Origin of the sequence: Amycolatopsis sp. cg9, assembly GCF_041346945.1 — a bacterium.
GTDB lineage: Bacteria > Actinomycetota > Actinomycetes > Mycobacteriales > Pseudonocardiaceae > Amycolatopsis.
In genome coordinates, this window is record NZ_CP166850.1 from 7,481,022 (window position 1) to 7,538,266 (window position 57,245).

The following is a 57,245-nucleotide window of genomic DNA, read 5'->3' on the forward strand; positions in this document are numbered from 1 at the left end:
GTGGTCATCGGCGCCGTCGTCGAAGTGGTCGGCGTGGTGCTGGTGGTCGGGGTGGTGCTGGTGGGGGAGGTCGGCGAAGTCGTCGTGGTGGGTGTGGTGGTGGGCGCGGTCGAGGTCGTGGTGACCGTGGTCGTGGTGGTCGGCTCGGGCGGCTTCCCGCAGGAGGGCAGGTCGCCGGTGAACGGGTACGCGTGGAACTCCTGCCCGCTGCCCTGGCTGGCCCCGGAGCCGTGGACCAGGCTGCCCGCCGTGAAGAAGCGGCCGTTGGTGCCGGGGAGGGTGACCGTCGTGGTGCCGTCCGGGTTGCCCGCGAGCACGCTGCCCTGGAACATGCCGCTGCCGGTGAGGCGGACCACCCGGGCGTCGGGGAAGTTCCACAGCAGGCGGGGCCGCAGCCGGTTGAGCGGGTCGGTGTCGTCGAGGCTGCCGCTGTAGGTGTTGATCACCCGGGCCGAGCCGGTCAGGTTGACCAGCACGGTGGCCCCGTCCGGGATGCCGGCGAACGCGATGCCCTGGGTGGCGCCCCCGGGGCCGGCGACGTCCTGGGTGACGGTGAAGACCTGCAGCGCGGACTTCCCGTCGCCGGTGAAGAGCGTCTGGTGGTTCTGGTTGACGACGGTCCCGGTCGCCGCGGCCCGCGCGTAGCACTCGCTGGCGGCGGTGAGCTCGGCGCGCAGGCCCGCGTACGGCTTCATCGCCGCGGTGTCGTGCACGACGGTGCCGATCACGGTGCCGCTGACGCTCCCGGCGTGCCGCACGACCCCGCCCCCGGAGTCGCCCACGGCGTCGAGCCGCTGCCCGTCGGCGACCGAGAGGTCCCCGCCGACGGTCAGGAAGTCGGCCCCGTCCGGCGGCGGAACCCGCGACCCGACCCCGGCGACGCCGACGTTGTAGATCGACGAGCCGGCGGTCTTCCGCAGCGTGAAGTCCCCGCCGACGACCACCCGCCCTTCCGCCTCGGCGGCACTGCCGGTGACGCGCATGTCGCCGCCGGCGAAGACGTTGATGGCGTTGTCCCGCCCGGCGAACGCCCCGTTGCCGACCGGCGGGTAGGTCCCGGGGCACGTCCCGGGCACGCACGGCCCGAGCCCCCCGGGCAGCGGATCGGCGGCCGCGGGCCGCCCCGCGGGGATCGAAAGGACCACGAGCCCGCAGGCCGCCAGCGCCGCGAGGGCGGCATGGGTCACGCGCACGGGACCTCCCCTGTCCACAGTGGACTTTCCGTGCCGGACGATAGCGCCAGCTCAGGCCGGGTGCCCGCCGATCCACCCGATCGGGGAGTGTCGTGACGTGGCCGCGGGGCCGGTCGGGTCGCCACTGCTGCGGGGCTGGCGGATCGCCACCGTCGCGGGTGCGGCCGGATCGCTACCGCCGCGGGGCGTGGCGGCCTCGGCGAGATCTCCGGCTCGCGCCCAGGCGCCGGCGCTCGGCGCGCGGCCTGCTTGGCACCGCACCGCGCGCACCTGATGGCGGCGGCACGTTCGTCCGCGAAAGTGCCCGGCAGCGCATTGAAGCGGCCCCGGCCGGCCCACGAAGAGCCAGGTCAACGCACGAGCCATGCCTGGACGAGCCTGCCCGCGCTCAGGAAACCCGGCTCAGGAAACCCGGCTCAGGAAATCCGGCGGTCCTCCGGCCACGCCTCCGCCACCGCCGCCTGGGCGGCGGCCCGGCCCGGGTGCAGGGGGAGCAGCTCGTCCAGGCCGAGGATGTGCAGCGGCCGGGCGACCGCCACGTCGTCCGGCGCGATCGCGAAGGCCACGTTGAGCGCGTCGGCGTCGCGGTGCGCCTCGACCAGGACGCTGAAGACCGTCGAGTCGCAGAACGTGGTCTCGGTGAGGTCCGCGACGACCCCGCGCGCCCTGGCGCGGATCGGGGCCAGCAGCCGGTCGCGGAGGCGGCGGGCCGTGCCCAGGTCGAGTTCGCCGGTGCAGTGGACCGTGACGACTCCGGCGTCCGTCCTGGTGGAGAGCTCGGGCGCGCTGCAGTGCTCGGTCATCGGTTCCTCCCAGTCGTCCCCTGGACGGGTTGATACCCGGGGCGGCGTGAGATCACTCGTCGGCGGCGTGTCGCTGCGACATCCGGGCGATAGCGATGCGCAAGCGTTGCGACCGGGTATACCGTATTTGGGCAGCACCACCGTTTCCCGGCACATCGCCGGCCGCGCCGGAAGCCACGCCCCGCGGCCGGCCGGACCCGGTCGACGCGGGCCGGGTCACCGGCGCCTCGCGGCGCCGACGGGGGACGCGGCAGGCCATCGCCCCGCCGCCGCGTCCCCCCTCGAACCGGGCGTCGCTAAGCTTCGGCGGTTCGCCGTCCGTGAGGCGAAGGGAAGCGGTGGAAGCCAAGAACGTCGACGCAGGAGCCTGGGCACCCGGCAAAGTCGCCGAGCTGCTGGGCGTCTCGCCCGTGACGCTGCGCAGCTGGAGCGCGCGGTACGGGATCGGCCCGCCGGCCGGCGCCGGACGCCACCGCCGCTATTCCGACGCCGACGTCCGCCGCCTGCAGCAGATGCAGCGGCTGGTCGCACGGGGCATGCCGGTGCGCGAAGCGGCGGCCGCGGCCTTCGGCGGCGAAGCGGACGCGCCCGAGATCCCGGCGGCCGACCGGGCGCGCGAGCTCGCGGACGCGGCGGAGGAGCTGCGGTCCGCGACGGTGGCCGGCCTCCTGGACGAAACGCTCGGCACCCTCGGCCCGGCCGCGGCCTGGACCGACGTCCTGGCCCCGGTCCTGCGCGGCCTCGGCGACCGCTGGCAGCGCGGCGACGTGTGCTTCGCCTCGGAGTGGGCGCTCACGACGGAGATCTCGCTGGCGTTCGAGCGCTTCAGCGCCCGCTTCCCGGCGGCGGTCCCGGGCCGGCCGGTGCTGCTGGCTTGCTGCCCGGCCGAGCGGCACTCGCTGCCGATGGAGGCCCTGCGGGCGACGCTGGCGGAGGCGGGGATCCCGGTGGCCTACCTGGGCCAGCTCGTCCCGGCTGAGGCGCTGGCGGACCTGGCGGCCCGCCTCGACCCGGTCCTGGTGATCCTGTGGTCGATGACCCCGCCGACCGCGGACGACCTGCTGGCGGACCGGGTGCGAGCCCTCGGCCGCCCGGTCGGCACGGCGGGCCCGGGCTGGGAGAACCTGGGCGACCGCGGCTACGCGCGGGTCAACGACCTCGAGGCCGCGGTCGAGCTGGCGGCGGAACACACCGAGGTGTAGCAAAACGCCCGGAAGCCACCATCGCGGCATCCCGTGCCCCGATGGTGGCCTTCGGAGGCCTTGCCCGCGTCAGGTCAGCTTCTCGAGCGCCCGGGTCAGCTCCGGCACCACCTCGTCGCCGAGGCGCTCGAACTCGCGCTTCAGCAGCGGTCCGGCCAGCTTCGCCAGGCCGTGGAACTCGATCTTCGCCTGGTACCGCACCTTCGTCCCGCCCGCGTCCGGCGTCAGCGTGAAGTCGTCGGTCGAGGTGGCCGTCTTGTTCGAGCCCACGAACGTCACCCGCCCCGGCTCGCGGCGGGTCAGCCGGTAGTCCAGCTCCGTCTCCCGGCCGCGGAACTCCGACACGTTGTGCCACCGCGCCCCGACCTCGATCGGGCCCGCGTCGGTCCGGGTGCACGACTTCGTGCCCGGGTCCCACTCCTCGGTGTGCGCGAAATCCTGCAGGTACCCCGCGACGGCGTCGACCGGAGCCGCCACCGTCACCGTTCGTTCGACCTCGACCACGACGCCTCCTGGGGGATTCGGTGCGGGTTCGATGCAACCGTACCGAGCACCGCTCAGCGGGGCACGATGACCGCTTCGCAGACATCGATGTCATTTTTCCTAATTCTTGTCCGCCTTGTCTTCTTGACCGCTCCGACGCGCTCAGCGGAAGCTTCCTGGCAACGTTGTCAGCCGGTCGGGAAACGGAGTTCGCATGGCCGAGGAGTACGGCATCACCGCAGATGTCGAGCCCGCGGAGATCGCCGCCGTGTCGCGGCGGCACGTCTTGGCCGCCGGGACCGGGCTGCTCGCCGGGTTCGGGCTCGCGGCGGTCCTGCCCGGGGTCGCGTCGGCCGCGCCCGCGGTGGCCGGGAAGACCGACCTCGCGCTCTTCCGGCCGGTCCAGGTCTCCTCGACCGCCTACGCCGCCACCCCGGCCGAGTTCGCCGTCGACGGCCTCGCGCAGGTCGGCGTCCGCGGCTCCGGCTGGCGCGCCGCCCCGGGCGACGGCCAGTGGATCGTCGTCGACCTCCAGGCCGCCTGCCGCGTCGTCTCCGTCGTGCTGACCTTCGAGGCGCGGCCCGGCGACCCGGCGTTCGACGCGAGCGCGTCCCGCAGCCGCACCAGCGGTGCCGAAGTCCAGTCGAGCTACGCGACGGCGTTCGACCTCGACGTCTCCGACGACGGCCGGGCCTGGCGCACGGTCCACCACACCGACGCCGGCACCGGCGGCGTCGTGACGATCCCCCTCGCCGTCACCGCGCGCTGGGTCCGCTTCACCGCGAGCCGCCGCTCGACGACCAACCCGCTGGGCCTCAACGGCTTCCAGGTCTTCGGCACCGGCCCGCGCAACCGCCCGGCGGTGCACGGCTGGACGAGCTTCCCGGTCCGCCCGCACGACGACCCGCCCGCGCTCGCCGTGGCGCCCGACGGCACCGTGCCGCTCGAATCCGGCTGGGTGCTCACGATGGACGACTGGGCCCCCACCGGCGACGGCAAAGCGCTTTCCGGCTCCACTGTGGACACCCGTGGCTGGCTGCCGGCCACCGTACCCGGTACCGTGCTGGCTTCGCTCGTGGAGCAGGGGCAGCTGCCCGACCCGGTGTCCGGGCTGAACAACCTGCACGTACCGGAAGCGCTTTCCCGCCACGCCTGGTGGTACCGCCGCCGCTTCGGCCTCCCGCGCGGCCTCGACACCTCGCCCGGCCGGCACGTCTGGCTCGAGTTCGACGGCGTCAACCACGAAGCGCAGATCTGGCTCAACGGCGCCGAAATCGGCACGCAGAGCCATCCGTTCGGCCGCGGCGCCTTCGACGTCACGGCGGCGCTGCGCCGGTCCGGCGACCAGGCGCTCGCCGTGAAGATCTCGCCGATGCCGCGCCCCGGCAGCCCGGGGGACAAGGGCGCCGACGGCAGCTCCTGGGTCGACGCGGGCGGCACCATGTTCGACAACTCGCCGACCTACCTCGCGGTCTCCGGCTGGGACTGGATGCCCGCGGTGCGCGACCGCGCGTCGGGGATCTGGGACCACGTCCGCCTGCGCTCGACCGGTGCCGCCGTGCTCGGCGACGTCCGCGCCGACACGAAGGTGCCCGGCGACGGCACCGCCGAGGTGACGCTCACCGTCCCGGTCCGCAACGCCGCCGCGACCGCCCAGCGCGTCCAGGTCAGCGCCGCGTTCGGCCCGGTCAGCGTGTCGAGCACGGTGACCGTCCCGGCCGGGCAGAGCACCGATGTCGTGTTCCCGAAGCAGGTCGTGAAGAACCCGAAGCTGTGGTGGCCCAACGGCTACGGCGACCCGGACCTGTACGACCTGACCCTCACCGCCGCGATCGGCGCCACCACCAGCGACCGCCGGACCGTCAAGATCGGCCTGCGCGAGATCGGCTACCAGTACGACCTGCCGATCGTCATCGCCGACGGCCGCGCTACCCAGACCGTCGACCTCGGCCCGCAGAACGCCCGGTTCGTCCGGATGCAGGGCCTCAAGCGCGCGACCGGCTGGGGGTTCTCGCTCTGGACGCTGGCCGTGCCCGGCAGTTCGGGGACCGATCTCGCGCAGGGCAAGCCGTCCTCGTCGTCGTCGGTGGCCGACGGCAACCCGCCCGAGCGGGCCTTCGACGGCGACCCGGACACGCGCTGGACGTCGGCCTACGAGGACGACCAGTGGCTGCAGGTCGACCTCGGCACCGCGACGGCGTTCGACAAGGTCGTCCTGACCTGGGAAACCGCCTACGCCGCGACCTTCAAGATCCAGGTGTCGCAGGACGGCGAAGCCTGGACCGACGCGGCTTCGGTGGACAACAGCCCGAAGCCGCTGACGTTCCTGGTCAACGGCGTCAAGATCTTCGCCCGCGGCGGCAGCTGGGGCTGGGACGAGCTGCTGCGCCGGATGCCGGCCGAGCGCACCGACGCCGTCGTCGCGATGCACCGCGACATGAACTTCACGCTGATCCGCAACTGGGTGGGCTCGTCGTACCGGCAGGAGCTGTTCGACGCCTGCGACAAGTACGGGATCCTGCTGTGGAACGAGTTCTGGGACGGCTGGTCGACCGACCCGGCCAACCACGACGTCTTCCTGGCGCAGGCGAAGGACACCGTGCTGCGCTACCGCCACCACGCGTGCGCGACGGTCTGGTTCGGCTGCAACGAAGGCACCCCGCCGCCGGTGATCGACAACGCGCTGCGTGACATCGTCCAGTCGAGCACCGACCTGCTCTACCAGGGCAACTCCGCGGGCGGCGTGATCACCGGCGACGGCCCGTACTACTGGCAGGACCCGAAGCGGTACTTCACCGGCGAGGCGACCGGCGGCAAGGCCGGGTTCTGGAGCGAGATCGGGCTGCCGACCGTCTCGGTCGTCGAGAGCATGCGCAACCTGGTCGGGAAGGACGACCCGGGCTGGCCGATCGGCGCGCCGTGGTTCCTGCACGACTGGTCGACCAACGGCAACCAGTCCCCGCAGAGCTACCTGGCGGCGATCGACGCGCGGCTGGCGCCGTCGACGAGCCTCGCGGAGTTCTGCCGCAAGGCGCAGTTCGTCAACTACGAGAGCATGCGCGCGATCTTCGAGGCGTGGAACGCGAAGCTGTGGGCGGACGCCACCGGCGTGCTGCTGTGGATGTCGCACCCGGCGTGGCACAGCACGGTCTGGCAGACCTACGACTACGACCTCGACGTCAACGGCAGCTACTACGGCGCGCGCAAGGGCTGCGAGCACCACCACGTGCAGGCCGACCTGACGACGTGGCAGGTCCGGGTCATCAACCACACGCCGGGCGCGCTGACCGGCGTGACCGCGACCGCGCGCCTCTACGGTCTCGACGGCGTGGCCCTGGGCGAGGCGCAGCAGCAGAAACTGGACGTCGCCCCGATTTCGGCCGCCGCGGCGTTCACGGTCCCGTTCGCCGACGGGCAGCCGGACCTGCACCTGCTGCGGCTGACCCTGACCGACGCCGGCGGCGCGGTGCTGTCGGAGAACACGTACTGGCGCTACCGGACGGACACGGCGATGCGCGCGCTGAACCAGCTCCCGGGCGCGCGGCTGACGACGTCCCTGCGCCCGGACGGCGACGCGTACACGGCGACGATCCGCAACGACGGCCGCACGGTGGCGGCGATGATCCGGCTGTCGCTGCGGGAGAAGAACGGCACCGACCGCGTCCTGCCCACCCGCTACGGCGACAACTACTTCTGGCTGCTGCCCGGGGAGAGCCGCACGATCCACGTCGAGCCGCGGCGCCGGGTGCCGAACGCGAAACTGCTGGTGGAGGCGTACAACGTGGCGGCGAAGCTGACTAGCTGACTTCGTCGTCGTCGTCCTCGTCGTCGGGTGGGGGTACCTGGCGCCGGGCCAGGAAGATCAGCAATCCGATGATCGCCACCGGGCCGGTGAACAGGGCGATCTCGTCCCAGCCGCCCTGGTGCATCAGCACCACGCGGGCCGCGGTGTCCACTGTGGTCATGCGCCCGACACCAGGAAGATGCCGGCCGCGGTGTAGCCGACCATCAGGGCCAGCAGCGGGTACTGGCCCACCGTCCGGTACCCGGCGCGCAGCAGGCCGAGGGCCCGGTCGTGCGCCGAGCCGACCGCCAGGACGTGGCCGAGCACGATCGCGCCCACCTGGACCACGGCGATCACCGCCGTGGACACCAGCGTGTAGTCGACGACCGCGGGGTCGAAGCCGCGCTGGCCTTCGAAGAGGGCGAACGAGAAGTAGTGGGCCACGGTGTAGCCCACCATGATCGGCACCAGCGTGTGCGCGAACCCGGCGTACGGCTCGGTGCCCTTGCGCAGGTACGGCCGCGTCAGCCGGATGCCGCCCGCGTACGCCAGTGCGGTGAGGGCGATCGCCGCGAGCAGGCCGGCCGTGGCGAGCGGGACCGACGGGTCCAGGTCGCTCCAGAACGGGAGCCGGGTCAGGCCGTCGAACGCCGTCGAACCCAGGACGACGAGGATCAGCGGGGTCAGGCCGGGGGAGCCGCCGAGGGCGAGCAGGCCGTCGAGCGGGGACCGCAGCACGAGCCGGCCGTCGGCGCGGCGGCCGACCGGGGACAGCCCGGCGATCAGCACCGAGTAGACCTCGAACCCGTCGCCGCGGTCGAACCAGCGCGGCCCGTACGCCGCACCGCAAGCCACGTGTATAACGGCGTACACGGTGACGAACCCGGCGATCAGCCGTGGCGAGTCCGAGTGGCCGGAAGCCAGCTCCAGCCAGAGGAACGCGAGCAGGCTCACCACCGCGGGCCAGTGGGCGAGCCGGTCCGGCAGCGGCCGGCGGCCGGGGAACAGTGACGCCAGGGTGCGCAACGGGTTCAGCCGCCGCCAGACCGGGCCGAAGAGCAGCGACAGTGGCACCAGCCCGACCCAGAACCACACGTAGAACCACGCGGGCGCCGGGTTGGCCGCCGAGGTGCCCGGGCCGAACCACGCCATCGCGAGGAACCCGGCGAGCACCCCCAGCCCGAGTCCTTTGAGGACGAACGACAGCACCCGGGAGCCGAGGAAGCGCGCGAACGGCAGCGGGCGTCCGGCTGCCGAGCCCCGCAGCCGCGGGGTCTTCCACAGCAGTGTCAGCGCGACGAACGACGCGAGCACGGCAGCCGCGCCCGCGTAGAGCGCGAGCCAGAGCGGGACCGGCAGGTCGGACCGCCCGCCGAGCCCGTGGGCCAGGACGATCGTCACGCGCCGACCCGCAGCTGGGTCAGCTTCGCCCCGCTGTGGTGCAGCTCGACTTCGAACAGTCCCGGGACGTCGGCGGTGAACGACACCGAGCCCGGCTGTCCCGCCGCCAGCTCGACCTCCTTGTCGTAGCCGTGGACGTGCAGCTCGTCGGCGGTGTCGGAGGTGACTTCGAGCCGGACGGCGCGGCCGGGGGCGACCTCGACGCGTTCGGGCCCGGCGACCCGCTTGCCGCCCTGGACCGTGAACTGCGCGACCTGCTCACCGGCCGGTGCCGGGGGCGCGGGGGTACCGCAGCCGGCCAGCAGCGCGAGTGTTGTCACCGGCACCAGGATCCGCCGCATCGTTGTCCTTCTCCTCGTGCGGGTTGTCCGGTTGCGGGCACCCCGGAGTTGCCCGGGCGGTTCGCCCGGCTTATCGTGTGACGAACAGTAACAGTTACTTCTGTTCACGGAATCAGGAAGGCGCACGCGATGCTGCTGGCGCAGGAGAACAGCCCCCCGGCCGGGGGCGCGCAGTTCGGCCAGATCGTCGTCGCGCTGCTGATGTTCCTGCTGGTCTTCATCCCGCTGGCGATCTTCGTCCTGCGGACCCGGGCCGGCAAACGGACGCTCGTGGGCCGCCTCGCCGACTGGTCGGGCGAGCTGTCCGGCCTGCCGCGGTGGGCCGCGCTGCCGATGTTCGTCGCCTTCCTCTCCGGGATGTCCGCCCTGATCGGCGTCTACTGGGACGTCCCGATCCACATGGAGCTCGGCCGCGACGAGGGCCCGCTGGCCAACCCGTCGCACTACCCGATCTACTTCGGCCTGATGGGCATCTTCGCCAGCGGCGTGCTCAGCGCCGCGCTGGCCAAGGGGAAGCTGCCGAAGCGCACCTTCAAGCTCGGCCCGCACTGGCGGGTGCCGATGGGCAGCGTCCAGATGATGCTGACCGGCCTGGTCGGCATCGCCGGCTTCCCGCTCGACGACGTCTGGCACCGGCTCTTCGGCCAGGACGTCACCGAGTGGGGCCCCACCCACGTGCTGATGATCGGCGGCGGCGTCGGCGTGGTGATCGGCCTGCAGCTGCTGCTGGCCGAAGCCCGCCAGGCGGGCGCCACCGGCCCGTTCGTCCGGCTGCTCGGGCCGGTGCTGGCCGGCGCCTGGATGATGGGCGCGTCCGCGTTCCTGATGGAGTTCGACCTCGGCGTGCCGCAGTTCCCGATGCTGGCCCAGGTGGTGCTCGTCGGGCTGATCGGCAGCTGGACGCTCGTCTGCGGCCGCCTTTCGTGGGGTCCGGGCGGCGCGCTCGTCGTGGTCGCCGTGCTGCTGGTCTCCCGCGCCGTCTTCTCGATCATCCCGCTGGTCGCCGACCTGCACGTCGCTTCGCTGCTGCCGTACGCCGCCGAAGCGGTCGTGATCGAGGTCGTCGCGCTGCTGGTGCGCGGGCCACTCTTCCCGGTCGTGGCCGGGCTGGCGAGCGGCACCCTCGGCCTGCTCGGCGAGTGGGCGTTCTCGCAGTGGCTGATGCCGGACCCGTGGCCCGTCGCGGACCTCGGCCTCTTCCTCGCCTTCGGCACGGCCGCGAGCATCGGCGGCGCGCTGATCGGCGCCTGGCAGCACCAGCGGATCGAGGACGTCGCCGCGGGCACCCGCCCGCCGCGTGCCTTCGGGGCCCGCCACGCCGCCGGACTGGTGGGCGCCCTCGGCGTCGTCGGGCTGATGGCGGCGGTCGCGGCCCCGCTCGCCCCGCCGCCCGGGCTCACCGCGGACGTGCGGCTGACCGAAGCCGCGGCGGGCCAGGAGATCTCCAACCCGCACGGCGGCGGGACGCCCCGCTGGGTGGACGCCACCGTGACGATCAGCCGGCCCGACCTCGCCGACGACGCCGTCTGGCTCACCGGGTTCGCCTGGCAGGGCGGGGACTTCTACTCCGCGCCGCTGGAGAAGCTCGGCCCCGGCGTCTACCGCACGGCCGAGCCGCTGCCGGTGTTCGGGCAGTGGAAGGCGGGGATCCGCCTGCACGTGGCCAACCGGCTGATGGCGCTCGCGCCGGTCTACGCGCCCGCCGATCCGGCGGCGAACGCGCAGGTCATCGCCGCCGAATCCGGGAAGCGCGACTTCGTCTCGGAGATCTCGTTCCTGCAGCGGGAACGCAAGACCGACACCCCGCTCGTGCTGTGGACGGTCGCCTACGCCGTGGTCGGGCTGATCTTCGCCGGGATGTGGGCCGCGTTCGCGTGGCTCTACGCGGCCGCCGCGGCCGGTGACCCGGCGCGGCGCCGGGAGACCGCCAGTTAGTGCCGGTGGACGAAATCGGGTGCTGATTTCGTGCCCTCCGACGAACTAGGCTGGGGTCGTCCCGCCTAGCTTCGGGAGGTGCTCGTTTCGGTGAACCTGCGCCCGCACGCCAGCCTCGGCCGCGTCCTCGACGACCTGGGTGGCACCCTCCTGGACCTCGTGCTCGGCGACGGCGACCGCCCGGGCGGCATCGGCGGCGTCGCCATCCACGACCCGCTCGACGAACCCGCGCTGCCGCAGCACGCCCTGGTGCTCGGGGTCGGGCTGGCCGAGCCCGGCGAGGTCGTGCGGCAGCTGCGCACGCTGGCGCGCCACGACGCGGCCGGGCTCGTGCTGCGCGCCCCGGTCACGGTCACCGCGGCGATCACCGCGGCCGTCGACGAGACCGGCGTCGCCCTGCTGGGCCTGGCCCGCGGCGCGTCCTGGGCCCAGCTCGCCGCGATGCTGCGGTCGCTGCTGGCCGAAGGCGACGTCGGCGACGCGGAACCGGAGACCCTCGCCGGGCTCCCGTCGGGCGACCTCTTCGCGGTGGCCAACGCGATCGGGGCGCTCATCGACGCGCCGGTCACCATCGAGGACCGCCGCTCGCGCGTGCTCGCGTTCTCCGGCCACCAGGACGAAGCCGACCCGTCGCGGGTGGAGACCATCCTGGGGCGGCGGGTGCCGGAGCGGTTCTCGCGGATGCTGGCCGACCGCGGGGTGTTCCGCGAGCTCTACCGCACCGACCAGCCGGTGTTCGTCGACCGGCCGCCGGAGAGCCTCGACGGCTTCACGATCCCCCGGGTGGCGGTCGCGGTACGGGCGGGCGACGAGATCCTCGGCTCGATCTGGGCCGCGGTGCGCGAACCGCTGACCCCCGACCGCACCCAGGCCCTCTGCGACGCGGCCCGCCTGGTGGCGCTGCACCTGCTGCGCGTCCGGGCGGGCGCCGACGTCGAACGGCGGCTGCGGGCGGACCTGCTGAGCACGGCGCTGGAGGGCGGGGCCGCCGCGCGCGAGGCGCTGAGCCGGCTGGGGCTGGCCGACCAGCCGGTCGTCGTGCTGGCGCTGGCGGTACTGGAGGACGGCGCCGAGGACGCCGAGATCGCGACCGAACGCCAGCGTCTCGCCGACGGCCTGGCGATGCACCTGAGCGCGGTCCACCCCCGCTGCGCGGCGGCCCTCGTCGGCGACACGGCGTACGGCCTGGTCCCGGTGACCCGCGACGCCGACGGCGAGCGGCGCGCCCTCCGGATCGCGAAGGACTTCCTGGACCGGGTGGGCGACCGCGTCCGGGCGGTGGTCGGCATCGGCCCGGTGGCCCGCAGCGCGGCCGAGCTGCCGGAAGCCCGCGCGAGCGCGGACCGGGCGCTCCGGGTGCTGCGATCGGGCAGCGGCGCGGGCCGCCGGGTGGCGTCGCTGGCCGACGTCCACGTCGAAGCGCTGCTGCTGGAACTGCAGGATCTGGTGGCCGTGCGGGGAGACCGCCCGACCGGTCCGGTCGCGCGGCTGATCGAGTACGACGAGCAGCACCACGCGCACCTGGTCGAGACCCTCCGGGCCTGGCTCGACGCGTTCGGCGACGTGATCGCGGCCTCGGCGGCGGTTCACGTGCACCCCAACACGTTCCGGTACCGCTTGCGGCGGCTGGCGGAGGTGGGCGGGTTCGACATGACGGACCCGGAGGCGCGGTTCGCGGCGATGTTGCAGCTGCGCGTGGTGGCTCCGCCCGCTTCCTGATCGTCCGAAATGTCGGTGATTAACTACCGGAAACTCGACCAGAGATGGTGAGTTACCTACTTTCGACCGGTGTGCGACCCCTTCGGGGCATGTGAACCTGCACGGACTTCACGTCAGGTGATCAAGCTTCCACGGAGGTGTACCGGGTGTCACGCAAACGGGTCATCGCAGGGACTGCGGCGGTGAGCGCGGCCGTCGTCGCGGTGTCGCTGCTCACGACCGGCTCGCCGGCCTACGCGACCATCGCCCAGCCGTCGATGCACGCGCTGAACCCCCTCGCGATGCCGTTCGGCAGCGTACTGCGGTCGCAGCAGGAAATCGGCGGCGTGCCGGTGTTCGGCGGCCAGCTGATCCAGGTCCGCGACAAGGCGGGCGCGGTGCTCGCCACGCACGGCCGCACCACGAAGAAGACCGCCGGGGCCTTCCCGGCGAGCGACGCGGGGGCCACCGAGGCCGCCATCGCCGACGTCGCCAAGCGCACCGGCCTCGCCGCGAACACGCTGAAGGCCGACGCGCCCCGCGCCTACTGGTACGACGCCACCCTCGGTGGTGCGAAGGGCAACGGCGTCGCGGTGCCGACCTACCAGGTCACCGTGCACGGCAAGAAGCTGAACGACAAGTGGACCGAGGTCGTCAAGGCCGGCACGCACGACGTCGTGACGTCGTGGTCGGAGGTCCGCGAGGCCAACCGGGACGTCTGCGACGCGAACCACAAGGTGGTCAGCGGCAGCTCCGCGTCGGTCCGCTGCGGCACCGCCTTCGACGTCACGCGCAAGGAAGGCGGCGCCGAGTCGAGCGTCGCGGACGTCAACAACGTCTACACCTTCTTCGGGCAGGCGTCGGACTTCTACCAGAAGTACGTGAACGTCGACCTGACGAGCCTGATCGGCGCGGACTACTCCGACGGCACCGGCAAGGCCCTGCGTGGCACGGTCCGGATCTGCGTCGACGGCGAGTGCCCGTTCGCCAACGCCTTCTGGGACGGCGAGCAGATGGCCTTCGGCGAGGGCGTCACCACCGACGACATCACCGGCCACGAGCTGACGCACGGCGTCACGCAGCACACGTCCGGGCTCAGCGGCGGCCAGGCCGACTCGATCAACGAGGGCCTGTCCGACGTCTTCGGCAAGTTCATCGGCATCACGTCGAACGACCCCAACGACACCGGCGACAACCGCTGGCTGCTCGGCGCGGGCTCGTCGCTCGGCGCCATCCGGAACATGAAGGACCCGCGGTCGTCGCTCACCCCGCAGCCGGACATGGTCAACGGCCCGGGCTGGGACACGAACAACCCGGACGAGCACATCAACGACGGCGTCGTGAACAAGGCCGACTACCTGATCACCGACGGCGACACCTTCAACGGCCAGACCGTCCGCGGCCTCGGCCTCGACAAGTCCGTCCAGATCTGGTGGGGCGTCGAGAACACGCTCACCCAGAGCGCGACCTTCAAGGACGTCGGCGAGGCGCTGAACTCCTCGTGCGCCGCCCTCGCGAAGGCCGGGACCGCCGGCATCACCACCGACGACTGCGCCCAGGTCGGCAACGCGGTGAAGGCGACCCAGCTGGACCAGGACCCGAAGTAGCCGTCAACGCGGGAGCGACGCCAGCCCGGCGAGCAGCCGGTCGACGTCGCCTTCCGTGGTGTAGGGCGCGATGCCGGCCCGGACCGCGCCGGTGTCGCCCAGCCCGAGGTGCCGCGAGCACTCGATCGCGTAGAAGCTGCTGGCCGGGGCGTTGACCCCCTGCGCGCCGAGGTGCTCGTACACCGCCTGAGACCGCACCCCGGCGACCGAGAACAAGGTCGTCGGGGTGCGGTGGCGGTCCGGTGAGCCGTACCGGGTCACGCCGGAGATCGCCGAAAGGCCCGCGTCGAGCCGGCCGAGCAGCGCGGTTTCGTGCCCCTCCAACGCATGCAGGGACTCGACGAGCCGCGAACGGCGGGAGCCCGTCCCCGGCACGAGCCCGGCGAGGAAGTCGATGGCCGCCGTCGTGCCCGCGAGGAGCTCGTACGGCAGCGTTCCCAGCTCGAAGCGTTCCGGGACGGCGTCGGTCGAAGGCAGCAGCTTGTCCGGGTGCAGCGTCTCGAGCAGAGCCGGCGCCGCCGCGACCAGGCCCAGGTGCGGCCCGAGGAACTTGTACGGCGAGCAGGCGTAGAAGTCGGCGCCGAGCGCGGCCACGTCGACCACCGCGTGCGGGGTCAGGTGGACGCCGTCGACGTAGAGGAGCGCGCCGGCGTCGTGCACCGCCGCCGCGATCGCCGGGAGGTCCGGGCGGGTGCCGAGCAGGTTCGACGCCGCCGTGACCGCGACCAGCCGCGTCCGCTCCGACAGCAGGGCCGCGATCGCCGCCGCGTCGAGCTCGCCGGTGGCGGGGTCGAAGTCCGCCCAGCGCACGGTCGCACCGGCCGTCGCCGCGGCCTGGACCCACGGCCGGATGTTGGCGTCGTGGTCGAGCCGGGTGACGACGACTTCGTCGCCGTCGCCCCAGTCCTTGGCCAGCGCGCGGGAGAAGTCGTAGGTCAGCTGGGTCATGCTGCGGCCGAAGACGACGCCGGCCGGGTCGGCGGCGAGCAGGTCGGCCGCGGCCTGCCGGGCCTCGGCGACCACCGCGCCCGCCCGGCGCTCGGCCGCGGTGACGGTGCCGCGGTTGGCGATCGCGGCGCAGAGCGTTCCGGCGACCGCTTCCCCGACGACGTCGGGGACCTGCGAGCCGCCGGGACCGTCGAAGTGGGCGGCCCCGTCGGCGAGGGCGGGGAAGTGCTTGCGGATCGTGCGCACGTCGTAGGTCACGGCGCCAGCATGCCCACCGCGGCGATCGACCTCAAGATCTCCGCAGGGGCGCGGCGGCGGTGGCGGGCACCTGCGGCGGCGCGGGCACCGGCCGCCGGACCGGGGCCGGCGCCTTCAGGTACCGCCGCAGCCGCTGCGTGGGCTTCTCGACGTAGTTCCAGGACAGCTGCCCGACCAGGTACGCCGACGGCACGGCGAGCAGGATCAGCAGCCACACCTGCCGCACGCCGGCGAGGATGTACAGCTGCTGGATCGGGAAGCCCCAGATGTAGGTGCCGTAGCTGCCGTAGACCCACGGGCCCGCGACCTCGAGCTTCCGCGGCCAGTGCATCGCGAGGGTGATCGCGCCGTACGCCGCGCTGAGCGCCAGCAGGTACCGGCTCGCGGGCGTCTGGCTCAGCGCCAGGTAAGCGCCGAACAGGACGAGCGCGACCCACGGTTTGAGCGGGATCCGGTCGCGGTAGGCGTGCAGCACCATCCCGATCACGAACGGCACCAGGAACGACACCGTCGAGCCGATCGGGACGACCAGCAGCGAGCCGCCGAGGCCGTGCTGCTCGAACGTCGCGTGCAGCACCGTGTCGGTGTAGACCATGCCGCCGAGGACGAGGAACAGGACCAGCCGCGGCAGGCCGATCAGCACGACCACGCCGACGACGAGGACCAGCGCGTAGCCGAGCAGTTCCATCGGCAGCGTCCAGATCGCGCCGTTGACCGAGAACGGGTACGGGTTGCCCGCGAACACGCCGGGCAGGTCGTGCTGCATGTAGAAGAGCACGGTGGTGCCGACCAGGTAGCGCCACGTCTGGATGTGCGTCCAGTAGTCGTGCGCGGGCCATGTCGTGACCAGCGGGCCGATCACGAACACGGTCACCAGCAGCACGACGACCAGCGGCGGCATGATCCGCAGCAGCCGCCGCGCGGAGAACCGCCACCACGACGGGTCGCGCGCCCAGCTGTCCTGGATCTGGTAGCCGCTCATCGCGAAGAACCCCATCAGCGCGATGTACCCCGGCGACATGTGCCAGGACGCGGGGAAGATCGTCAGCCGCTGCGGGTGCAGCAGCGGCATGCTGTGGTCGACGATGACCGTGATCGCGCCGATCATCCTCAGCCACGCGAAACCGACGTTGGGATTGGCGTGAATTTTTGGCGAGCTCGGCACGGGGGCAGATGCTAACCCATCCAGTCGCGGCCCTTGACCCGAACGGGCGAGAAACTCACCGGTCCCGGTTGCGCGGGTGCTCGCGGGCGCGCCGTTCGGTGCCGTGCTTGTAGTTGCCGGTCACGCGGGCCATCAGCTGCTGCGGGTCGTCGCCCCGCGCCACCGCGGCCAGGAACCGGGCCGCCGCGGCCCCGCGGAGGGTGCCCGCGGGCCGGCCGTGGTGCGTGATCGTCACGTCGCCGCGCTCGCCGACGCGGTGCGCGAAGCCGTCCGGGGTCCCCATCCGCCCAGGGTGGCACGGCGGGCAACCGGTTTTCCCGGGGTCCGGTCCGGGGGATACCCGGATGGCGCTCGCGCGGCGACCCGACAGAATGCGAGTGATGCGGGGGAGACACCTACTGGCGGGCGCGCAGGTCCTGGTGGCGGCGGCGCTGCTGGTTTCGTACAACGGCGGGCGGTGGCGGTTCCCGGCCTACCGCGTCGACCTGGACGTCTACCGGCTCGGGTCGGCCGCGCTGCTGCACGGCCACGACCTCTACGGCACGCTGCCGCCGACCGGGGACGGCCAGTCCCTGCTGTTCACCTACCCGCCGTTCGCGGCGATCCTGCTGGCCCCGTTCGCGGTCCTGCCGTACTGGGCCGCCTGCCTCGCCCTCACCGTGCTGACGCTCGGGGTGCTGGCGCTGGTCCTGAGGACCGTCCTCCGCGCGCTCGGGGCGCGGTGCGACTGGTGGCGGGTGGCGGCGTTCCTGCTGGCCGCCGAGGCGCTGGAGCCGGTGCTGCGGACGCTGTACGCGGGCCAGATCGACCTGCTGCTGCTCGCGCTGGTCGTCCTCGACGCTCTCGTGGCCGCGCCGAAGTGGCCCCGCGGGCTTCTGATCGGCGTCGCCGCCGCGATCAAGTTGACCCCGGCGGTGTTCGTGCTCTACCTCCTGCTCCGCCGCGACACCCGGGCCGCGGTGACCGCCGCGGTCACGTTCCTGGCCGCGACGGCGCTGGGGTTCCTGGTGGCCGGCGCGGACTCGGTGCGGTACTGGACCGGCGCGCTGTGGGACACCGGTCGCGTCGGCGAGCCGACCTACGCCGGCGACCAGTCGCTGCTCGGGCTGCTTGCCCGCCTGGGGGTGCCGCCCGGGGCGCGGACGGCGTGGTGGCTGCCGCTGGTGGCGGTGGTGCTGGTGCTGACCGCGCTGGGCGTGCGGCGCGCGCTGGCCGCGGGGGAACCCGTGCTCGCGCTCGGCCTCACCGCCGTCGGCGGGCTGCTGGTGTCGCCCATCTCCTGGACGCACCACTGGGTCTGGGCGGTGGTCGTGCTGCTCGGCTGGGCGGAGCCGGCCCGCCGCACGCGGCGGCGCGGGTTCGCGCTCCTGGCCGGCGCCGGTGCCGTGCTCTTCGTCGCGGGACCGCAGTGGTGGTGGCCGCGCGGTGGCGGAGTGGAGCGGCAGTGGAACTTCGGCCAGCAGCTCACCGGCAACGGTTATGTCCTCTTCGGACTCGCGGTGCTGGTCACGGCGGTGCTGGTGCGCTTCCCCCGGCCGGCCGCCGGCTTCAGCGGCGCCGTTCCGGCCCGCGCTGCAGCCAGCCCGCTCCCAGGATGAGCATGGCCGTCCCGAGGCCGAGGGCCAGGCACACCCCGGCGTTGTTCATCGGCAGCACCTCGGCAACCGTGTCCGGCAGCGGGAGCAGCCCGGCCAGGCCGACCACCGCGTAGACGGCGCCGGCGGCGAGGAGGAAGCGGGCGGCCAGCCGCGGCGAGCGCGTGCAGAACACCGCGGCGGCGCCGGTCAGCAGGTGCGTGAGCGCCCACGCCCCGGAGGCGGCGAAGACCCCGAACAGTTCGCGCGGGCCGCCGCCGTCCGCGACGCCCGACATCAGCTCCAGTGCGGCGAGCACGAGGAACAGCAGGCCGATCAGCATGCCGATGCCCTGCACGGGGGCGGGGCCGCGCCGGGCCTCGGGTTCGGTGGCGGTCATGTCTTCCGGGTTCCCCGCGCGGGCCCTTTTAATGCACGGCTTCCGGGGTAACCGGGGTGCCGACGAAAGGTTGAGCCGATGACCGAGTACCGCCACACCGCGACCGCCGACATCCCCGCCGACGAGCTGTTCGCGTTCCTGAGCCACCCGGAGAACCTGCCCCGGTACTTCCCGGAGATGAAGGTCGCCGAGCCGCGGGGCGGCGACACCGTGCACGTCGAAGCCGAGGTGCACGGCGAGCGCGTCGCGAGCGAGGCCTGGCTGCACACCGACGCGGGCACGCGGTCGCTGAAGTGGGGTGCCGAAGGCCCCGACGACTACCACGGCGAACTGCGGATCGCCGAAGCCGGCCCGGCGTCCTCGGAAATCACCGTGACGCTGCACAGCGTCCGCGAGGCCGGCAGCGGCGAAGTCCAGCGGGGCCTCGAGGAGACCCTCGCCGCGATGACCCACGCGGCGACCGCCGACGCCGACGTCGAAGCCGCCGAGGGCGAGGGCGGCTGGAGTTCCTACGACGCCAAGAGGGACTCGTCCAGCTGAGGCGGGAAGGGGCCGTAGGCGTTGGCGCGGGCCCCGCGGGTGCGCAGCGCCGGGATCGCGAACAGCAGCTTGAGCAACGCCGGCGGCGCGGTGCCGCGCCCCCGGGCCCGCGCCGCGGCGGCCCGCTGCTCCACCCGCACCTGGTCGGCCTGCACCCGCTCGATCGCGCGGATCCGGTCGGCCTGCACGGCCGCGAGGTCGTCGTCGGTGACCGCGCCCCGGCGCAGCGCCGGGATCAGGCGGTTCGCCGCGGCGACGGCGTCCTGCACCGCCATCAGGATGCCGTTGCCGCCGACCGGGGAGATGACGTGCGCGGCGTCGCCGAGCAGCAGCAGGCCCGGGCGGTGCCACCGGTCGACCCGGGAGATGTCCACCGACAGCAGCGTCGTCTGCGAGAAGCCGGTGAGCAGGTGGGCCCGGTCGGCCAGCCACGGCACGCGGTCGCGCACGAAGGCGCGGATCTCCTCGACCCCGCGCTCGCGCAACGCCGGGTACGCGCCCTTCTCGATGCTGTAGCCCACCTGCCAGTCGCGGACGCCGCCGAGGACGCCGACGTAGGCGTCACGGCCGAAGTAGAGGTCGAGGTCCGCGTCGGGCGGGTCGCCGGGGGAGCGGGGCAGCCGGAACCAGAGCAGGTCGGTGGTGGCGCCGAGCGGACGCGCTTCGAGCCCGGCCAGGCGCCGGACGGTGGAGAACCGGCCGTCCGCACCGACGACGAGCGACGTCGCCAGCTCGCCGCCGCGGAAGCGGACCCCGGTGACGGTGCCGTCCGCTTCACGCAGGCCGGTCACCTTGGCGCTGGTCCGCAGGGTGAACGTCGGCAGCGCGTTCGCGCGCTCGGCGAGGAAGTCGAGGAACCGCACCTGGGGCATCAGCGCGACGTAACCGAACGGCGTGCGGAGGCGGTCGTAGTCGGCGCAGCTGTAGACGCCGGCCGGGGTGTGGAAGCGGAACGAGCGCGCCTTGAAGTGGTCGAGTTCCAGCAGGCCCCCGGCGAGGCCGAGCCGGTCGAGCAGCTCGAGCGTGTACGGGTGCAGTGAGTCGCCGCGGAAGTCGCGGTCGAAGTCCGACCGCGCTTCGAGCACGGTGACCTCGATCCCGGCGCGGGCGAGCAGGTAGCCGAGCAGCAGCCCGCCGGGGCCGCCGCCCGCGATCGCGACGCTCACGCCGGGTCCACTGTGGACAGGCGGAACACCGCCATCCCCGGCACGTGCTCGAGGATCTGCTCGTGGCCGGCGTCCTGGGGGACCGGGAACGCCTTGATCGCCCACGGCACGGACATCGCGGCCAGGTAGGTGGCGACCACCCCGGCGGCCTCGTCGCCGCCGACCGGTTCGGCCCGGCGCTCGGCCCGCTCGCCGGCCGCCAGCAGCGCGCACTCCGGCGTGGCCAGCAGGTTCACCACCCAGTCGCGGTCGCGGACCGGCGAGACGAGGTAGTGCCCGCCGTCCTTCGCGACGACGGCCAGGGGTACCCGGCGCGGGCTGCCGGAGCTGCGGCCGCGGGTCTCGACGACCCGCAGCGCGTACCCGCCTTCGGGCGGCGGCTCCGCCGGGGCGCCGATCAGCTTCGCGGTCATTTCGGCGTTCATCGCTCGGACGTCCACGGGCTCCACGGTAGCAAAACTCGCTAGATTGTCTAGCTAAACTAGAATGGCCTGGTGGAAGACGTTCCGGTCGCCCTTCGGGTGAACTTCGCCCTGCGCGAGCTGCTCTCGCTCGCGCACGACGTCCAGGCCGCGCTCGCCCGCCGGCTCGGGCTGGGCGCCACCGACGTGCAGGCGCTGCAGCACCTCGCGTTCGGCGCGCCGATGGGCACGGTCGACCTGGCGCACGCGCTGAAGATCCGCTCGGCGTCGGCCACCGTGCTGGTCGACCGCCTCGAAGCGGCCGGGCACGTCCGCCGCGGCCCGCACCCCAGCGACGGCCGCCGGATCACGCTCGTCCTCAGCGAAGCCGCCCGGGACGAAGTCCGGGTCGCGCTCGCGCCGCTCGTCGCCGCGATCACCCGGTTGACGGACGGCCTGGCGCCGGAGCACGCCGAGGTCGTCGCGCGATTCCTGGGGGACGCCACGGCGGTGCTGCGGGCGTACGCTGCGGAGCCGCCGGAAGCGGGTTAGCGTTCCCGCATGCGAGACGAGCCCGCGCTGTGGCTGTTCGCCGACCAGCTCGGGCCGCACTTCCACAGCACGCCCGAGCACCGGCACCGGGACGTCCTGGTGATCCGCTCGGCCGCGGCCTTCGCCGCGAAACCCTTCCACCGCCAGAAACTGCACCTGGTCCAGGCCGCGCTGCACCGGCTCGCCGCCGACCTCGGCGACCGCGTCACGCTGATCGACGCTCCCGACTACCGCACCGGCTTGCGCCGCTTCGGGCGGCCGGTCGTGGTGCACGAACCGACGTCGCACGCGGCCGACGCCTTCGTCCGGCGGCTGCACGGCGAAGGCGTGGTGGCGGAAATCCGGCCGACGCCCGGGTTCGTGCTGTCCAAAGCGGACTTCGCGGAGTGGGCCGCCGGGCGGACCCGGTTCGTCATGGAGGACTTCTACCGCGACCAGCGCCGGAAGTTCGGGGTGCTGCTCGAAGCCGACGGCGAACCCGAAGGCGGGCAGTGGAACTACGACCACGACAACCGGCAGCCCCCGCCGAAGACCACCCGCCTCGACGTCCCCGCGCCGTGGCACCCGCGGGAGAACGAGATCGACGACCGCGTCCGCGCCGGCCTCGACGCGGCCGAGCGCGCGGGGGAGATCCACCCGGTCGGCGTGGACGGGCCGCGGCAGTTCGCCGTCGGGCACGACGAAGCCCAGCGTGCGCTCAAGCGGTTCCTCGACCACCGGCTGCCGGTGTTCGGGCCGCACCAGGACGCGATGCTGACCCACGACTGGGCGATGGCGCACGCGCTGCTGTCCGTCCCGCTCAACCTCGGGCTGCTCGACCCGCGGGACGTCGTCCGGAAGGCGGAGGAGCGGTACCGGGCCGGTGACGCGCCGCTGAGCAGCGTCGAGGGGTTCGTCCGGCAGGTGCTGGGCTGGCGTGAATGGGTGTGGCACCTGTACTGGCACCACGGGCCGGAGTACCTGCGCCGCAACGCTTTGCAGGCCCGGCGGAAGCTGCCGGAGTGGTGGCGGACGCTGGACGCCGACGCCGTCGAAGCGGCCTGCCTGCGCACCGCGCTCGCCGGCGTCCGCGACCGCGGCTACGCCCACCACATCGAGCGCCTGATGGTGCTGGGCAACCACGCGCTGCAGCGCGGCTACGACCCGGGCGAGCTCAACCGCTGGTTCGCGACGGCGTTCGTCGACGGGTTTCCCTGGGTGATGCCGGCCAACGTGATCGGCATGAGCCAGTACGCCGACGGCGGGGTCGTCGGGACCAAGCCGTACGCCGCCGGGGGCGCCTACATCAACCGGATGAGTGACCACTGCCCGGGATGCGTGTTCGACCCGAAGAAACGGACCGGGCCGGACGCGTGCCCGTTCACCGCGGGCTACTGGGCGTTCCTCGACCGGAATGCCGGGCGGCTGAAGGGAAATCACCGGATGCGGCAGCCGTTGAGCGGCCTCGAGCGGCTGGCGGACCGGGCCGAGGTGGTCGCCCGGGAGGCGGAGCGCGACCACTTCTGAGTTCGCACCATCGTGTGACTAGCCGGGTGGGGCGGGCTCTCTTACGGTTGTTGTCTCCCATTCCCCGGCGAAGGCGATCCCCCATGCCCGACGCAGATCCGCGCGCCGGCGTGCTGTCCAAGCGCGCCCTCGTGACCGCGTCCCACGCGGTGGAGCGCGCGGCACTGGCCGAAGGTGCGGGCGCCGACACGGTCGTGTTCGCGCTGTTCCAGCGGCTCCCGTACTTCGAGCGCGAACGGGAGGTGTACGCCCGGATCGCGCGGCGGGCGGCGGTCACGGTGGTCGGCATGGTCGACTCCGGCCGCCCCGACCTGCCGCACGGCGTCACCCCGGTGCTGCTGCGCCCGGACGAGCCGATGGCACGGGAGTGGTCGGTGGCCGTGCTATCGCCGACGTTCGGCGCGTCCGTCGTCGCGCAGGACCTCGACGAGATCGACCCGCAGGCGTCCGCGGTCGAAGCGGCCCGGCTGTTCCGCGGCCGCTGGGGACTGCGCCGCGACGAGGCGTACGCCGAAGTGGTCCGCCTCCGCGACGCGATGGGCGACCGCCTGCCCCCGGCGGTCCGGCGCAAGGTCGGCGAAGTCCTGGCCTCGGTCGAGACCCCGGCCGCGCTCGACGTCGAAAGCCGCGCCGAGGCCGCGCTGCGGCACGTGGCGGCCAGGCTGGACAAAGCCCGGTCGCGCGCGGAACCGCGTCCGGCGACCGGCCCGGCCGTCGACCCGGACACCGGCCTCGACACCATGGCGGGCATCCAGTCCTGGCTCGGCGACGCGACCGACACCGTCCCGCTGGGCCTGGTCTTCGTCGCGGTCGACGACCCCGTGGCGGTCGAGCGGCGGCACGGCACCCGCATCCGCATGCACACCGAGCAGAACATCGCCGATCTCCTGCGCGACGGCCTGCGCCCGCTCGACCGCGCGGTCCGGCTCGGGCCGGGGGAGTTCCTGGTCGTCCAGCCCGCGGTGCACCCGGCCGAGCTGACCGACCGCAGCCGCCGCCTGGAACACCGCCTGGCGGCGCTGCACGCGACCTACCCGTTCGTCGACCTGCACCCCCGCACGACGACGTTGCTGACCCGACGCCGTCCGCTGCCGCTGCAGAGCCTGCGGGCCCAGCTGCGCGAGGTCCCGGCGGTGACGCTGTGGCCGCCGAGCCAGGGTTCGCTCCCGCTCCCGGTAGCCCGCCCGGTCGCGCTGCGGTCGGGAGCGGGCGAGTGGTTCCGCTGAGCGTATAACGGCCTATACGGCGGGCGAGGTTTCCACCCGCGTTTTCCGGCCACGGCACAGCACAGAGGCGCCGACCGCGAGCGCGAACAAGCCCGCCGCGACACCGGCCGCTACCTGGACCCCCGCCGTGCAGGCCGCGCGGGCCGCCGCGAGCAGCGCGTCCGCCGCCGCCAGCCCCCGCGAAGCCGCTTCCGCCTGGGCCGGACCGGCCGCCGCCAGCCGCGCCGCCGCCTCCGGGACCCCCGGCGGCAGCACCAGCCGCCCCGCGTACACCGCTGCCGCGAGGGAACCGAACACCGTCGTGCCCAGGCCCGCGCCCAGCTCGTAGCCCGTCTTCTCGACCGCCGCCGCGCCTCCCGCCCGCTCGGCCGGGGCCGCCGCGAGCAGGGTGTCCGTGCTCGACGTCAGCGACAGCGCCATCCCGAACCCGGCCGCGACGAGCCACCACGGCGCCGTCACCGCCCCGGTGGCCGGCGCCAGCAACGCCCCCGCCGTCACGGCGAAGCCGGCCGTGCGGACCCGCGCGTTGCCGAAGCGGGAGAGCAGGCCGGGTGCCACCACGCTGCCGGCCGCCGACGCCCCGAGCACCAGCAGCAGCCGCGCCGCCGCGGCCGTCGGGGACAGGCCGAGCACCACCTGGAGGTACTGGGCCAGCAGCAGGCCGAGGCCGACTAGCGTGCTCATCACCAGCAGCACCCCGCCCACCGCGCCCGGCACCCCCGGCCGCCGGAACAACGTCAAGTCCAGCAACGGGACCGCCGCCCGGCGCTGGCGGCGCACGAAGAGCCCGAGGAGGACACCGCCGGCCGCCGCGGCCGCGAAGCCGCCCCCCGACGGCCCGGCCGCGAAGGCGATGCCGAGCACGCCGCCGGCGGCCAGCAGCGCGCTGAGCGCGTCCCACGGCTCCCGCCCCGGCGGAGACCGCGGCAGCCACCGCAGCGCCGCGACGACCGCGGCGAGGATCACCGGCGGGTTGACCAGGAACGTCGCCCGCCAGCCCCACGCCTCGACGAGCACCCCGCCGAGCACCGGCCCGAACACCGAGCCGGCGCCGGCGACTCCGCTGCACACCGCGATCGCCGTACGACGCTGCCGCTGCCCCGGGAACAGCTCCCGCAGCAGCGACATCGTCACCGGCATGATCATCGCCCCGCCGCAGCCGAGCACCGCCCGCGCGGCGAGCAGCGCCGGGACCCCGGGCGCGAACGCGCACCCGAGCGAGGCCAGCCCGAACACCGCGTAGCCGGCGACGAGCACCCGGCGCCGTCCGCAGCGGTCGCCGAGCGTGCCGGCCGGCAGCAGCAGCGGGGCCGCGGTGAGCGGGTAGATCGCGACGATCCACACCTGCGCGGCGGCGCCCGGCCGCAGCTGCCGCACGAGGTCGGGCAGCGCCACGTGCAGCACGGTCGCGTCCACCGCCACCAGGAACAACCCGGCCCCGAGCACGGCCAGCAGCGGCCAGGCGCGGGTCACGGCCACAGCAGGCCCGCCAGGTGCCGCGCGACGACGTCGACGTGCGGCGGGTCGATCACCGAAAGGTGGTGCGCGGCCACCGGGACGATCTCCAGCCGCGGGCACAGCTCCGCCCACCCCGCCGCGAGGTCCGTGCGCGAGTACCGCGGTTCCATCGCGAGCCCGGCGGCGTACGGCTCGGTCGCCCGGTAGAGCACGACCCGGCCGTCGTAGCGGCGCGGGGTCCCGCGTTCGGCGGCCAGGGTGTCCAAAAAGGACTGACGCTGGTGCCGCAGCACGCCGGGGCTGAGCAACCCGGCTTCGGCCACCCGCCGCATGGTCAGCTCGATCTGGTCTTCCTCGGGCAGCGGCGCGAGTTCGTCGTGCCCGAGCCGGACCGCGCGGCCGTAGGTGCCTTCGACGTACCCGGTGAACCGCAGGAACCGCCGCGCCGACGACGCGCGCGGGTCGAGGTCCGGTTCCGGCAGCGGCAGCATGGTGTCGATCAGCGCGACGAGCTCGACCGGTTCCCCTTCGTCGGCGAGCCGGGCGGCGACGCCGTAGGCCAGCGCCCCGCCGAACGACCACCCGGCGAGCCGGTAGGGCCCGTGCGGCCGGCGCGCGCGGACCAGCGGGAGCAACCGTTCGACGCGCTCTTCGATGCTGGTCCCCGGCACGCGTTCGAACCCGGCGCACGGCACGCCGGCGGGGAGCCGGTCCAGCAGCGGACGGTAGACGGCGCAGGTGCTGCCGCCGGGGTGGAACAGCAGGAGCGGGGCGGTTCCGGCGTCCCCGGGTTTCAGGACGCGTTCTTGCCGCGTGTCGAGGATCGCCCGCGCGACCTCGGCGATGGCGGCGAGCGAGTCGTGCTTCAGCAGCTCGGCGGGTTCGACGGGGGTGTCGAGTTCGGCGGTGAGGCCGTCGGCGAACAGCCGCGCGAGCTGTTCCGGCTGCGCGGTGCCGGTCAGCCGGAGGTGCGTGCCGCCGGGGTCGGCGCCGGTGTGTTCGCGCCACAGCCGGAGGACGAGCCGGTCGGCGGCGTCCCAGGCGCGGCCGCGGGCCGGCCGGGGCGGGTCGTCGGCGCGGGGTGCGAGATCGCGGTTGAGGTCGGCGAGGGTGGCGCCGCGGAGGAAGGCGGCGGGGTCGGGGTCGGCACCGAGGTCCCGCCGGACGGCTTCGCGGATCCGGTTCGCCATCAGGGAGTCGAGGCCGAGTTCGACGAGGGGGACGTCGGCGTGGAGGCGGTCGGGGGTGAGGCCCATGACGGCGGCGACGATCTCGGTGAGCCGGTCGCCACCGGGCGGCGCGGTCCCCGGATCGGCGGCCGGCGGTGCCGGCGCGGCCGGAGCGGACTCTTCGGTGTACCAGTGCCGCACGTGGCGCCACGGCATCGGGGGCACGTCGGTCACCCGCGCGCCGTCGCCCGGCGCGGAGAGGGTGATCCGGGTGCCCGCGCAGTACAGCTCCGCCGCGGCCGCGGCGAACGCGCGGACCTCGTCCTGGCCGCGGCGCAGGGTGCCGGTCACGACCGCGTCCGCGCCGAGGGTGCGGGCCAGCGACCCCCGCAGGATCGGGTGCGGCGAGACCTCCACGAACACGCGGTGCCCGTCCGCGGCGGCCGCCGCCACGGCCTGCCGGAACCGCACCGGGCGGCGCAGGTGCGCGGCCCAGTACCCGGCGTCGAAGTCCGGCAGCTCGCGCGGGTCGGCGAGGACCGTGTCGTACCACGGCACCAGCGGCCGCCGCCCGCCCAGCTCGGCGAGCGCGGCGCGCAGCGCGGGCAGGACCGGCTCGACCCCGCCCGAATGCCCGGCGACGTCCACCGGCAGCCGCCGCGCGCTCCGCCCGGCCGCCGTCAGCTCGGCGACGAGCCGGTCGACCGCCGCCGCGTCCCCGGCCACCGTCACCTGCCCCGGCGCGGAATCGACGGCGAGCTCGACACCGGGCCAGGCGTCGGCTTCGTCCGGCGTCAGCTCGACGGCGGCCATCGCCCCGCCCGCGTCGACGGCGCCGAGCAGCCGCGCGCGGGTCGCGACCAGGTGGACGGCCTCGTCGGCGCTGAGCACCCCGCTCACCACGGCGGCGGCCGCGGACCCGAGCGAATGCCCCACGACGGCGGCCGGCCGCACCCCGAGGGCCTCCCACCGGGCGGCCAGCGCGACCTGCGTCCCGAAGATCGCCAGCTGCGTCCCGGACAGCGAACCGGGCTCGCCGGAGGTGAGCAGCGCGCGCAGCGACTGCCCGGTGTGCTCGGCGAACGGCGCACCGAGCTTGTCGACCTGCGCGGCGAACGCGGGTTCGGCCGCGAGGAGGCCGCGCCCCATCCCGGCCCACTGCGAACCGTGACCGGAGAAGACGAACACCGGCCCTTCCCCGCCGACGGCACTCCCGGCCGCAGCACCGGCGGGCAGCGGATCGGCCCCCGCCCCGACCGCGCGGAGCAGCGCGCCGAGTTCACCGAGATCCCCGGCGACGACGGCGGCCCGGTGCGGACCGCCGTCGTCCCGCCGGAAGAGGGTGTGGGCGACATCGGCGAGGTGAGCGCGCTGCCCTGCGGGGGAGTCGAGCCACCGGGCGAGCTGGGCGGCCCGCTCGGTGAGCCGGTCCCGGGTACGGGCGGACAGCAGCCCGATCCGGACGCCGTCGCTTCCGGCTGGGGGAACGGGGCCGCCGCCGGGGGTGGGGCGGTGCCTGTGGTCTTCGGACGCGGTGGGGCGGCCGGCGGCTCGCGGTTCGTTGGGCGCGGTTGTGCCGCTGGGCCGAGCCGAGCCGGTGAGCCTCGCTGTGCCGCCGCCGGGGGTGGGGCGGCGCCCGTGCTGCTCGGTTGCGGTGGGGCGGCCGGCGGCTCGCGGCTCGCTGGTCCGGGCCGTGGCGCTGGGCTCGGCGGTGTCGCTGAGCCGGACCGAGCCGGCGAGCCCGGTCGTGCCGCGGTCGGCCGTGCGGCGGCGCTCGGCTGACCGCGGCCCACCACAAGCCACCGGGGCGGCGGCCTCCTCCAGCACCACGTGCGCGTTCGTCCCGCCGAACCCGAACGCCGACACCCCGGCGACCGCGCGTCCGCCGCGGCGTGGCCACGGAGTCGCCTCGCGGACCACCCGCAACCCGAGCTCCTCGAACGCGATGTGCGGGTTCGGCGCGGCGAAGTGCAGCTGTGGCGGGACCTCGCCGTGCACCATCGCCAGCACCACCTTGATCAGCCCGGCGATCCCCGCGGCGGCCTCGGCGTGCGCGATGTTCGTCTTCACCGACCCGATCAGCAGCGGCGACCGCTCGTCCCGCCCCGCTCCCAGCACCGCGCCGAGCGCCCGGGCCTCGATCGGATCGCCGAGCAGCGTGCCGGTCCCGTGCGCCTCCACGTAGTCCACTGTGGACGGATCGAGCCCGCGGTAGGCCTCCCGGAGCATCGCCTGCTGCGCCGCCGGGTTGGGGGCGGCCAGCCCGTGGGAACGGCCGTCGGAATTGACCGCCGACGCGCGGATCACCGCCAGCACGCGGTCGCCGTCGAGTTCGGCGTCGGCCAGGCGCTTGAGCACCACGACGCCGCAGCCCTCGGCGCGGGCGATGCCGTCCGCGGCCGCGGAGAACGTCTTGCAGCGGCCGTCCGCCGCGAGCAGGCCCGCCGCGGAGAACGCCGCCGTAGGGCCGGGCAGCAGCATCAGGTTGACGCCGGCGGCCAGCGCCACGTCGGCGTCGCCGTCGCGCAGCGCGCGCACCGCGTGGTGCACCGCCACCAGCGAAGACGAGCACGCGGTGTCCACCGCCACGCTCGGCCCGCGCAGGTCGAAGACGTACGACAGCCGGTTCGCCGCGATGCTGCCCGCCGCGCCGGTCGCCGTCCACAGGTCCGGGGCGCCGCCGGTCATCGTGAGGTGGCCGTAGTCGTGCGTGGCGATGCCGGTGAACACGCCGGTGCGGCTGCCGCGCAGCGACGACGGCGCGATCCCGGCGTGCTCCAGCGCCGCCCACGTCACCTCCAGGAGCATCCGCTGCTGCGGGTCCATCGTCGCGGCTTCGCGCGGGGTGATGCCGAAGTGCTCGGCGTCGAACCCGGCGACGTCGTCGAGGAACCCGCCCAGCACCGGGGCCGCGCCGGCGGTCCACCGCCCCGGCGGCGCGGTCCGGACGGCGTCCCGCCCGGTCCGCAGCAGGTCCCAGTACTCCTCGACGCCGTCCGCGCCGGGGAAGCGGCAGCCGAGACCGACGACGGCGACCGGGTCGGTCCGGCGGCGGTCGGCGGCCGGGGCGACGGGTTCGGGGCCGGCGCCCGCGGTGAGGCTGCGGGCGAGGTGGTCGATCGTCGGGCTTTCCCACAGCAGCGTCGCGGGCAGCTCGGTGCCGAGCAGGTCTTCGAGCTCGGCGGCGATCCCGACGGCCTGGCGGGAGGACAGGCCGTAGTCGCCGAGGGGCCGGTCGGGCTCGGCGGTCAGGCCGGTGTGCTCGGCGACCGCGTCGAGGAGCCAGCGGCGCAGGGTGTCCGGGTTTCTCATCGCGCCAGCGCCTTCCCGTAGTCACCGGCGAGGTAGCGGTCGCGGCAGGCGCTGCGCGCGATCTTGCCGCTCGACGTGCGCGGCACCCGCCCGGCCGGGAGGAGCAGCACGTCCCGCAGCGCGAGCCCGTGCGCGTCGGCGACCAGCCGGCGGACCGTCGTGGCCAGCGCGCGTTCCGCGGCTTCGGCGAGGTCGGCGTGCGCGCGGTGCTCGGCGACCACGACGACCGCTTCGGTGTCCGCACCCTCGATCGCGAAGGCGGCGACGCTGCCGGGACGGATCGCCGCGTCGGCCGACGCGGCGGTCGCTTCGACGTCCTGCGGGTAGTGGTTGCGCCCGTCGACGATGATCAGGTCCTTGATCCGGCCGGCGATGTAGAGCTCGCCGTCGTGCCGGAGGCCGAGGTCGCCGGTCCGCAGCCACGGCCCCGCGGGCAGGCCGCCGTGATCGCCCGCGAGGCGCGCGCCGAAGGTTTCGGTGCTCTCCAGGGGCTTCTGCCAATACCCCTCGCCGACGTTGGGGCCGTGCACCCAGATTTCCCCGACCGAGCCGTCGGGGAGCGCGACGGCGGTCGCCGGGTCGACGAGCGCGACCAGCTGCCCGGCCGGGACACCGCAGGCGACCAGCCGGACCCCGGCTCCGGCGGGCCGCGAGGTGCCGGTCGCGAGGGCGTCGCGGTCGAACGTCGTGACGCGCGGGGCGGCGGCGGGCCCGGTGGTGACGAAGACGGTCGCTTCGGCCAGGCCGTACGCCGGGCGCGTCTTGTCCGGGGTGTAGCCGGCGTCGGCGAAGGCGGCGTGGAACCGGTCGAGGACGTCCGGGTTGATCGGCTCGGCGCCGTTGACGATCGCCGTGACGCGGCCGAGCCGCAGCCGGGCGCGGTCGGCGTCGCGGATCCGGCTCGCGCAGTAGTGGAAGGCGAAGTTGGGGGCGGCGCTCCACGCGCCGGCGTGGTCGCCGAGCAGCTCCAGCCAGCGGACGGGCCGCTCGATGAAGGCCAGCGGGTCCAGCAGCACCGACCGCAGGCCCAGCGCCAGCGGCGTGAGCAGGCCGAGCACGAGGCCCATGTCGTGGAACAGCGGCAGCCACGAGACGGTGGTGGCCGCGGCCGGGTCCAGGCCGAGGCCGCGGACGGCCTGGGTGACGTTGGCGAGGACGTTGGCGTGCGTCAGCACGACTCCGGCCGGGGTGCGGGTCGACCCCGACGTGTACTGCAGGTACGCGACGTCGGCCGGGACCGCCGCGGGAGCCGGCCACGAGCGCACCGGGCCGGGGCGGTCCGCCGCGACGACCGGGACGTCGCCGACGAAGTCTTCGACCGCGGTCTGCGCCGACGTCGTGGTGACGACGGCCGCGGGCGCGCAGTCGGCGAGCACCGCGGCGAGCCGTCCCGCGTGGCCGGGCAGGCCCGGGTCGAACAGCGGCACCGCGATCGCGCCGGCCGTGATCGCGGCGAGGAAGCCCACGACGTAGTCCGTGCCCTGCGGGCAGAGCACGGCGACCCGGTCGCCCGGCCGGACCGGGAGCGCGCCCGCGACGGCGTCGACGCGTTCACGCAGCTGCCGCCAGGTGAGGGTGCGGCGCCGCCCGGCGCGGTCGGTGGCGTAGTCGGCGAAGGTCAGGGCGGGGGCGTCGGGGGTGGTCGCGGCCCAGTGGTGCAGGCACGCGGTCAGGGTGCCGCCGCCGATCGCCGGGAAGTTCTCGTCGGACATGGGTCCTCCTTGGCTAGCGGCCCAGCCGCGAGGCCGCGTGCTGCCACGCGGCGACGGCCAGGGCGTCGAGGTCGAGGTCGGTCGCGCCCGCGTCGCGGAGCACGACCAGGACGTCGTCGGCGGCGATGGCGACGGTGCGCAGGCGCAGCCCTGGCAGCTCGGCCGGCTGCCCGGGCAGGGTCAGGACCTGCTGGTAGGAAAGGGTTTCCGCGCCGGGGACGCTGGGCGCGGTACCGGTGGTGAGTGTCGAGACGGTGGGGATGTCCTCGTCGGACAGCGTGACGCTCGCGCACTGGCGCAGCTTCGCGGTCCACGCGGCGAGGCCGGGCGGGTGCGGGGTGCGCGCGACCAGTTCGCTCAGCTGACCGCCGGGGACGGCGGTCTGGAAGCCCTGGCCGGTGGCGGCGGCCCGGAGCAGCCTGCCGTGCACGACGTCGGCGCAGTCGCCGCCGGCTTCCTTCGGGTCCAGAGTGGACAGTGCGGTGGCGACGTCGAACGCGGCACGCGGCGCCGGTGGGCCGGGGATCGCCCCGACCGGCAGCAGCGCGGCCGGGGGGACCGGCGGCGGCGCGGGAGGGCCCGGCGCGCCTTCGGCGGGTCCGCTGGAGCCGGAAATGGCGGCGGCGGCGACCACGAGCGCGGCCGCGCGGAACGGGGGGAAACGATTTCGGGCGGCCATGGACGACCCTTTCGGAAGTATTCTCGGGGGATTTCGGGTCCCTGCGCTGGGACACCCACCCGGGCGGCGGTGAGGACGGCCGAACCCGGCGACAGGGCGAGGCTAGGGCAAGAAATCGGTTACCGGAAGGATCTCAAGATCGCGTAAACGCCACTCGTGTACACCGTGTGACCTGCTAGATCGCAGGTTACTGGCGAGTTACTGGCACGGGCGTCCGACTTTGGTGACCGAGCGTGCTCGTGGACTCACCCGTCCGGGGGAGTTTGTTTGCCTGCAATTCACATTGTCCGGTCGTGTGGTGAACGAGACAATTGCGGTTCGCGGCCTGATCACCTTAACTGGGCCGAACCGTCGGGAGTTCGGAAAGGAAAGCGCATGCGCATGTTTTCGAGATGGCTCGCCGCGCTGGTGGCCGGGGCGTGCGTGCTGCCCGGTCTTCCCGCCGCGGCGGCGGACGGGCCGCGCGCCGACGACGGCTCGCACGTCGTCGCCGAGACCACTGTGGACGGTGACGCGCGGGTGCTCGACCTCACCGTGCGCTCCGCCGGGGTCGGCGCCTACGCGATGGTCCGGCTGATCCTGCCCCGGGACTGGGCCGGTCACCCGGACCGGAAGTGGCCGGCGGTGTACCTGCTCGCGGGCGAAACCCGGCTGCAGGACTACCGCGGCTGGAGCGCCAACACCGACGTGCGGCGGCTGGCCGACGACGCGGACGTGCTGGTGGTGATGCCGGGTTCCGGCCCGGCGGGGTTCTTCAGCGACTGGTGGAACTACGGCAAGGACATCGCGATGAACCAGTGGGAGACCTTCACCGCAGTCGAGCTCCCGCAGCTGATCGACCGCGGCTACCGCGGCGACGGCCGGCGCGCGGCGGCGGGGCTCTCCCTCGGCGGCTACGGCGCGATCGAACTCGCCGCGCGGCGCCCCGGCGTCTTCCGCTACGCCGCTTCCTACAGCGGGAACCTCAACCCGACCGGCCCGACGGGGGAGCTGCTCACCGACGCGATCGTCGCTTCGGCGCACCTGGACCCGGAAGCCCTGTGGGGCGACCGGCGCCGCGAATCCGCGCGCTGGGAAGCGCACGACCCGCTGGTGAACGCCGAGCGGCTGCGCGGCACCGAGCTGTACCTCTCCGCGGGCAACGGCCTGCCCGGGCCGCTCGACGCCAAGCTCCCGATCGACGTCCTGCCCGGCGCGATGCTCCTGGAGTTCCTCTGCGGCGGCCAGACCACCGCGATGGCCGAGCGGCTGCGCGCGCTCGGCGTCCCGGTGACCGCGGACCTCTACGGGCCGGGCACCCACCAATGGGCGTACTGGCAGGAGCAGCTGCACCGGACGTGGCCGCGGATGCTGCAGGTCGTGGCGTCGTGACGCGCGCGTCCTACGTGGTCACCGGCGCGTCGAGCGGCATCGGGCGCGCGTGCGTGGCGGAGCTGGTCCGCCGGGGCGCCCACGTGTGGGCGAGCGTCCGGACCGACGGCGACGAGGCGGAACTCGCCCGCGCGTACGGCACCGCGGTCACGGTGCTGCGGATGGACCTGCGCGACGCGGCATCGGTCGCGGCGTGCGGCGAGCGGGTCGCGGCCGGGGGACCGGTGCGCGGCCTGGTGAACAACGCCGGCCTCGCGCGGCCGGGCCCGCTCGAGTACGTACCGCTGGAGGCGTTCCGGGAGCAGCTGGACGTGAACGTCACCGGCCAGCTCGCGGTCACCCGCGCGATGCTCCCGGCCCTGCGCATCGCCGAGACGGCCCGGGTGGTGACGGTCGGCTCGATCGGCGGCCGGATCGCCGGGCCGATGGTGGGGCCCTACCACACGTCGAAGTTCGCACTGGTCGGCTTGACCGACAGCCTGCGCGCGGAGCTGGCCCCGGAGGGCATCGAGGTGGTCCTGGTCGAGCCGGGCGCGGTGGCGACGGAGATCTGGCCCCGGGCCCGCGCGGCGGCGGAGGAGGTGCGCGCGGCCCTCCCGGCGGCGGGCCTCGAGCGCTACTCGGCACAACTGGCGGCGGCGGAGCGAAGCGCGGCCCGTTCGGCACGCACGGGTGTACCACCGCGGCGGGCGGCGGAGGTGGTGGTCCGCGCGTTGACCACCCGCCGCCCGGCGCCGCGGTACCTGGTGGGCACGGACGCCCGGGTGGCGGCGGTACTGGCGAACCTGCCGTTCCGCCTGCGTTACCGGTTGACGGCGGCGAAGCGATGACCCGCCGTGTGGTGGCGGGTGGCCGACCGATGCCGCGCCTGGGCCGCGGGCGTGGCGGCCGCGCGATGACTCGCCCGGCGGCGGTCGCGCGTGCGGCGCGGCCGAGTGATGGCGCGCCCGGCGGCGGTCGTGTGTGCGGCGGCCAAGCGATGACGCGCCCGGCGAGGGTGCGTGCCTGGGGCGGCCGCGCGCTGACCCGCCCCGCCGCGGTCGCTCGTGCGGCGGCCACCCGATGACCCGCCGGGTCATGATCATCGCGCCCGGCTCGCGCGGCGACGTCCAGCCCTGCGTCGCGCTCGGCCGGGGGCTCGTTGCCGACGGTGATCGGGTCAAGATCCTTGCCGCGCCGCGGTTCCGATCCCTCGTCGAAGACCACAACCTCACCTTCGCGCCGCTCTCCGCCGATCCTGCGGCCATCCTCGGCTCGGCCGCGGGGCGAGCGTGGACCGCGGGCGGCCCGCTGAAGTTCGTGAGCGGGCTGCGCGAAGTCCTCCGCCCCGTGCTGGCCCGGCTGCTCGCCGACGCCCGCACCGGCACCGCCGGGGCGGACCTGATCCTCGCGCCCACCCTCGGCTTCCTCGGCACGCACCTGGCCGCCCACCACGGTGTCCCGCACGCCGAACTGCACTACCAGCCCAGCGTGCCGACCCGAGCCTTCGCCCACCCGCTGCTCCCCGGCGCCGCCCGGCTGGGGCCGTGGGGCCGGCAGCTGAGCTTCCGGGTGGTCGACGCGCTGGCCTGGCAGCTCCTGCGGCCCGAAATCGACCGCTGGCGCAGCGGAACGCTCGGCCTGCCCGCCGCGGGGGTGCGCGGGCCGCGGCGGGGGGCGCCGGTGCTCTGCGGGTTCTCCGGCGCCGTCGTGCCGCGGCCGCCGGACTGGCCCGCGCACGTCCACGTCACCGGCTACTGGTTCCTCGACGCCGGTCGGTGGCGCCCCGGCCCGAAGCTGCGCGACTTCCTCGCCGCCGGTCCGCCGCCGGTGTACGTCGGGTTCGGCAGCATGCGCCCGGCCGAAGCGGCGAAGACGTTCGAGGTCGTCCGCACTTCCTTGCGCCGCGCGGGGGTGCGCGGCCTGCTCGCCACCGAAGGCGACTTCGACGCCGACGACCTGCTGACCGTCGCCGACGTCCCGCACGACTGGCTGTTCCCGCGCACGGCGGGCGTCGTCCACCACGGTGGTGCCGGGACCACCGCGGCGGCTTTGCGCGCCGGGGTCCCGGCGCTGGTGTGCCCGGTCTTCTCCGACCAGCCCTACTGGGGCGAGCGGGTGTCCCGGCTCAGCGCCGGGCCGAAACCGTTGCCGCTCAAGGCACTCGACGCGGACCGGCTGACCGCCCGGCTGCGGGAGCTCACCGGCAACCCGCTCTTCCGGCGCGGCGCGCAGTACGTCGGCGCGCGGCTGCGGGCCGAGGACGGGGTGGCCCACGCCGTTTCGGTGCTGCGGCGGGCTTAGGTGGTCCGCGGCCGCGCCGGGACCGCGCGCTCGACCGCCGACACCAACGCCCGCAACGCGGCCACCTCCGCGGCGAGCGCCTTGCGGCCCGCCGGGCTGATCGTGATCCAGGTGCGGGGCCGCTTGCCCTCGTACCCCTTCTCGACGTCGATCAGCCCGGCCTCCTCGAGGATCGTGACGTGCCGGGACAGGTTCCCGGCCGTCATGTCCAACGTCCGGCGCAGGTAGCCGAAATCCACCTTCCCGGCCTCGGCGGCGATGGTGAGGATGCCGAGCCGGTGCCGCTGGTGGACCGTTTCGTCCAGGCCCGCCGCGGGGTGCTCGCTCACGCGCGCACCCGCCGCTCGTACCAGGCCGCGAAGGCGCCGCCGGCGAGCAGCACCAGCCCCGGGGGCAGCGTGTTCGTGAACGCCATCGTCACTTCCCCGTCGTAGCGCGGGAAAAGCCCGAGGTGGAAGAACACGTGCTGCACGTTGTAGAGGTTCACCAGCAGCGCCGAGGCCGCGAAGAGCCCGCTGACGACGCCGAGCACCCGGCTGCGCTCCAGCCACGCCAGCCCGAGCAGGCCGAGCGCGATCGTCAGGAGCGGCGCGTAGGGCCGGGCGGGGGCGAGCGCGAGGTCGAGCATCGCCAGCACGACGAAGCCGGCGACCATCGCGACCGCCGTGGCCGCACCGCGCGCGCCCCGGTTGCCGAGCCGCGGCCGCAGCCACAGCACCCCGCCGGCGGCCAGCGCGGCGACGGCCGCGACCGGGACGGTGAACGACGGCTGCGCGTACGGCGACCGCCCGACCCGGTAGGCGAAGGACTCCACCACCGGCAGCCCGAACGAAATCGCGAGGACGCCGAGCAGCCCGATCGCGAGGTAGCCGCGGATCGGCGTCCGCACCCCGCTGCGGCGGCCGCGGTGGAGGTACCAGGCCGCGGTGGCCAGGAACCCGCCGACGACCACGACCAGCCAGTACAGCTGCAGCGGCGTCCCGAACCAGACGCCGGCCACGCCGAACCGCGGCGGCCCGCCTTCGGCCCAGAGCGGCGCCAGCAGCACGAGCACGCCGAACAGCAGCAGCGGCGGCACGTAGGCGTGGCGGTCCGCCCTGGCCCGGGCGCGCAGCCGGGTCATCTCGTCGAGCAGGGCGGCCGGCGGCAGGTCGGTCACGGTGGTCTCCCCAGATCCGTAACTGGTTTGTTTGGCAAACCAGATCTGCGGGTGAACTTAGCGCACGGCGGGGGTGGCGCGGAAGCCTAGGCCGCGATCGCCAGCACCAGGCCGGTCCCGGCGATGGCCACGCAGGCCGCGATCGTCGTCCGGCGGTAGTGGAGGATCAGCGCCGCGAACTCGCGCAGCAGCGCGCTCGGCAGGAAGTACCCCGCGGTCGGCGATCCCGTCGCGTGGTAGGGCAGGTGCAGCCGGCGGCACTCCACCGCCGCCCGGAAGACGTGGTAGCTGCTCGTCACCGCCACCACCCGGTGGGCGCCGCCGGGCAGCAGCGCCGCCGAGAAGCGCAGGTTCTCCTCGGTCGTGGTGGCCTGGTCTTCGCGCAGGATCCGCTCGTCCGGGACCCCGCGCTCCCGCAGGTACGCGTGCATCGCTTCGGCTTCGGTGACCGCCTCGCCGGGACCGCGCCCGCCCGACACCACCAGCAGCGGCGGCTCGGCCTCCCGCGCGGCGAGCCGGAGCGCGCGCTCGAGCCGCCCGGCCAGCAGCGGCGGCACCCGATCCCCGGCCAGGCCGGAGCCGAGCACGATGATCGCGTCGATGCCGCCGCGCCGGCCGATCCGGCTGTACACCACGGAATACACCAGCAGCGACAGGAACAGGAACCCGAAGTAGCACGCGAGCACCGCCGCGATGGCCACCAGCGCCGAGCCCCACCGCCCGAGCGGGGCGAAGAACAACGCCTCCAGCGCGAGCAGGCCGGCGCCGAGCGCGAGCGACAGGAGGTTCCCGGTGCTGCGCCCTTCGCGGCGCCACATCTGGACGCCGTTGACGAGCAGCGCGACGGGCAGCACCAGCGCGGCGAGCGCCACCGCGGCCCCGGCCACCGCCAGCAGCACCGGCGTCTCCCGCAGCAGCCACAGCGTGGCCAGCAGGAGCGCCACGCCCAGCCAGACGGCGTTGCCGAGCCGGCGCGGCTCGCGCGCCAGCCGCACGGCGAACACCAGCAGCGCCACGGCGGCCGCGACCGGCAACACCGCACCGGCGACGTTCACTGCGGCCTCCCTGGCTGTTCCCCCGCGTGGAGGTCCAACCTAGCCCGTGCGCCGCCGCCGGGTGCGGGGAGCGCCGCTAAGCCTTGCGCTGCATGCTCGACCGCGCCGGGTTCCCTTGGTCGGCGGCCTTCGGGTCGGCCTCGTCCTGCTTGGCCCGCACGCCGGACTCGATCCGGTCGCCGAGGTCCTTGTCGACGTTGCGCCAGTAGTCGAACGCCCGCGCCAGCACCGGCTCGCCGACGCCGTTGAGCAGGTGCCCGACGACGTTGTCGACCAGCCGCTCGCGGGCGGCGTCGTCGAGGACCTCGCGGACCATCGTGCCGGCCTGGCCGAAGTCGTCGTCGTCCTCGCGCAGCGTGTAGGCGGTGCGGACCATGTCGCCGTCGGTGTGCCAGCCCGCCGGCTGCCCGTACCGCGCGACGTCGGCGTGCGGGCCGCCCTTCGAGTTCGGCGCGTACACCGGGTCGGACACCTTCGTGTACCGCATCGCGCCGTCCTTGCTGTAGCTGTGGACGGGCGCGACGGGCGCGTTGACCGGCAGCTGCCGGTAGTTCGCGCCGATCCGGTAGCGGTGTGCGTCCGGGTAGGAGAACAGGCGGCCGAGCAGCATCTTGTCCGGGCTGGCGCCGATGCCGGGCACGAGGTTGCTCGGCTCGAACGCGGCCTGCTCGATCTCGGTGTGGTGGTCGGTCGGGTTCCGGTCCAGCGTCATCCGGCCGACGTCGATCAGCGGGTAGTCGCCGTGCGGCCACACCTTCGTGAGGTCGAACGGGTTGAACCGGTAGGTCTTGGCGTCGTCGAACGGCATGACCTGCACCTTGAGCGTCCAGCTCGGGTGGTCGCCGCGCTCGATCGCCTCGTACAGGTCACGAGTGTGGTAGTCGGTGTCGGCCGAGGCCATCTGGTCGGCTTCGTCCTGGGTGAAGTGCTCGACGCCCTGGTCGGTCTTGAAGTGGTACTTCACCCAGAAGCGTTCACCCGAGGCGTTGACCCACATGAACGTGTGGGAGCTGTAGCCGTTCATGTGCCGCCAGGTCCGCGGGATGCCGCGGTCGCCCATCAGCCACGTCACCTGGTGCGCCGATTCCGGCGACAGCGTCCAGAAGTCCCACTGCATGTCGTGGTCGCGCAGGTTGTTGTCCGCGCGGCGCTTCTGCGACCGGATGAAGTGCTGGAACTTCAACGGGTCCCGGATGAAGAAGACCGGGGTGTTGTTCCCGACCATGTCGTAGTTGCCTTCGCTGGTGTAGAACTTCACCGCGAAGCCGCGCGGGTCGCGCCAGGTGTCGGGGCTGCCCCGCTCCCCGGCGACGGTGGAGAACCGGATCAGCAGGTCGGTCTTCGTCCCCGGCTGGAACACCGCCGCCTTGGTGTACGCGCTGACGTCGCCGGTCACCTCGAACCGCCCGAACGCGCCGCTGCCCTTCGCGTGCGGCTGGCGTTCCGGGACGCGTTCGCGGTTGAACTGCGCCATCTGCTCGATGAGGTAGCTGTCCTGCAGCAGGATCGGGCCGTCCGGGCCGACCGTGAGCGAGTGCTCGTCGCTTTCGACCGGGATCCCGGCGTCGGTGGTGGTCGGTTCGGGAGGGGACTGCGTCATTGCGGTGTCTCTTTCCGCGGTGTGGCGCGGCATTCGGGGCACTGGCCCCAGAACACCACTTCCGCTTCGTCGATCAGGAAGCCGTGCGCGTCGTCCGGGGCCAGGCACGGAGCCGCGCCGACCACGCAGTCGACGTCCTCCGTCCGCCCGCAGATGCGGCACACGACGTGGTGGTGGTTGTCCCCGGCTCGCCGTTCGAACCGGGCGGGGTGTCCCGGCAGTTCGATCCGCCGGATCAAGCCGGCCTCCGTGCACGCGCCCAGGACGTCGTAGACGCCTTGGGTGGACACCGAGCCCAGCACCGACCGGACCCCGGTGCCGATTTCGTCCACTGTGGAGTGAGGATGCCCGGCCAGCCAAGCGAGCACTGCCCGCCGGGGCGCCGTGACCCGCAGGCCGGCGGCCCGCAGCGCGGTGGTCACATCGCTCATGGCCCCACCGTGCGCGCTTCTTCGGAACGAGTCAAGTCCACGGATGGAGTGTTTGGCGGCGCGGAAAACGGGTAGGGACAGGAAGTTCTGGCATCGTGGCGGGGTGAGCGAGCGACCGGCCTTCGTGCTGCACGAGCACTGGCGGCCGCGGCACCACTTCGACCTCCGGCTGGAGGAAGACGGCGTGCTGCGGTCGTGGGCGGTGCCGCGCGGCCTCCCGCCGGACGCGGGCGGGGACCGGCTGGCGGTCGCCGTGCCCGACCACGAGCTCGACCACCTCGGCTACGAGGACGAGACCAAGAAGATCGCCGACACGGGCTGGTGGGAGGAGCACGACCGGACGGCCAAGCGGATCCTGTTCACGTTGCACGGCCGGACGTCGTCGGTGCGGTACGCGCTGATCCGCACCGCGCGGGACTGGCTGCTGCACCGGACCCGGGAGCAGCCGGACTGAGCGCCTACGCGCCGGACGGGGCCGGGCGCATGGCCCGGTGCGCCCACTGCCCGAGCACGGCGAGCAGCGCGATCTCCAGCACCATCATCAGCCGTTCCACCAGGCCGGTCGCCACCGTCGGCAGGTGCCCGCCGAGCACGACGTTCACCGCGAACGGGACGATGAACGGCAGGTAGAACGGGATCGCGGCCAGCGCCAGCCGCCGGGACCAAGCGGCGAAGCGGCGCCAGCGCGGGTCGTCGCGGTGCCGTCGGCCCAGCGCCCAGCCGACGACCGGCAGGCTCAGGCACGTCACCGCGGACGCGTAGAGGTGGATCTTGCCCGTCGCCGTGATCGCCCCACCCTGCGGATCCTTCGCGAACACCGCCACCGCCAGCAGGCTCACACACCACAGCGCCTTCGCCGCGACGAGCGCCGGGTTCGCCAGCAGGCCGCGGCGGTACAGCGCGACCAGCAGCAGCGCCGAGCCGGTGCTGGTCAGCAGCAGCGCGCCGTCCCACAGCCAGCGGCCCGGGCTCAGTGCGTAGTCGCTGAGCATCGTGCTGACCGGGTCGAGTGCCGCCACCCGCCGGTCGAGGTGCAGCACGGCCAGGAGCACGACAGCGCCGGCGAAGGCGGCCAGCGCCCCGGGGACGAGCAGCCGGGCGCGCAGGGACGGACGGGTGGGTGCGGGGCACAGCATGTAAGGGGACACTCCCGGGCGGGTCGGCTGGTTCAAGCGCAGCCGCGCACGCTACCCGTGACCGTTCCGTGACCAGCGCGCGACACTTCCGAGATGTGACCTGGAGCACAAGCCTGCACTTTCACGTGAAAGTGCTGACCTGGGGGCCGCACTTTCACGTGAAAGTGCGGCTTCAGTGGTCGCCCTCGGCCGGGATTTCCGCCGAGTCGGTGAGGCGGAGCTTGCGCCGGGCCCGCTGGTAGAACGTCGTCATCCCGAGCCGCACCACCCGCGCCGCACTCGGGCGGGCGCTCAGGTCGAGCCGGTCGCCGGGGGAGACGTACCCCTGCACCTGGCCGTCGACCTCCACCGCGAGCCGGCCGCTGGTCGGCAGCAGTTCCAGGGTGACCTCGTCGTGCACCGAGAGCACCACACCCCGGCTGTACGCCGAGTGCGGCGCCGCCGGGGTGACCAGCAGCGCTTCCACCGACGGGCTGGTGATCGGCCCGCCGGCGGAGAAGCTGTACGCCGTCGAGCCGGTCGGGGTCGCCACGACCACCGCGTCCGCCGAGTAGCTGACGAACGGCTGGCCACCGACGCGGACCGCGACGGCCGCGCTGCCGTCGCCGGGCACGCGCACCACCGCGATGTCGTTGAACGCCGTGATCCGCCGCCCGGCGAGCACCGCGTCCACGGCCAGCCGCGGCTCGACGGTGAACTGGTGGTCGTCGATCGCCGAAAGCGCGCCCGGCAGGTCCGGGACGTCGACCTCGGCGAGGAAGCCGAGCTTGCCCAGGTTCACCCCGAGCACCGGCGCGCGCTGCCCGTCGGCCAGCCGCATGGCCCGCAGCATCGTGCCGTCACCGCCGAGGCTGACCACGAGGTCGGCGCGCCGCCCGAGCTCTTCGGGCGTCACCCCGATCGCGGCGCAGTCCAGCCGGACGATCTCGTCCTCGATGCCGAGGATCTCGATGCCCCGGTGGCCCGCCCAGCCCAGCACGGCCTCGACGGCGGCCGCCGAGTCGCGGCGGGGGTGCAGCACCAGTCCCGCGGAGTGCATGTCAGCGGCCCCGGGCGGGGGCGGTTCCGAGCGTCATGCGCCCAGTCTGCCCGCTCCCGCCCGCCGCCGCGAGAACCGCAGCGCGCCGTCGTCGATCTTGCCGTGCCGGAGCTTGACGACGTCGTGCGCGTAGCTCATGCCCAGCTGCCACGGCGCCCGCGAGCCCGCCTTCGGGAACTCGTCGATCGACCGCAGCACGTACCCGGCGTCGAAGTCCAGCAGCGGCCGCTCGGTGACCGCCGGGTCGTCGTTGACCGGCACGGCCTGGTCGTACCCGCCGCGGTCGAGGTGGCGCAGCAGCCGGACGAAGTACTCGCCGACGAGGTCGGCCTTGAGCGTCCAGGACGCGTTCGTGTACCCGATCGTGAAGATGAAGTTCGGCACGCCGCTGAGCATCATCCCCTTGTACGCCATGGTTTCCGGCAGCTTGACCGGCTCGCCGTCGACGACCAGGTCGATGCCGCCGAAGGCGAGCAGCCGCAGCCCGGTGGCGGTCACGACGACGTCCGCTTCGAGCTCGCCGCCCGACTCGAGCCGGATCCCGGTGCCGGTGAAGGAGGCGATCCGGTCGGTGACGATCGAGGCGTCACCGTGCTTGATCGAGCGGAACAGGTCGCCGTCCGGGACCAGGCAGAGCCGCTGGTCCCAGGGCTGGTAACGCGGCTTGAAGTGGGTGTCGACGGCGTACCCGGGCGGCAGCTGCTTCATCGCGGCCTTGCGGATCAGCGCCTTGACCACGCCGGGGCGGCGCCGGCTGAGCTGGTAGATCAGCGTGCTGACGGCGACGTTCTTCCAGCGCGCGATCGGGTACGCCAGCCGCGGGCCGAGCAGGCCGCGCAGCCGGTTGGCCAGCGCGTCCTCCGACGGCAGCGACAGGATGTAGGTGGGGGAGCGCTGCAGCATCGTCACGTGCCCGGCGCGGTCGGTCATCGCCGGGACCAGTGTCACGGCGGTCGCGCCGCTGCCGATCACGACGACCTTCTTGCCGGTGTAGTCGAGGTCCGCCGGCCACTGCTGCGGGTGCACCACGGTGCCGCCGAAGTTCTCGATGCCGGGGAACTCCGGGGTGTGGCCGCCCGCGTAGTCGTAGTAGCCGCTGCACAGGTACAGGAACTTCGCGGTGAACTCCACGGGCTCGCCGTCGTGCACCGCTTCGACCGTCCACAGTGCGTCCTCTGTGGACCACGCGGCGCGGACGACCTTGTGCCCGAACCGGATGTGCCGGTCGATCCCGGCTTCGGCCGCGGTGTCGCGGACGTACTGCAGGATCGACGGGCCGTCCGCGATGGCCTTCGCGTCGGTCCACGGCCGGAACCGGTAGCCGAGGGTCTGCATGTCCGAATCGGACCGGACACCCGGGTAGCGGAACAGGTCCCAGGTGCCGCCGATGGCGTCGCGGGCTTCGAGGATCGCGTAGGTCTTGCGCGGGAACGCCGTCCGCAGGTGGTGGGCCGCGCCGACGCCGGACAGCCCCGCGCCGACGATCAGGACTTCGACGTGCTCGGTCATCGGACGGCCTCCGTCCGCCGCGGGCGCTTCATCACGCGCGAAAGCACGGCGTTGTAGTGGGTGGGGGTGATGCGGGCGAGCGCGTCGAACAGGTAGGCGTCCGGGCCGACCAGGATGCGGGCCTTGCCGCGGTCGACGCCGGCGTGGATGATCGCCGCGGCCTTGTCCGGCGACGTCATGGTCATCGCTTCGAACTGCGCGGCCATCTCTTCGCGGCTGCGGCCCAGCCCGGTGGGGTCGCGCCGGACGCGCGCGTTGCGGGCGATGTTCGTCGTGATGCCGCCCGGGTGCACGGTGATCGCGCGGACCGCGGAGCCGTGCAGCTCCTGCCGCAGCGATTCGGTGAACCCGCGCACGGCGAACTTGGCCGCGCAGTACGCGCTCTGGTTGGGCATCCCGAGCAGGCCGAACACGCTGGAGGTGTTCACGATCGCGCCTTCGCCCTGCTCGACGAGGATCGGCAGGAACGCGCGCGTCCCGTGGACGACGCCGTGGAAGTTGATGTCGTGCAGCCAGTCGTCGTCCTCGATCACCGCGTCGAGCACGCTGGAGGTGACCGCGACCCCGGCGTTGTTGAACACCGCGGCCAAGGGCGCCGGGAGCCAGCCCTGCACTTCCGCGGCGAAGCGGAGCTGGTCTCCGGCGTCGCGGACGTCGAGCACGCGGGTCAGCACCTTGCCGTGGAGGGCGGCCGCGGTGGCCTTCAGGCCGTCCTCGTCGACGTCGGCCAGCGCGACCGGCGAGCCGAGCCGGGACAGCCGGGTCGCCAGCGCGCGACCGATGCCGGAGGCCGCACCGGTGATCACCACCGGGCGTCCGGTGATGCTACGGGGCCGTGACATCGCTGCTCCTCGCGTGCTTGTCGATGAGGTCGAGGATCGTGGGCCACGCGCCTTCGGGCAGGTCGTGGCCCATGCCGGGGACGGTTTCGCGGCGGGCGCCGGGGATCGCGCGGGCGGTCGCGCCGCCGCCGGTGGGGTGGACCATCCGGTCGCGGTCGCCGTGGATCACCAGCGTAGGCGCGGTGATCTTGCGCAGCAGCGGGGTCCGGTTGCCGGACTTCATGATCGCGGCGAGCTGGCGGCCCACACCGCCGGCCGTAGGGTCGCGGTCCCAGCCCGTCCCGGCCGTCTCGCGCACCCGGGCCTCGTCGAACGGGAAGCCGTGCGAGCCGATGTGCCGGAACATCCGGACCGCGCTTTCGACGGCCTCTTCCCGCGACTTCGGCGGCTTCCCGCCCATCATCCGCAACGTGGAGAAGGCGGGGCGGCCGAGCAGGCGCGACCCGGTCGTCGACATGATCGACGTCAGCGTGCGGATCCGCTCCGGGTGCAGCGCCGCCACCGTCTGGGAGATCATCCCGCCCATGGACACGCCCGCGATGTGCGCGGTTTCGAGGTCGAGCGCGTCGAACAGGCCGACGGTGTCGGCGGCCATGTCCTTCAGGTCGTACTGCTGCGCGGGGAACCGCCCGGCGAGCATGCCGAGCAGGCTCGGCGGCCGGAAGCGCGGGTGCGTCGAGCGTCCGGCGTCGCGGTTGTCGAACCGGATCACCTCGAAGCCGCGGTCGGCCAGCTGCGCGCAGAAGGCGTCCGGCCAGCTGTGCAGCTGCTGGCCGAGGCCGGCGACGAGGACCAGCGGCTCGGCGCCGGCGTCCCCGATCCGTTCGTACGCCAGGGAAATCCCCCGGCCCGCGTCGGCGGTCTGTTCGGTCACTGCTCTCCTCCGGTTCGGCGGCGCACGACCGCGCGGCCGCCCTTGGCGGGGGCGTAGGCCACGCCCCTCGAGTGCCAGCGTTCGCCGGGCTCGGTCGTCGGTACGAGCGTGAAGTCCCGGAGCAGCGTCCGCAGCACGACGGTCAGCTCCATGGTCGCGAAGGCGGCGCCGAGGCAGCGGCGGGTGCCGCCGCCGAACGGGATCCACTGGTAGAGGTCCGGGCGCGCGCCGGCGAAGCGGTGCGGGTCGAAGGTGGCCGCGCGCGGGAACACGGCGTCGTCGTCGTGGATCAGCGCGATGCTCACCAGCACGTTGTACCCCTTCGGCAGGGTCCAGCGGCCGAGCTGGAAGCCGTCCTGCTTGACCTGCCGGGCGGTGAGGTCGATGACCGGGCGGCTGCGCTGGACCTCGAGGATCGTCGCGGCCAGGAGCTCTTCGCTTTCGGTGAGCTCGCGCAGGATCGCCGGGTGGCGGCGGAGGCGTTCGACGGCCCAGGCCAGCGTGGTCGCGGTGGTTTCGTGGCCGGCGGTGAGCAGGGTGAGGAGCTGGTCGGCGATCTCGTCGCGGGTGAGCCCGGAGCCGTCGTCGTAGCGGGTCTGCAGCATCATCGCGAGAACGTCGTCGCCGTCCGGGCGGGCCTTGGCGATCAGCCGGTCGACGATCGCGTCGTACTCGCGGCGCATCCGCTCGAAGCGGCGCCACGGGTTGAAGCGGCCCTTCTTCGTGATCGGCAGGACGGCCAGGCGCGAGCCGAGCGTGACGAACGGGGGGAGCAGTGCGCGCAGTTCCGCGAACTCGGCCCCTTCGGCGCCGAACACCGCGCGGAGAATGGCGTTCAGGGTGATCCGCATCATCGACGGCAGCGTGGCGAACGCTTTCCCGTCCGGCCAGCTCGCCAGTTCGCGGACGGTTTCTTCCTCGACGATCTGCTCGTAGGCGGCGAGCCGGCGGCCGTGGAAGGGCGGCACCAGGAGCTTGCGCTGCCGCTTGTGCTCGTCGCCGGAGAGGGCGAACAGCGACCGCGGCCCGAGCACCCGGCCGAGGTTGACTTCGAGGTTGTCGACGAGCTCGGGCCCGGACGTGAACAGCTGCTTGATCTCGGCGGGATTGCTGAGCACCACGGCGTTGCCGAAGATCGGCACGTCGACGGTGAAGGCGTCGCCGTAGTGCTCCTTGAGCCGCCGCATGCCCCGCAACGGTTGCGTGAGCGCGTAGACGCCCTGGACGGCGCGGGGCGCGCTCGGCCCCGGCGGCAGCGTCGCGGGGCGTGTCATGGTCGTCATCGACCCTCCCGGAAATGGTGGTACGCGAACGTACCGTCGGTACGGTACGCCGGTGTACCATCCGGTTTCAAGAGGAAGGGGTATAGCGTGACTTCCGTGGACGTCGACACCCGCCGGCACCGGCAGCGCCTGCTGGACGGGCTGGCCGCGTCGATCACCGAGGGCGGCTTCCGCGACACGACGGTGGCCGACGTCGTCCGCCGCGCCCGCACTTCCCGCCGCACGTTCTACGAGCACTTTTCGAGTCGCGAAGAGTGCCTGATCGCGTTGCTGTCCGACGCGAACCGCGCGATGATCCAGCAGATCTCCGACGCGGTGGACCCGAGCGCGCCGTGGTCCCTTCAGGTGCGGCAGGCGATCGAGGCGTGGATCGCGTGCGCGGAGTCAGAGCCGGCGATCACCCTGAGCTGGATCCGCGACGTCCCGGCACTGGGCGCGGCGGCGCGCGACCTGCAGCGCGACGCGATGGAGGGCTTCATCGCGATGACGCAGCGGTTGACGGACACCCCGTCGTTGCGCGCGGCGGGAATCAGCCCGCCGTCACGCCAGCTGGCGATCATGCTGCTGGGCGGGCTGCGGGAGCTGATCGCGACCACGGTGGAGGACGGTGGGCGCGCTGGGGATGTCACGGAGGTGGCGGTGCGGGCGTCGATCGCGTTGCTGGGGCCGGCCTGACTTACCCCAGGCGAGGGAGCTCGCCGCGCGGTCCGGTGCCGAGTGGGGACCAGGTCGCCGAACCGTCCGAACTGCTTCCCACGAGCCTGCCGGGACCGATGCTCACCTCGCCCGTCGGTCCCGACGAGACCTGGTTGAGGCTGGCCGAGAGGTCTGCTTCGACACCGCCGGGCAGTTTGAGCCGAACCAGGAACGGCAGGACGAAGCCGAGCGCGACCAGGCCCACCAGGATCGGGGTCAGCGTGCTGATCACGACGGTCGTCACCTTGCCGGTGAGGAAGAAGCCCAGCCACAGCGTGACGAGGAGGGCTCCCGCCACCGCGATCATCGTCGCGCTGCCGGCGAGGCTGTTCCTGGTGATCGCAAGGCTCTCCTCGGCGAGAGCCATCACCCGTCGCGCCTCGATGTGCTCGGGGTCGTGGTGCAGGCAGCGGCGGAAGTGGTGCAGCGCGCGTCGCCGGTAAAACGGCCGGGCCTGCGCCTGGGGCCCGCTTTCGCCGGCCTTGTACGCCGCCACGCCGGCCACGTAGTGGGGGTCTGGTTGGTTCGCCGCCAGCTCGATCGCCTGCCGTGCGGTGCTGAGCGCTTCGAGGTGCAGATCTCGGCGCTGGGTCTCGTCGCCCCTTCCGATGAGCAGGCGCGCGAGGGCGACGAGCAGTTGCCAGCGTGGCTGATCGCAGTTCGGACGCCGCAGCGCGTCTCGCAGTACGCGTTCGGCGGCCAGCAGGTCACCGGGCGACTTGATCAGCGCCAGTGACAGCCCGATGGCGGCGGCTCCCCGGGTCGGTTCGATGACGAGCGCTTGGCGGAAGTGCCGGGCGGCCCGCCGTGCCTCGGCCGGGTCATCGGTGCCGTCGAGGTCGCGCTGGAGGTGCAGGGCGCCGAGTTCGATGTGCGCCTGGCTGTCGTACCAGTTGCGCTCCAGCGCTTTGAGCAGCAGATTCTCGGCTTCCTCGAAGCGGCCCATCTGCGCGAAGAGCGCGCCGAGGTCGACGTAGCTGCCGCCGTAGGGGTCGATTTCGATGGACCGGCGGAGGTGGTGCTCGGCTTGAGGCAGGTTGCCTTGCCTGGCGTAGAGGACGCCGAGACAAGTGTGGGCGAGGTGCCGGCGCGGCTTGTCCGCGAGGACGTCGAGGCACAGTTGCTCGGCTTCGTCCTCGCCGTTCGGCTCCCCGCCGTGCACCAATGTCCAGGCGAGACCGACCAGGGCGTCATTCGACCGGGGCTGCTCGGCGATCGCGGCGCGGAACCGGCTTTCCGCCAGTTCGAGATCGTCGGCGCTGTAGGCGGCCCAGCCCAGGCAGTGGAGCGCGTCGGCCCGCCCGTACCGGCCCACCGCCAGCGTGAGAGCGCGTTCGAACGCCTGGCGGGCCCGGACGAGTTCGCCGCGGTCGCGAAGCACCCAACCCCACTCGATCACGACGTCGGCCCGGACGTTCTGGCCATCGAGGCGCGGCGCGAGGAGTCGCTCGGCCTCGCCGAACCGCCCCAGCGAGCGCAGGGCGGCGGACTTCGCCGTCAGAGCCCACGTAGACCTGGGAAGCCGCGACAGGCTGCGGTCGAACCAGGTGAGGGCCTCTTCGTGCCGGTTCTGCACGTCCCGGAGCCGACCCATTTCCTGCATGAGACCGACGTGGTCAGGAAGCAGGTCGAGGGCGGCGGCCAAGGCGGCTTCTGCGTCTTCGTACCGCCCGGCCAGCCACAGTGCGTTGGCGTGGTTGACCCGGACCCAGCCGTTGCGCGGATCGACCTCGATGGCCTTCTCGTAAACGGCGATGCCCTCCGCCCGGCGCTCCATCCAGCCGTAGGTCCAGGCCAATTCGACGCGGAACTCGAGGTAGTTCGGGCGGCGCTCGATTTCTTCGAGCAAGATCCGGACCGCTTCGTCGTAGCGGCGAAGGATCCGCAGGCAGCCCAGTTTGCCGCGCAATGACGTCCGGTCCGTCGGGTGCAGTGCCAGTACCGCTTCGAAGTCCGTCAGCGCTGTTTCGTACCCACCGAGGTCAGACCGGATATTCCCGATGGCGCGCCGGAACTGGGCGTCGCGGGGGAACCGTTCGGCACCGCTCTCGGCGACGGCGATCGCCTGCTGGTGTTCTCGGGTGTCGCGCAGCAGGCCGATGCGGCGTTTGAGCACATCCGGCTCGTCGGGAAGACTCCAGAGGATCTCGCGTGCTTGCTCGTATTCCCCGGCGATCCGGAGGTACCAGCTCAGGTCCAGCGCCAGGCTTCGCCGGTGGGGCAGGGCGGCGCAGGCCTCGCGGAGGCTGGCGATGGTGGCGGCGTCGTCCCCCGATTCCTGGTGGAGTGAAGCCGCTCGGGTGCGAAGGTCGGTGGAGAAGGGGTTGAGAGCCACCGCCGACCGTGCGACCTGCTCGGCTTCCGCGTACCGCCCGCGCTTGGCGAGCAGCCGGATCCGGCTGTCCCAGGCACTGGTGTAACGTGGCCACCCACGGTTGACCCGCTCGAAGTAGTCGAGAGCCTCGTCGACGGCGCCGGCCTCTTCGCTGAGGAGGGCCTGCTTGTCGAGTGGTTCGGGGTACTCCGGGAAATCCGCCTGTGCTTCGGTGAGCAGCTGCCGGGCCTCGTCATTGCGGTGGAGCCAGCGCAGCGCACGGCTGACCTCCACGTGGTAAGTGATTTCGCAAGGGCTCAGTTCCGCCGCGCGGCGGAACCACGAGAGCGCGTCCTCGTCGCGGTCCTGATCGGCGTACACCCAGCCCAGTTCGCTGTGGAGTTCGGCATCGTGCGGGCAGAGCCCGATCGCAGCCGTGGCCGCCGCTTCGGCCTGGCCGAAACGGCCCGCCTGCCTCAAGATCCGGGCCTGACAGGCCAGCGAGGCCGGATCAGCCGGAGCGAGCGAGACAGCTTCCCGGGCCGTGGCGATCGCCGCACCGATGTCGGGTAGATCGCGATACCGCCAGGCCTGTTCGATCAGCAGCGCGACGGTATCCGGGCACCGGTCGACCGCGGTGCGAAGGCACTCGACGGCTTCGCTCTTCCGGTCGAGATTCATCAGCGCGTACGCGCGCCACTGGTAGTAGGCCGCTCGATACTCGTCGAGTTCCACTGCGCGGTCGAACGCTGCCAGCGCTCCGTCGAAGTCGTGCTGTTCTTGGAGAACGGTTCCCAGTTCGAGGTGGAGGCGACTCGCCTCCGGCAGCCTCGCGACCGTGGTTTCGGCGTGCTCGCGCGCCTCGTCCAGCCGGTAGGCGTCGGCCAGGATGTCGATCTTCCCGCAATGTGCGGCGACGTATTCAGCCTCGATTTCCAGTGCTCGGTCGTACTTTTCGACCGCCGCGGAAACCTTGCTGGATCGTGCCAACGCCGATCCCCACGCCACGTACAACTCGGCGGCCCCGGGATGATGCGCCACCGCCAGTTCGGCGGCGGCCGTCGCTTCTTCCGCACGATTCAACCACGAAAGCGCTCGGATCCGGCTTTTCAGCGCCTCCAGGTGCGTGGGTTCGACGCCGAGCACCGTCTCGCACTCGTCGAGCAGGTACCGCTCGTCGTCGGTTTCATCGGCGGTCACCCGGGCTCGCGCGATCCGGACCAAGTGGGCTGCCGGGTTCTCCGCCAGGGCCGCGTCCGCCGCCGCGCGAGCGTCGTCGTACCGCCGCTGCCTGCTGAGCACAGCCACCCGCCACGCCTGGGCCGATTCGCCGGGCGGATCCAGTCCAGCCGCGCGGTCGAAATGCCCGAGCGCGATTTCCCAGCGATCCCGCTCGAACGCGATCCGGCCCAGCTCGACGTGCGCCGTGGCGCCGTCGAGGAGCTTTTCGATCGCCATTTCCGCCTCCGCGTAGCGGCAGGCTCGGCGCAGCGATGTGACCGTTTTCCGGGAATCGGGCGCATTCACCGGCGTAGTGGACACCACGATCGATGTCCGGCGCTTCGGCCGTTCGGGGGAGTGACCCGCGCGCCCCGGTCTCGAATTGCGACAGCCGGGCCGGCGGAGACGTACGAGGTGTTCGCCGACGCGCCCGCGATCTCGGCCCTGAACGTGGTCATCACCTCTTGAGCGGTCAGGTCATGGTCGGATCGCCCAGCGCGAGCTCGGGTGGCCGGCCGCCCCGCCGGCTGACGACGACGGTCGCCGATCCGAACGGTGATGCCGACGCGCCCGGGCGGGACATCTCCACCCGAAGCAGGCGCGCGCCGGTCACGTCCAGGTCGATGGTGGCCGGTTTGCCGGCCGCGACGTCGTGCTGGGAGCGGGGGGTCCCGTCGAGCACCACGCGGACGCGGCCGACCTGGAACGCGTCGGCGGCGTCGTCGGGGACCCCGGCGACGGTGCTGAACCGCTGGTAGTTCCCGCCGAGTTCGAGCTCGACGAAGCCGGTTCCGGTGGCCGTCGGGGAGGTCGGCCGCAAGACGATGCTCTCTTCGTAGCGGGTGCCGCCGATCGACGCCGGAGCGCGGCGCACACCGCTGCTGGCGCACAGCCACGGCAGTTCGCCCGCGGGGACCTCGCGTGGCTCGCGGGCTCCGCCGAGCCAGGTCCCGCGGCGGGGCATCGGGTACTGGCCCTGCCCGGTGATCGCGGCGACGAGGTCTTCCACACCGGCCGGCGTGAACTCGACGACGTGGTACCTCGTCGTCGAGTGGGCGTTGAGGAAGTCCGGGATCTCCTCGACCGAGCGGCCCGGCAGCACGACGGGCAGCACGCGCTCGGTCTCGCGGCGCAGGTCCCGGGTCAGGTTGTCGCGGATGATCGCCGCTTCGAACTGGGATCCCCGGCCCTCGTGGGGCATCGCGGTGCCGTCGGCGCGGCTCTTGTAGGCCGGTGACGCGATGACGAGGATGAAATCCGCCTTGGCGAGGTTTTCGGTGGCCCACAGCGACCAGTCCCGGCGCACGTTGTCGTACCAGAGGTCCAGGTGCACGTCCAGGCCGATGCCGATGCGCAGGAACGACGCGAACTCGTGCACGAGTTCCTTGTGTTCCGGGTTGTCGTGCGCGTAGGTGACGAACACCCGGGGCGCTTCACGGTCGGTCACCGGGAAAACGATGATGCGCCGATTCCGCGTTTGTCAAGGCTTTCGAGTGGGTCGTCGAGATTGTCCAGTGGTGGCCAGGTATTGGCATGGTTCTGTCCAGTTTCGCGCCTTTCCCGGCCGCTCGCACCCGGCCTAGGATGGCCGTTGCCTGGTGGGGAGCGGTGAAGGAGCGAAGACACGCGTGTACGAGTACGACGTGTTCATCAGCTACCAACGCACCGGCCGGGACATTTCCGCGTGGGTGAAAAACCATTTCCACCCCCGGCTCGCGGAGGTTCTCGACAACAACCTCTACCGCGACGCGCGGATATTCTGCGACGACCAGGTCCCGACCGGCACGAGCTGGCCGGTCGAATGGCGCACGGCGTTGCAGCACACGCGGGTGCTGGTGCCGGTGTGTTCGCCGAAGTACTTCCGGGACGAATGGTGCCTGGCCGAGTGGTATTCGATGGCGAAGCGCGAGGAGCTGACCACGGGCCCGCTGATCTACCCGGTGATCTTCTGCGACTCCCGGAACTTCCCGGAGTGGGCGCACCAGCGGCGCATGCGCGACCTGCAGCAGTGGAACCACCCCTTCGAGCACTTCCAGCTGACACCGGCGTACCTCGAGTTCAACCACAAGATCGCCGAGATCGCCAAGGAACTCGAAGAACTCATCGAACGAGCGCCGGACTGGCGGGCGGACTGGCCGGTGCTCACGCCGGCCCCCGAGCCGCCGAAGCCGGCGCGGATGCCGAGGTTCTGACGGATGCCGGGCTCGGTGTTCACCTTCTACTCCTACAAGGGCGGCGTCGGCCGCAGCTTCACGCTGGCCAACATCGCCGTGCTCCTCGCCCGCTGGGGTCATCGGGTGCTCTGCCTGGACTGGGACCTCGAAGCGCCCGGCCTCGGCGACTACTTCCGGCCGCAGCTGCCGGGCCGGCCGCGCGGCGGCGTGGTGGACCTCGTCGCGGACTTCCAGGCCGGCCGGTTCGCGCCGAACGCGCACGTCATGCGGCTCCGGGGCGCCCGCGCGCTCGACTTCATCGCGGCCGGGAGCGAGGGGCCCGGGTACGTCGGCCAGGTCCAGGCGATCGACTGGGACGAGCTCTACGACGAGGGGTTCGGCGAGTACCTCGAGAAATGCCGGGAGCAGTGGACCGCCGAGTACGACTTCGTGCTCATCGACAGCCGCACCGGGATCTCCGACATCGGGAGCATCTGCACCGCGCACCTGCCGGACCACCTCGTGGTGCTGTTCACGGCGAACCGGCAGAGCATCCGCGGCGCGATGGACCTCGCCGGGCGCGCGGACAAGGCGCGGAACCTGCTGCCGTTCGACCGGTCCCGGCTGACGGTCCTGCCGGTCCTCTCGCGCTTCGACAACCGGGAGGAGTACGGCCGGTCGGAGGAGTGGCGGAGGATCGTCGTCGGGGAGACGGCCGAGCTGTACCGGACGTGGCTCGACCAGGGCGTCGCGCCGGAGACGATGTCCCGGCACCTCACGCTGCCGTACGTGTCCTACTGGAGTTTCGGCGAGCAGCTGCCGGTGCTGTCGGAGAAGACGCCGAGCGCGGACCAGATCGGGTTCGCGCTGGAGACGGTCGCGGCGGTGATCGCCTGCCGCCTCGACCGCACCGACCTGCTGGCGGAAAACCGTGACGCCTACGTGGCGGCCGTGCGTGCGAGCCGCCAGGAGTTCAAGCACGAACTGCGGGTCAGCATCCCGAGATCGTCGGTGGGACCGGCCGCCGAGCTGGTGGCGGAACTGGAGAAGCTGAACGTCCGGGTCGTGAAGTCCCTGTCGGGCGACCGTTCCCTGCTGTCGCGGGCCGAGGACGACGCCCGCCACCTGTGCCTGGTCGTCGACGGCAAGGTGAGCCGCTGGCAGGCGGCGGAGGTGGAGCTGTTCCTGCACCGGACGCTCGGCCAGGACCGCCGCGTCATCCCGGTCCTGACCTCCGGCACGGAGGCGGCCGGCCTGCCGGGCTACGTCGGCAACCTGCGGTACATCCGCCTCGGCGCCCGCGGCCCGGCGGAGGTGGCCCGCGACCTGGTCGCCCAGCTGCACGGCTTCACACCGCTGATCGAAGCGGTCGACGTCGCCGAAGTCCTGCACCAGGCCCGCGACGCCCAGCTGCGCCCCGCCCGCTGGGACCTGGTCGACGAACTGATCGACGGCCTCCGCACGGCGATCGGCGCGGGCGACGACGCCCGGGCCAACGACCTCGCGGCCGACCTGGCGGTGGCCACCCGCACCCGCCCCGCGAACGGCGACGCCCGCGACGGGGCACCCCAATCGACCCGCCACGCGATCGAATGGCTTCTGCTCCTGCTCGACGCCCGCGCGAAAACCACGACGCAGCACCGGAAGGATCTCGAATGACCGACCGCTTGGGACAGAAGCAAACCGCGGCGATGTTCACGCTGATGGTGCTGGGCCGGGAGGTGTCCAACCAGGAGCTGGAGGAGGTCGTGGGGTTCACCCTCACGGGCACCGAGCGGACGGGGCTGAACAAGCTCGGCTACGTCGACAGCGACCGGACCGGGCCGAAGCGGAGTTTCGTGCACGAGCTGAGCGAGAGCGGCTGGGCGTGGTGCGAGGAGGAGCTGGCGGCGGGCGGCCCGCCGCCGCAGCGGGGCCAGAGCCCGCTGGCGGCGGCGCTTTACGTCATCCTCGGCCGGCTGGGGGAGTACCTGCGGCGGGAGAAGCTCCGGCTGGCGGACATCTTCGCCGAGGGCGAAGCCGGCCTGCCTGAGACGACCGCGTCGGGCGGCAGCCTCGAAGACCGGATCCGCGTCGCCTACCGCGAGCTGGTGAAGGAGCCTCGTGGCTGGGTCGGGCTGGTCGACCTGCGGCCGAAGCTCGACGCGCCCGCCGCGGAAGTCGACGCCGTGCTCAAGGAGCTGAGCCGCGCCGGCACCGTGCACCTGGTCCCGGAGGACAACCGCAAGGCGCTCACCGCGGCCGACCACGAGGCGGCGATCCGCATCGGCGGCGAGGACAACCACTTCGTCGCGTTCGAGGCGTCATGATGGACGAGCTGAAGGCGCTGGCGACGCTGAGCTTCGACTGGGCGGACACGCCCGACCACGTCTGGCGGGATTCGCCGTACCACGTCGAGGGCTTGCACGCCGATGCGCTCGCCGCACTCGACACGGGCATCCGGGACGCGGTGACCAGCGACGGGCCCAGCCCGATCGGGCTCGTGCTGCGCGGCTTGAAGGGGGTCGGCAAGACCCACCTGCTGGGTCTCGTCCGGCGTCAGGTGCACCGCGCGCGGGGGTACTTCTTCCTCGATGACGTCACCGCGGCCGAGGCGTTCTGGGAGAACACCGCCGAGGCGCTGCGCCGTGGGCTCGCCCGCCCGGATGATTCGGGCGAATCGCAGCTGAAGCGGTTCCTGCTGCGCGTGTGCCTGCGGGCACACGTCGACGCCGAGGTCGAGGCGAGGATCCGCCGCGGGCGCGGGCTGACGGTGGCGGATGTCGAGGCGTTCGTCGACGGGGTCGCTTCGCTCGATGAGATGGTCGCCGACGAGTGCGGGGACACCGCGCGGGCCCTCGTGCTCATCGCGAGCCGGGATCGCGGCGCGAAGTACATCGGCGAGGACTTCCTCGACGGCGACGCGGAGCTGACCTCGGAAGCTCGCCAGTGGAACATCTACTCGCGACCGAAACCGTCCCGCGTCCTCGTTCAGGAGATCACGCGGCTGCTCGCCCTCACCGGGCCGGTCGTGATCGCCGTGGACCAGCTCGACACGCTCGTCGCCCGGTCGACGAAGGGCATGATGAGCGAGGGGGTCGGAGACGACCTGCTGGTGGCTCGGATCGCGGACGGGCTGATGGGGCTGCGCGAAGTCACGCACAAGACCTTGACCGTCCTGGCTTGCTTGCCGTCCACGTGGGAGCAGATCAAGACGAAGGCGGCGGGAACCGTCCCGGACCGCTTCCGGGAGTCGGTGATGCTCGGCCGGATCACCCACGCCGAAGTCGGCCGGGCACTGGTGGAGAAACGGCTGGGCGTCGCCTACCAGGCCATGGACTTCACCCCGCCGTACCCCACCTGGCCGGTGGCGCCCGAGGCGTTCGACGAGCCTTGGGAACAGTGGACACCGCGCGAGCTGCTGAAGCGGATCGGTGCCCACATCGACGCGTGCCTGCGCAGCGGCGAGGTCCGGGAACTCATGTCCTTCGACGAAAAGGCTCCGGTCCCGGTCGCGCCCGTGCGCACCGCGGTCGAGAGTGATCGGTTCGCCGAGCTCGACAGCGAGTTCGAGAAGCTGCAAGCCGAAGCCGATCCCGGGAAGCTGCTCGCCGAGAAGACCGTCGACAAGACCATGCCCGATCTGCTCTCCGCTGCCCTTCGCTGCTGGGTCACCGAAGTCGGGGACGACGACCTCGAGTGGTCGTGCGAGCGCCAGAACGGGCGGAGTGAGGTGCACGCCTGGCTCACCCGGACCCTCGACGAGGCCGCGGACCTCCAGGAGCAC

The 57,245-nt window shown here is 73.2% G+C and carries 48 protein-coding genes (2 of these 48 cut by a window edge); 19 read left to right on the plus strand and 29 right to left on the minus strand.

Annotation, left to right across the window (positions count from 1 at the left end; all coding sequences use genetic code 11):
• A protein-coding gene (locus AB5J73_RS34805) for a choice-of-anchor A family protein (protein ID WP_370963046.1) crosses the window boundary here: on the minus strand, positions 1-1,193 show its 5' portion. The gene continues 430 nt to the left of window position 1, outside the view; only the first 1,193 of its 1,623 coding nucleotides appear in the window; it begins with the start codon at positions 1,191-1,193; its stop codon lies off the left edge, out of view.
• Between the two features lie 416 nt (positions 1,194-1,609).
• Complete coding sequence (locus AB5J73_RS34810) at positions 1,610-1,996, minus strand: STAS domain-containing protein (RefSeq protein WP_370963047.1); 387 nt, start codon at positions 1,994-1,996, stop codon at positions 1,610-1,612.
• Between the two features lie 338 nt (positions 1,997-2,334).
• Between AB5J73_RS34810 and AB5J73_RS34815 the strand changes: the two genes are divergently transcribed.
• Positions 2,335-3,198, plus strand: coding sequence for a MerR family transcriptional regulator (locus tag AB5J73_RS34815; protein WP_370963048.1), 864 nt, complete (start codon positions 2,335-2,337; stop codon positions 3,196-3,198).
• A 69-nt stretch (positions 3,199-3,267) separates the two neighbouring features.
• On the opposite strand, the gene AB5J73_RS34820 is transcribed toward AB5J73_RS34815, so the two are convergent.
• A complete protein-coding gene (locus AB5J73_RS34820; RefSeq protein ID WP_370963049.1) occupies positions 3,268-3,702 on the minus strand; it encodes an SRPBCC family protein in 435 nt (144 codons plus the stop codon).
• 193 nt (positions 3,703-3,895) lie between these two features.
• Here AB5J73_RS34820 and AB5J73_RS34825 point away from each other — a divergent pair, with 193 nt between their 5' ends.
• Positions 3,896-7,486, plus strand: a complete 3,591-nt coding sequence (locus AB5J73_RS34825) for a discoidin domain-containing protein (protein ID WP_370963050.1) — start codon at positions 3,896-3,898, stop codon at positions 7,484-7,486.
• On the opposite strand, the gene AB5J73_RS34830 is transcribed toward AB5J73_RS34825, so the two are convergent.
• Genes AB5J73_RS34830 through AB5J73_RS34840 form a run of 3 tightly spaced genes read right to left on the minus strand, consistent with a single transcriptional unit; the run spans position 7,479 to position 9,207 of the window.
• Positions 7,479-7,646, minus strand: coding sequence for a hypothetical protein (locus AB5J73_RS34830; RefSeq protein ID WP_370963051.1), 168 nt, complete (start codon positions 7,644-7,646; stop codon positions 7,479-7,481). The two genes, AB5J73_RS34825 and AB5J73_RS34830, sit on opposite strands and share 8 nt — an antisense overlap.
• A complete protein-coding gene (locus AB5J73_RS34835) occupies positions 7,643-8,866 on the minus strand; it encodes a hypothetical protein (protein ID WP_370963052.1) in 1,224 nt (407 codons plus the stop codon). The genes AB5J73_RS34830 and AB5J73_RS34835 overlap by 4 nt, the downstream gene beginning before the upstream one ends.
• Positions 8,863-9,207, minus strand: coding sequence for a hypothetical protein (locus tag AB5J73_RS34840; protein WP_370963053.1), 345 nt, complete (start codon positions 9,205-9,207; stop codon positions 8,863-8,865). Before AB5J73_RS34840 ends, AB5J73_RS34835 begins: the two co-directional genes overlap by 4 nt.
• Before the next feature lie 129 nt (positions 9,208-9,336).
• Here AB5J73_RS34840 and AB5J73_RS34845 point away from each other — a divergent pair, with 129 nt between their 5' ends.
• From AB5J73_RS34845 to AB5J73_RS34855, 3 genes are all read left to right on the plus strand, one after another.
• The gene (locus AB5J73_RS34845; RefSeq protein WP_370963054.1) at positions 9,337-11,142 is read left to right on the plus strand and encodes a hypothetical protein; all 1,806 of its coding nucleotides are present in this window, start codon (positions 9,337-9,339) and stop codon (positions 11,140-11,142) included.
• A gap of 78 nt (positions 11,143-11,220) precedes the next feature.
• Positions 11,221-12,861 (plus strand): PucR family transcriptional regulator, encoded by a 1,641-nt coding sequence (locus AB5J73_RS34850; protein ID WP_370963055.1) that lies wholly within the window; start codon positions 11,221-11,223, stop codon positions 12,859-12,861.
• A 182-nt stretch (positions 12,862-13,043) separates the two neighbouring features.
• Positions 13,044-14,447, plus strand: coding sequence for a M4 family metallopeptidase (locus tag AB5J73_RS34855; protein ID WP_370963056.1), 1,404 nt, complete (start codon positions 13,044-13,046; stop codon positions 14,445-14,447).
• A 3-nt stretch (positions 14,448-14,450) separates the two neighbouring features.
• Here AB5J73_RS34855 and AB5J73_RS34860 read toward each other — a convergent pair whose 3' ends face one another.
• The 3 genes from AB5J73_RS34860 to AB5J73_RS34870 are packed head-to-tail and all read right to left on the minus strand — an operon-like array spanning position 14,451 to position 17,101.
• Positions 14,451-15,653, minus strand: coding sequence for a cysteine desulfurase-like protein (locus AB5J73_RS34860; protein ID WP_370963057.1), 1,203 nt, complete (start codon positions 15,651-15,653; stop codon positions 14,451-14,453).
• 31 nt (positions 15,654-15,684) lie between these two features.
• The gene (locus AB5J73_RS34865; RefSeq protein WP_370963058.1) at positions 15,685-16,818 is read right to left on the minus strand and encodes an acyltransferase family protein; all 1,134 of its coding nucleotides are present in this window, start codon (positions 16,816-16,818) and stop codon (positions 15,685-15,687) included.
• Positions 16,819-16,873: 55 nt separating this feature from the next.
• Positions 16,874-17,101 carry a hypothetical protein gene (locus AB5J73_RS34870; protein ID WP_370963059.1) on the minus strand — a complete coding sequence of 76 codons (228 nt, stop codon included), beginning with the start codon at positions 17,099-17,101 and terminating at the stop codon, positions 16,874-16,876.
• A 97-nt stretch (positions 17,102-17,198) separates the two neighbouring features.
• On the opposite strand from AB5J73_RS34870, the gene AB5J73_RS34875 reads away from it, so the two are divergent.
• Positions 17,199-18,416: a glycosyltransferase 87 family protein gene (locus AB5J73_RS34875; RefSeq protein ID WP_370963060.1), complete on the plus strand. Its 1,218-nt coding sequence runs from the start codon at positions 17,199-17,201 to the stop codon at positions 18,414-18,416.
• On the opposite strand, the gene AB5J73_RS34880 is transcribed toward AB5J73_RS34875, so the two are convergent.
• A complete protein-coding gene (locus tag AB5J73_RS34880; protein WP_370963061.1) occupies positions 18,367-18,792 on the minus strand; it encodes a DUF4383 domain-containing protein in 426 nt (141 codons plus the stop codon). The genes AB5J73_RS34875 and AB5J73_RS34880 overlap by 50 nt on opposite strands.
• Before the next feature lie 78 nt (positions 18,793-18,870).
• On the opposite strand from AB5J73_RS34880, the gene AB5J73_RS34885 reads away from it, so the two are divergent.
• Complete coding sequence (locus AB5J73_RS34885) at positions 18,871-19,332, plus strand: SRPBCC family protein (RefSeq protein WP_370963062.1); 462 nt, start codon at positions 18,871-18,873, stop codon at positions 19,330-19,332.
• On the opposite strand, the gene AB5J73_RS34890 is transcribed toward AB5J73_RS34885, so the two are convergent.
• Positions 19,302-20,498 (minus strand): FAD-dependent oxidoreductase, encoded by a 1,197-nt coding sequence (locus tag AB5J73_RS34890; protein ID WP_370963063.1) that lies wholly within the window; start codon positions 20,496-20,498, stop codon positions 19,302-19,304. The two genes, AB5J73_RS34885 and AB5J73_RS34890, sit on opposite strands and share 31 nt — an antisense overlap.
• The gene (locus AB5J73_RS34895) at positions 20,495-20,938 is read right to left on the minus strand and encodes a nitroreductase family deazaflavin-dependent oxidoreductase (RefSeq protein WP_370963064.1); all 444 of its coding nucleotides are present in this window, start codon (positions 20,936-20,938) and stop codon (positions 20,495-20,497) included. The genes AB5J73_RS34890 and AB5J73_RS34895 overlap by 4 nt, the downstream gene beginning before the upstream one ends.
• A 54-nt stretch (positions 20,939-20,992) precedes the next feature.
• On the opposite strand from AB5J73_RS34895, the gene AB5J73_RS34900 reads away from it, so the two are divergent.
• The 3 genes from AB5J73_RS34900 (at position 20,993) to AB5J73_RS34910 (ending at position 24,183) form a co-directional block, all read left to right on the plus strand.
• A complete protein-coding gene (locus tag AB5J73_RS34900) occupies positions 20,993-21,451 on the plus strand; it encodes a MarR family winged helix-turn-helix transcriptional regulator (RefSeq protein WP_370963065.1) in 459 nt (152 codons plus the stop codon).
• 9 nt (positions 21,452-21,460) lie between these two features.
• Entirely contained in the window at positions 21,461-22,957 is a 1,497-nt protein-coding gene (locus tag AB5J73_RS34905; protein ID WP_370963066.1) for a cryptochrome/photolyase family protein, read from the plus strand.
• 83 nt (positions 22,958-23,040) lie between these two features.
• Complete coding sequence (locus tag AB5J73_RS34910; protein ID WP_370963067.1) at positions 23,041-24,183, plus strand: DICT sensory domain-containing protein; 1,143 nt, start codon at positions 23,041-23,043, stop codon at positions 24,181-24,183.
• A gap of 12 nt (positions 24,184-24,195) precedes the next feature.
• On the opposite strand, the gene AB5J73_RS34915 is transcribed toward AB5J73_RS34910, so the two are convergent.
• Genes AB5J73_RS34915 through AB5J73_RS34930 form a run of 4 tightly spaced genes read right to left on the minus strand, consistent with a single transcriptional unit; the run spans position 24,196 to position 32,513 of the window.
• Positions 24,196-25,662, minus strand: coding sequence for an MFS transporter (locus AB5J73_RS34915; protein ID WP_370963068.1), 1,467 nt, complete (start codon positions 25,660-25,662; stop codon positions 24,196-24,198).
• Positions 25,653-30,122 (minus strand): beta-ketoacyl synthase N-terminal-like domain-containing protein, encoded by a 4,470-nt coding sequence (locus AB5J73_RS34920; RefSeq protein ID WP_370963069.1) that lies wholly within the window; start codon positions 30,120-30,122, stop codon positions 25,653-25,655. The genes AB5J73_RS34915 and AB5J73_RS34920 overlap by 10 nt, the downstream gene beginning before the upstream one ends.
• Positions 30,119-31,834, minus strand: coding sequence for a fatty acyl-AMP ligase (locus tag AB5J73_RS34925; protein WP_370963070.1), 1,716 nt, complete (start codon positions 31,832-31,834; stop codon positions 30,119-30,121). Before AB5J73_RS34925 ends, AB5J73_RS34920 begins: the two co-directional genes overlap by 4 nt.
• Positions 31,835-31,847: 13 nt before the next feature.
• The gene (locus tag AB5J73_RS34930; protein ID WP_370963071.1) at positions 31,848-32,513 is read right to left on the minus strand and encodes a hypothetical protein; all 666 of its coding nucleotides are present in this window, start codon (positions 32,511-32,513) and stop codon (positions 31,848-31,850) included.
• Between the two features lie 375 nt (positions 32,514-32,888).
• Here AB5J73_RS34930 and AB5J73_RS34935 point away from each other — a divergent pair, with 375 nt between their 5' ends.
• The 3 genes from AB5J73_RS34935 (at position 32,889) to AB5J73_RS34945 (ending at position 36,167) form a co-directional block, all read left to right on the plus strand.
• Positions 32,889-33,884: an alpha/beta hydrolase gene (locus tag AB5J73_RS34935; protein WP_370963072.1), complete on the plus strand. Its 996-nt coding sequence runs from the start codon at positions 32,889-32,891 to the stop codon at positions 33,882-33,884.
• Entirely contained in the window at positions 33,881-34,714 is an 834-nt protein-coding gene (locus tag AB5J73_RS34940; RefSeq protein WP_370963073.1) for an SDR family NAD(P)-dependent oxidoreductase, read from the plus strand. Before AB5J73_RS34935 ends, AB5J73_RS34940 begins: the two co-directional genes overlap by 4 nt.
• A 232-nt stretch (positions 34,715-34,946) precedes the next feature.
• The gene (locus AB5J73_RS34945; RefSeq protein WP_370963074.1) at positions 34,947-36,167 is read left to right on the plus strand and encodes a glycosyltransferase; all 1,221 of its coding nucleotides are present in this window, start codon (positions 34,947-34,949) and stop codon (positions 36,165-36,167) included.
• Here the strand turns inward: AB5J73_RS34945 and AB5J73_RS34950 are convergent.
• From AB5J73_RS34950 to AB5J73_RS34970, 5 genes are all read right to left on the minus strand, one after another.
• Positions 36,164-36,496, minus strand: coding sequence for a transcriptional regulator (locus AB5J73_RS34950; RefSeq protein WP_225440375.1), 333 nt, complete (start codon positions 36,494-36,496; stop codon positions 36,164-36,166). The two genes, AB5J73_RS34945 and AB5J73_RS34950, sit on opposite strands and share 4 nt — an antisense overlap.
• Complete coding sequence (locus AB5J73_RS34955) at positions 36,493-37,326, minus strand: hypothetical protein (RefSeq protein ID WP_370963075.1); 834 nt, start codon at positions 37,324-37,326, stop codon at positions 36,493-36,495. Before AB5J73_RS34955 ends, AB5J73_RS34950 begins: the two co-directional genes overlap by 4 nt.
• A gap of 86 nt (positions 37,327-37,412) precedes the next feature.
• Positions 37,413-38,381 carry a YdcF family protein gene (locus tag AB5J73_RS34960; RefSeq protein ID WP_370963076.1) on the minus strand — a complete coding sequence of 323 codons (969 nt, stop codon included), beginning with the start codon at positions 38,379-38,381 and terminating at the stop codon, positions 37,413-37,415.
• A gap of 76 nt (positions 38,382-38,457) precedes the next feature.
• On the minus strand, positions 38,458-39,981 hold the full coding sequence (locus tag AB5J73_RS34965; protein ID WP_370963077.1) for a catalase: 1,524 nt from the start codon (positions 39,979-39,981) through the stop codon (positions 38,458-38,460).
• Entirely contained in the window at positions 39,978-40,412 is a 435-nt protein-coding gene (locus tag AB5J73_RS34970) for a Fur family transcriptional regulator (protein WP_370963078.1), read from the minus strand. Before AB5J73_RS34970 ends, AB5J73_RS34965 begins: the two co-directional genes overlap by 4 nt.
• Positions 40,413-40,515: 103 nt before the next feature.
• Between AB5J73_RS34970 and AB5J73_RS34975 the strand changes: the two genes are divergently transcribed.
• Complete coding sequence (locus tag AB5J73_RS34975) at positions 40,516-40,866, plus strand: DNA polymerase ligase N-terminal domain-containing protein (RefSeq protein WP_370963079.1); 351 nt, start codon at positions 40,516-40,518, stop codon at positions 40,864-40,866.
• Between the two features lie 4 nt (positions 40,867-40,870).
• Here the strand turns inward: AB5J73_RS34975 and AB5J73_RS34980 are convergent, their stop codons facing one another.
• From AB5J73_RS34980 to AB5J73_RS35005, 6 genes are all read right to left on the minus strand, one after another.
• The gene (locus AB5J73_RS34980; protein WP_370963080.1) at positions 40,871-41,548 is read right to left on the minus strand and encodes a DUF998 domain-containing protein; all 678 of its coding nucleotides are present in this window, start codon (positions 41,546-41,548) and stop codon (positions 40,871-40,873) included.
• 172 nt (positions 41,549-41,720) lie between these two features.
• Positions 41,721-42,587 (minus strand): NAD(+)/NADH kinase, encoded by an 867-nt coding sequence (locus AB5J73_RS34985; protein WP_370963081.1) that lies wholly within the window; start codon positions 42,585-42,587, stop codon positions 41,721-41,723.
• A gap of 33 nt (positions 42,588-42,620) precedes the next feature.
• Positions 42,621-44,096 (minus strand): flavin-containing monooxygenase, encoded by a 1,476-nt coding sequence (locus AB5J73_RS34990; protein ID WP_370963082.1) that lies wholly within the window; start codon positions 44,094-44,096, stop codon positions 42,621-42,623.
• Positions 44,093-44,938, minus strand: a complete 846-nt coding sequence (locus AB5J73_RS34995; RefSeq protein ID WP_370963083.1) for an SDR family NAD(P)-dependent oxidoreductase — start codon at positions 44,936-44,938, stop codon at positions 44,093-44,095. Before AB5J73_RS34995 ends, AB5J73_RS34990 begins: the two co-directional genes overlap by 4 nt.
• Positions 44,922-45,812: an alpha/beta fold hydrolase gene (locus tag AB5J73_RS35000; RefSeq protein WP_370963084.1), complete on the minus strand. Its 891-nt coding sequence runs from the start codon at positions 45,810-45,812 to the stop codon at positions 44,922-44,924. Before AB5J73_RS35000 ends, AB5J73_RS34995 begins: the two co-directional genes overlap by 17 nt.
• A complete protein-coding gene (locus AB5J73_RS35005; protein WP_370963085.1) occupies positions 45,809-47,095 on the minus strand; it encodes a cytochrome P450 in 1,287 nt (428 codons plus the stop codon). Before AB5J73_RS35005 ends, AB5J73_RS35000 begins: the two co-directional genes overlap by 4 nt.
• An 87-nt stretch (positions 47,096-47,182) precedes the next feature.
• On the opposite strand from AB5J73_RS35005, the gene AB5J73_RS35010 reads away from it, so the two are divergent.
• A complete protein-coding gene (locus tag AB5J73_RS35010) occupies positions 47,183-47,770 on the plus strand; it encodes a TetR/AcrR family transcriptional regulator (RefSeq protein WP_370963086.1) in 588 nt (195 codons plus the stop codon).
• A 1-nt stretch (position 47,771) separates the two neighbouring features.
• On the opposite strand, the gene AB5J73_RS35015 is transcribed toward AB5J73_RS35010, so the two are convergent.
• Both AB5J73_RS35015 and AB5J73_RS35020 read right to left on the minus strand, forming a co-directional pair.
• On the minus strand, positions 47,772-51,563 hold the full coding sequence (locus AB5J73_RS35015; RefSeq protein ID WP_370963087.1) for a tetratricopeptide repeat protein: 3,792 nt from the start codon (positions 51,561-51,563) through the stop codon (positions 47,772-47,774).
• Between the two features lie 235 nt (positions 51,564-51,798).
• A complete protein-coding gene (locus AB5J73_RS35020; RefSeq protein WP_370963088.1) occupies positions 51,799-52,773 on the minus strand; it encodes an SEFIR domain-containing protein in 975 nt (324 codons plus the stop codon).
• Positions 52,774-52,954: 181 nt separating this feature from the next.
• On the opposite strand from AB5J73_RS35020, the gene AB5J73_RS35025 reads away from it, so the two are divergent.
• The 4 genes in view from AB5J73_RS35025 to AB5J73_RS35040 are tightly spaced (at most 3 nt apart) and all read left to right on the plus strand, a layout consistent with a single transcriptional unit that may run on beyond the window.
• Positions 52,955-53,518 (plus strand): TIR domain-containing protein, encoded by a 564-nt coding sequence (locus AB5J73_RS35025; protein ID WP_370963089.1) that lies wholly within the window; start codon positions 52,955-52,957, stop codon positions 53,516-53,518.
• 3 nt (positions 53,519-53,521) lie between these two features.
• Complete coding sequence (locus tag AB5J73_RS35030) at positions 53,522-55,138, plus strand: CATRA system-associated protein (protein ID WP_370963090.1); 1,617 nt, start codon at positions 53,522-53,524, stop codon at positions 55,136-55,138.
• On the plus strand, positions 55,135-55,788 hold the full coding sequence (locus tag AB5J73_RS35035; protein ID WP_370963091.1) for a hypothetical protein: 654 nt from the start codon (positions 55,135-55,137) through the stop codon (positions 55,786-55,788). The genes AB5J73_RS35030 and AB5J73_RS35035 overlap by 4 nt, the downstream gene beginning before the upstream one ends.
• Positions 55,788-57,245, plus strand: the beginning of a protein-coding gene (locus tag AB5J73_RS35040; RefSeq protein WP_370963092.1) for an ATP-binding protein. It continues 1,605 nt past the right edge of the window; 1,458 of the gene's 3,063 nt are visible here — the first part of the coding sequence; its start codon is at positions 55,788-55,790; its stop codon lies beyond the right edge, outside the window. Before AB5J73_RS35035 ends, AB5J73_RS35040 begins: the two co-directional genes overlap by 1 nt.

Bases quoted from the DNA above. Each gene is read 5' to 3' on its own strand.
- AB5J73_RS34810 (WP_370963047.1), bottom strand. From the start codon at position 1,996: ATGACCGAGCACTGCAGCGCGCCCGAGCTCTCCACCAGGACGGACGCC.
- AB5J73_RS34825 (WP_370963050.1), top strand. From the start codon at position 3,896: ATGGCCGAGGAGTACGGCATCACCGCAGATGTCGAGCCCGCGGAGATC.
- AB5J73_RS34830 (WP_370963051.1), bottom strand. From the start codon at position 7,646: ATGACCACAGTGGACACCGCGGCCCGCGTGGTGCTGATGCACCAGGGC.
- AB5J73_RS34840 (WP_370963053.1), bottom strand. From the start codon at position 9,207: ATGCGGCGGATCCTGGTGCCGGTGACAACACTCGCGCTGCTGGCCGGC.
- AB5J73_RS34845 (WP_370963054.1), top strand. From the start codon at position 9,337: ATGCTGCTGGCGCAGGAGAACAGCCCCCCGGCCGGGGGCGCGCAGTTC.
- AB5J73_RS34870 (WP_370963059.1), bottom strand. From the start codon at position 17,101: ATGGGGACCCCGGACGGCTTCGCGCACCGCGTCGGCGAGCGCGGCGAC.
- AB5J73_RS34875 (WP_370963060.1), top strand. From the start codon at position 17,199: ATGCGGGGGAGACACCTACTGGCGGGCGCGCAGGTCCTGGTGGCGGCG.
- AB5J73_RS34880 (WP_370963061.1), bottom strand. From the start codon at position 18,792: ATGACCGCCACCGAACCCGAGGCCCGGCGCGGCCCCGCCCCCGTGCAG.
- AB5J73_RS34885 (WP_370963062.1), top strand. From the start codon at position 18,871: ATGACCGAGTACCGCCACACCGCGACCGCCGACATCCCCGCCGACGAG.
- AB5J73_RS34905 (WP_370963066.1), top strand. From the start codon at position 21,461: ATGCGAGACGAGCCCGCGCTGTGGCTGTTCGCCGACCAGCTCGGGCCG.
- AB5J73_RS34910 (WP_370963067.1), top strand. From the start codon at position 23,041: ATGCCCGACGCAGATCCGCGCGCCGGCGTGCTGTCCAAGCGCGCCCTC.
- AB5J73_RS34920 (WP_370963069.1), bottom strand. From the start codon at position 30,122: ATGAGAAACCCGGACACCCTGCGCCGCTGGCTCCTCGACGCGGTCGCC.
- AB5J73_RS34925 (WP_370963070.1), bottom strand. From the start codon at position 31,834: ATGTCCGACGAGAACTTCCCGGCGATCGGCGGCGGCACCCTGACCGCG.
- AB5J73_RS34930 (WP_370963071.1), bottom strand. From the start codon at position 32,513: ATGGCCGCCCGAAATCGTTTCCCCCCGTTCCGCGCGGCCGCGCTCGTG.
- AB5J73_RS34935 (WP_370963072.1), top strand. From the start codon at position 32,889: ATGCGCATGTTTTCGAGATGGCTCGCCGCGCTGGTGGCCGGGGCGTGC.
- AB5J73_RS34945 (WP_370963074.1), top strand. From the start codon at position 34,947: ATGACCCGCCGGGTCATGATCATCGCGCCCGGCTCGCGCGGCGACGTC.
- AB5J73_RS34965 (WP_370963077.1), bottom strand. From the start codon at position 39,981: ATGACGCAGTCCCCTCCCGAACCGACCACCACCGACGCCGGGATCCCG.
- AB5J73_RS34970 (WP_370963078.1), bottom strand. From the start codon at position 40,412: ATGAGCGATGTGACCACCGCGCTGCGGGCCGCCGGCCTGCGGGTCACG.
- AB5J73_RS34980 (WP_370963080.1), bottom strand. From the start codon at position 41,548: ATGCTGTGCCCCGCACCCACCCGTCCGTCCCTGCGCGCCCGGCTGCTC.
- AB5J73_RS34985 (WP_370963081.1), bottom strand. From the start codon at position 42,587: ATGCACTCCGCGGGACTGGTGCTGCACCCCCGCCGCGACTCGGCGGCC.
- AB5J73_RS34990 (WP_370963082.1), bottom strand. From the start codon at position 44,096: ATGACCGAGCACGTCGAAGTCCTGATCGTCGGCGCGGGGCTGTCCGGC.
- AB5J73_RS34995 (WP_370963083.1), bottom strand. From the start codon at position 44,938: ATGTCACGGCCCCGTAGCATCACCGGACGCCCGGTGGTGATCACCGGT.
- AB5J73_RS35005 (WP_370963085.1), bottom strand. From the start codon at position 47,095: ATGACGACCATGACACGCCCCGCGACGCTGCCGCCGGGGCCGAGCGCG.
- AB5J73_RS35015 (WP_370963087.1), bottom strand. From the start codon at position 51,563: ATGGCGATCGAAAAGCTCCTCGACGGCGCCACGGCGCACGTCGAGCTG.
- AB5J73_RS35030 (WP_370963090.1), top strand. From the start codon at position 53,522: ATGCCGGGCTCGGTGTTCACCTTCTACTCCTACAAGGGCGGCGTCGGC.
- AB5J73_RS35035 (WP_370963091.1), top strand. From the start codon at position 55,135: ATGACCGACCGCTTGGGACAGAAGCAAACCGCGGCGATGTTCACGCTG.